The organism is Euzebya rosea (assembly GCF_003073135.1).
Classification (GTDB): domain Bacteria; phylum Actinomycetota; class Nitriliruptoria; order Euzebyales; family Euzebyaceae; genus Euzebya; species Euzebya rosea.
The window spans coordinates 1-57,017 of the sequence record NZ_PGDQ01000023.1; the positions used below are offsets into that span (position 1 = coordinate 1).

Below are 57,017 nucleotides of genomic sequence, written 5' to 3' on the forward strand. Positions count from 1 at the left end.
CAACCCCACCCGGCACCCGACCGCAGGCGTCGCGCATCACGCACCCCGACCCCCTGGCCCCACGCCCTGTCGCTGCGAGGTGCGACCAACCCCACCCGGCACCCGACCGAGGCGTCGCGCATCACGCAAGGCCAACCGCCTCGCCCCACGCCCTGTCGCTGCGAGGTGCGACCAACCCCACCCGACACCCGACCGTCTCGATCCGGTCGCTGCTGGAGAGGCGCGTGGGGAACAGTCCTCCGGGTGGCCGACGACATGTTTGCGCGTCGGCCAACTTCGACAAGGTGACCGTCGGCGAGAACACGAGCGACCGCTCGACCCACACGCCCGAAGCGGCACCGAGCAGACGGAGGACAGGCGATGGCGGACTACCGAGTCGGACAGGACGTGGAGTGGGACTGGGGGGACGGCACCGGCTCCGGGACCGTCAAGCAGATCTACACCGAGCGCGTGGAGAAGACGATCGCCGGTACCGAGGTCGTGAGGGACGCCGATGAGGACAACCCCGCCTACCTCGTCGAGCAGGACGACGGCGACCGCGTGCTGAAGTCACAGTCCGAGCTCCGCAAGGCCTGACGCCCGGCACTCGCACGCCCCGGACCCGCGGCCGCACCCCCGTACCCGGGGCACGACCCGACGTGGCGAGATCCGGCGGTGGCCTTACGGATGCGTGACGACACCCGACGGCATGGGCTCCACCTCCATACGGTCGAGCCATGTCGCGTGTGCTTGCCGTTGCAGCGCTCCTCCTCGTGATCGGGCTGGTGGTGATGGCCGTGCGGGCGCAGCGCGGGGACGACGACCAGATCGCGCTGGCGACGCCGACCACTCCGATGCCGCCGACCCCCACGCCGGCGCCGAGCCCCAGAGCCGGCCAGACCGCCGCGGTCCCCGCATCCGCCGCCTCCGACATCCGCACCGCCACCCCGGCGACCCCCACGCCGAGGGACGAGCCACCGGACGCTCCCACCCCACCCGGGCCGCCGATCTCCAACGAGGGACCACATCCCGAGCTGCGAGACATCGACGGGTGGCTGCAGAGCGACGTCACGTCGCTGGAGGAGCTGCGGGGCAAGGTCGTGGTCGTCGAGTTCTGGACCTTCGGCTGCATCAACTGCCAGCGGACTCTCCCGAACCTCATCCAGCTGTACGGCTCCCACTCCCGTGACGACCTGGAGTTCGTCGGCATCCACTCCCCCGAGTTCGCCCACGAAGCCGACGTCGACAACATCGTCGCTGCTGCCGCTGACCTCGGGGTGACATGGCCGATCGCCCTGGACACCGACAAGCGCACCTTCCACCACTGGCAGGAGGGGACGACCGCCTACTGGCCACGCACCTACGTCCTCGACCGCGACGGCAACATCCGCTTCGATCACATCGGTGAGGGCCGGTACGACGAGCTCAACGAGACGGTGGCACGGCTCATCGCCGATCCGACGCTGTAGCCCACACCGGTGGACCCACTGCTGGAGGGTGTGGTCGCCGCAGCACAGCCGTGCTCGCTTGCCCTGGTGCTGCCTGCCGCTGGGGCCACGGTCCTGGCAGGACGCCGCGGCTGGCTGGTCGCCATCGCGTGCTGGACGACGGCCAGCCTCACCGCATGGAGCCGCGCCGCAGGAACCCTCGACCTGCCCGACTCGATGGTCGTCGGCGTCCTCCTCGCCGCCATGGCTCTGGCCGGAACCGCGCTGACCGTCACCACCCCAACCGCCACCAAGCCCCTGGCACCGAACCCGCGAGCCGTCGCCGGCGGCGCCCTCGTGGGCCTTGCTGGGGCGGCGCTGTGGCAACCGTGTGTCGGCCCTGCGCTCGGCACCATCCTGACGGCGGCGCCCGATGATCCCGGCGGCCAGCTCGGCCAGTTCGCGGCCTACACGGCCGGGCTGCTGCTGGTCACGGTCGGCCTGGCAGCCCTCCCCCACCTCCACCCCCGGATGGACACGGCGTTGGCGGCCACCCCGGCTCGGGTGGTGGCCGCCGCTCCCCTCCTCCTGCTCGTCGTCGTCCTCGCGACCGGCACCTACAGCACGATCGTCGGCGCGCTGGTCCGCGCCTCCTCCCTCTCCTGAGGAGCTCAGGAACGCGACGTCTCCCGTGCGCCGGTCCATGCCGCGCGCAGGCCCAGCCGGCCGGCGAAGTGCAGCGCACCCCCGGCGTAGACACGGGCGGCGATGCGGATCAGCACCACGACCAGCCCGGCGGTGACGGCGACGGCCAGCAGCTGCTCCCAGACCGTGATCTCCTGGAACGCCACCCGGATGGGCACGACGAACGGCGACATGAACGGCACGAACGTCGTCACCCGGGCCAGCACGCCGGCCGGCTCGCTGAGCGCCTGGAACGACACGAAGAACCCGACGATCGCTGTCATGGAGACGGGGAAGGCCACCGACTGGGCGTCCTCCGACCGGCCGACCAGCGCGCCGGCCGTGGCGAACATCGTGGAGTACAGCGCGAACCCGAGCACGAACCACACGACCAACGTCACGGCGGAGTCCACGGGGATGACCGGCAGGTTCAACGCGCCCGTCACCCGGATGAGGGTCATGGCCCATGCCACGGTGATGCCGAACTGCGCCAGGCCGAGCAGGCCGATGCCGATGACCTTGCCGGCCAGCAGCTGCCACGGCTCGACGGTGGCCAGCAGGACCTCGACGACCCGGCTGGACTTCTCCTCGGTGACGCCCTGCAGCGTCCAGGCCCCGAAGATCAGGATCGCTAGGTACAGCATCATCATGCCGGCGTAGGCGATGAGGCTGCGCGCCTCGTCCTGCGCCGCATCGGCGACGCCCTGCACGGTCCGGACCTCCAGCGGCTGGGAGGACAGCACCGAGGTGATCTCGGCCAGCTCCACGCCGCTGCCGTCCAGCCGGTCCTGCAGCGCGAGGGTGGCGGCGGCCTCCTGCACACGCTGCTCGAGGTCGTCGTTGGAGAAGGCGCTGGAGCTCTCGCGGAGGATGGCGGTGCCGTCGACGAGGACCAGCTCGACCTCGCCGTCGGCCAGGCCGGCCCGGGCGGCGTCGGTGTCGGCGTAGGTGGTCACGTCGAACTCGACCTCGTCGTCGCCGGCCCGGTCGATGACCAGCTGGCGGGTCAGGTCGAGCACGTCGTCGTTGCCGCTGCCGACCGCGCCGATCTCGACGGTGGTCGTCTGGTCGTCGAGCACCGACGGGATGACGATGGCCGCGCTCAGCACCACGAGGATGGCGAGCATGCCGAACAGGTAGGCCTTCGACGTGCCGCGGGTGCGCAGCTCGCGGCCGATGACGAGGCGGAGGGTGGACATGCTGCTCATCGGGTACCGCCGATCGTGGCGTGGGTGATGCGGTCGGCGGTGGTCGAGGCCGGCTGGTCCGGCGACGACACCGCCTCGGTGAAGATCTGGGTCAACGACGGGGTGGTGTAGACGAAGTGCTGTCCGCCGCCGAGGCCCGTCCCGACACCGGCCATCAGGCGGGTGATGTCGACGTCGGCGCGGACCTTCAGGACGTGGTGGCGGCCGTCGAAGCGCGACTCGAGCACCCCGTCGAGGTCCTGCAGCGCGGCAGCCTGCTGGTCGGACAGGTCGAGCTCGACCCGGCGGTAGGGCGACTCGGCCTGCAGCGCCTCCACCTCACCGGTGACGACGACCCGGCCGCGGTCGATGATGGCGACGTCCTCGCACAGGTCCTCCACGACCTCCAGCTGGTGGGAGGAGAACATCACGGCCGTCCCGGCGGCGGCCCGCTCGCGGAGGACCCGCGCCATGGTGGCCGCGCCGATCGGGTCCAGGCCGTTGAAGGGTTCGTCGAGCACCAGCAGCTCGGGATCGTGCAGCAGCGCCGCGGCGAGCTGCACTCGCTGCTGGTTGCCCTGCGACAGGTCCTGCAGCGCGTCGCCGGCCCGGTCGGCCAGGTCGAGGTCGGCCAGCCAGCGGTCGGCGGCGGCGCGGGCCTCGCCGGCGGTCATCCCGTGCAGGCGGCCGAAGTAGACCAGCTGGTCGGTCAGCGCCATCGCGGGGTAGAGCCCGCGCTCCTCGGGCATGTAGCCGAACCGTCGCCGGTCGGCGGCGGTGATGGGGTGGCCGTCCCAGCGGATCTCGCCGCTGTCGGGGTTGGCCAGGCCGAACACCGCGCGCATCGTCGTGGTCTTGCCGGCGCCGTTGCGGCCGAGGAACCCGAGCATGCGGCCGGGCCGGACGGTGAAGCTGCAGCCGTCGAGGGCCACGACGTCGCCGTAGCGCTTGGTGAGGGAGTCGATGTCGAGCATGGGAGGCACGCTAGGTGGGGGTGACGACGGCCGCGTCCCCCGCAGGGGTGAAGGCGATGTCCACCACAGGGGGGACTCGGCGGCGGACCCCTCCCGCGTACGCTGCGAACCCACGATGACCAGCGCCGCCGCCCCCGTCCTCCCGCCGTTGACGACCGCCGAGCGTCGCCCCTCCCGGGTCGACCTCGCGGTGTTCGCGGCGATGCTGCTGCTGGGCCTGCTCGGCATCTTCCTGTCCCACGACCTGCTCGACGACGACGAGCTCGGCCGCCTGCCGATGTGGGCCGATTACGTCGCGTTCGTGCTGGTGATCGTGCCGGTGCCGGTCCGCCGCATGGCGCCGGCGGCCGTCTGCCTGTACGTCGGTGTCGGCTTCGCGGTCTTCCGGCTGCTGGAGGTGCCCGAGGGTGCCGTGTCCACCGTGGCGTTGTTCATGGCCATCCATGCCGCCGGGGCCCACGTGCCCGACCCGACCCGCCGCACCTGGTCGCGGGCCATCGCCCTCGCCGCAGGCTTCCTCGCCCTCTTCGTGCAGCTGGCCGGCGACGTGGAGCTGGTCGGGTTCGAGACGGTCGTCGGGCTGCTGTTCTCCGTCGGCATCAACGCCGGCTTCTACGTCGCGGCGTGGGTGCTGGGCGACCGGGATCGCCACCAGCGGATCGACCGGGCCGAGCTGTCGCGACGCGCCGAGCAGCTGGCCACCGAACGCGAGGCCAGGGCGCAGCAGGCGGTCGTGGCCGAGCGGGTCCGGATCGCCCGCGAGCTGCACGACGTCGTCGCCCACCACGTCAGCGTCATGGGGGTGCAGGCTGCGGCGGCACGGCACGTCATGGCGAAGGACCCCGAGCGCGCAGCCGAGGCGCTGGGGACCGTGGAGTCCTCGGCCCGGCAGGCGGTGGAGGAGCTGCAGCGCCTGGTCGGCATCCTGCGGGAGGCGCCGTCGGACGGCATCGACGCACCCCAGCCGACCCTCGACGGCCTGCCCGCGCTGGTGGACACCCTGGCCGAGGCGGGGCTGCCCGTGGAGCTGCGCGAGATCGGCCGGTCCCCCGCCGTGCCGGACTCCGTCGGCCTGTCCGCCCATCGGATCGTGCAGGAGGCGCTGACCAACGTGATGCGGCATGCGCCGGGGGCCGAGACGACCGTCGTGCTGACCCACCTCGCCGGGGTGCTGCAGGTCGAGGTGGTCAACGGGCCGGCCCCGGCCGGTGCCACGCCGGCTGGTCCGGGCGGGGGCCGTGGGCTGCTCGGGATGCGCGAGCGGGCGGCGATGCTCGGCGGGACGATCGAGGCCGGCCCCCTCCCCCGCGGTGGCTACCGGGTCGCCGCGACCCTCCCCCTCCCCGGCGGCGCGACAACCGGCGCGATCGGGGCCCACGTCGTCCCTGGGCGAGGTTCGGCACGATCGGGGCCCCATTCTCCGGCGGCCTCTGGGGTGAACGACACGACGGACGAGGGTTCGACACGCCTCGACGAGGAGGTGACGCGGTGACCGACGTGGCCGGCGAGCTGATCGAGGTGGTGCTGGTCGACGACCAGCAGCTGGTCCGGTCGGGGCTGCGGATGATCCTCGAGTCCGAGCCCGACATCGCCGTCGTCGGCGAGGGCGGGGACGGCCGCGAGGGCGTGCGGCTGGCACGGACACTCCGCCCCCACGTGGTGCTGATGGACATCCAGATGCCGGTCATGGACGGGCTGGCCGCCACCGAGGCCATCGGCGAGCTGCCCGACCCGCCGAAGGTCGTCGTCCTGACCACCTTCGAGCGGGACGACTACGTCTTCCGGGCCTTGCGGCAGGGGGCCAGCGGGTTCCTGCTCAAGAACGCCCCGCCGACCCAGCTGATCGACGCGGTGCGAGTCGTCGCGGCCGGCGACTCGCTGCTGTCCCCGTCGATCACCCGACGGCTGATCCAGGCGTTCGCCGACGGCCCTGCCCCCGTCGAGCACGACCCGGCGCTGGACCTGCTGACCGACCGGGAACGCGAGGTGCTCGGCCTGCTGGCGACCGGCCGCTCCAACGCCGAGATCGCCGAGGACCTCGTCGTGGGCGAGGCGACGGTCAAGACCCACGTGTCGCGCGTCTTCGACAAGCTCGGCGTCCGCGACCGCGTGCAGGCCGTCGTCTGGGCCCACGAGCACGGCGTCACCGGCTGACCCTCACCAGACCGGAATGTGCAGCACGGCCGGGATGCCGGCCGTCCTGCACCACGCCGGGCGCGGCCTGCGCAGCTCGGCCGCCCGGTGCGCCGAACTGCACAACTCGTGGTCGGCGGGTCGGGCGTCCGCGAGCCCGGAGACGCTGACCTACAGGGCCACGGCGTTCTTGCCGACGTTGCCGCCGGTGAACAGCTTGGTGAAGGCCGTCGGGACCGCCTCGATGCCGTGCTCGAGGTCGACCTTGGCGTTGACCTTGCCCTCCGCGGCCCACTGGCCGAGGTCGGCGAAGGCCTGCGGGTGCTCCTTGGCGTAGTCGAAGATGAGGAAACCCTCCATCTTCGCGCGCTTCACGATCAGGTTGGAGTAGTTGCGCGGGCCCTTCGGCGCCGCACCGTCGTACTGCGAGATGGCGCCGCAGATCACGATGCGGGCGTGCAGCGCCAGGTTGGACAGCGCCATCTCCAGCAGCGGACCACCGACGTTGTCGAAGTACACGTCGACCCCGTCGGGGCCGATCACGGACCGCAGCGTCTTGGCGACGTCGTCGGCCTTGTAGTCCACGCACTCGTCGAAGCCGAGCTCGTCGACGACGTAGGCGCACTTCTCGGGCCCGCCCGCCGTGCCGATGACCCGGCAGCCCTTCAGCTTGGCGATCTGCCCGACGACCGAGCCAGTCGCCCCGGCCGCACCGCTGACCAGGACCGTGTCGCCCTCCTTCAGCTCACCGACGCGCAGCAGGCCGAAGTAGGCCGCCAGGCCGGTGGGGCCGAACAGCGAGATCGCGACCAGCGGGTCGGTGCCCTCGGGGAGGACCTGCATCGCGCCGGCGCCACGCTCCTCGGCGACGACGTACTCCTGCCAGCCCGTCAGGCCGCTGACGAGCGCACCCACGGGGTACCTGTCGGACGTGGACTCGACGACCTCGCCGATGCCCATCGAGCGGACGACCTCGCCGATGCCGATGGCCGGCAGGTAGGTGTCCTGCTGCATCCAGCCGCGGATGGTCGGGTCGAGGGAGAGGTGGGTGACCTTCACCAGGGCCTGGCCGTCACCGAGCTCGGGCACGGGCTGGCTGGCGAGCTCGACGTGCTCGTCCGGGGAGAAGGCGGCGGTGGGGCGCTCGGTCAGGCGCCACACCCGGTTGGTCTCGGGGGTGCTCATGACCGGCGAGCCTAGACCCCCTGCCGCGTGTCGCACCCCAGGGCTAGGATGCCGCCATGGGGACAACGCTCGGAGTGGGGACGGACAAGGGCGGGTGGCTGCTGCGCAGCGACGACCGCCGCAGCTGGACGGTCGAGGGGCCGTTCTTCACCGGATGGCAGGTGACCGCCTTCGGCACGACCCCGGCGGGTGACTACCTCGCAGGGACCGCGTCGGGCTGGTTCGGCCCGGCGGTGCACCGCTCGACGGACCTGGAGGAGTGGACCCAGGTCGTCGACGGGCCGGCGTTCCCCGCCGAGGACCCGACGGGCACCAAGCCCAAGGTCGAGCGGATCTGGCACTTCTCCACCGACCCGACGGGGCGGATCTGGTGCGGTGTCGCCCAGGCGGGGTTGTTCACCAGCGACGACGACGGCGTCACCTGGCAGCCGGTCGAGGCCTACAACACCCATCCCACCCGGCCGAAGTGGATCCCCGGCGCCGGCGGCATGTGCCTGCACCGGGTCCTGACCGACGACCAGCGGATCTGGGCAGCGGCCTCCTCCATCGGCGTGCTGCGCAGCGACGACGGCGGCGCGTCGTTCACCCCGGCAAACCGCGGGGTGGAGGGGGTCGACCCGGACGGGGCCGACGACGGGATCGGCACGTGCGTGCATGCCGTGGTGGCCGACCCCGACGATCCCGACACGATCTGGCGGCAGGACCACTCGGGGGTGTACCGCACCACCGACGGCGCCGACTCGTGGCAGCGGATCGAGCAGGGCCTCCCGGCCAGCTTCGGATTCCCCATCGTGCGGGACGCGGGGTCGGGCAGCCTGTTCGTGATGCCGCTGGAGGCCGACGTCAACCGCACCCCGGTGGAGGGGCGCTTCGCGGCCTACCGCTCGACCGACGGTGGGGAGTCCTGGCAGGCCTCCGGCGTCGGCTGGCCCGACGAACCGACCTACGACACGGTCCTGCGCGGGGCGATGGCCGTCGACGGGGACGGCGGGGTGTACGCCGGCACGACCGGCGGGCGGCTGTGGGCGACCGACGACGCGGGCGACTCGTGGCACGAGCTGCCCGGCACCTTCCCGCGCATCCACGCGGTCGCGGTCCTGTAGCCGCGTGGCCAGCACGACGGTTCGGCTGCCGGGGGTGCTGCGCCCGGCCATCGGTGGGGTGCGCGAGGTGGTGGTCGAGGGGACGACAGTTCGTGCAGCGGTGGAGGACCTGTGCCGGCAGCACCCGACCCTGACCGTGCGGCTGTTCGACGAGGACGGCCACCTGCGACGCCACGTCCTGTGCGTCCACAACGGCGCGACGACCCGGCTGGACGACGACCTGCCGCTGGCCGACGGGGACGAGCTGGCGATCCTCCCGGCGGTGTCCGGAGGATGACGCGCCGTTCGGTCCCCGCCGCCCGGCAGGCAGCGCCGAGGACGGGCGGCGCGGTGCCCAGGACGGGCGGCGCGGTGCCCAGGACGGCCGGCGGCACGGCGGCGCTCGCCGTGCTGGCCCTGCTGTTCGCCCTGCTCCCGGCGTTGCTGTCGGCGGGGCCGGCAGGTGCCCAGCCCCCGGAGCGGCCCACCCCGGAGTACTACGCCCGGCGTCCCGACCCGCCCCACCGATCCTTCACGCTGTCGGCCACCGGGGACCTGCTGATCCACACGCCGGTCCGGACCACCGCCGCCCGGCCCGACGGCTCCTTCGACTTCGGCCCGCAGCTGGCGGCGGTGGCCCCGCACCTGTCGGCGGCCGACGTGGGGTTGTGCCACCTGGAGGTGCCGCTGGACCCCGACGGGCCGTACTCCAGCTACCCCCGGTTCAACGCCCCGGCCCAGCTGGCCACCGGGATCGCCGGTGCCGGGTGGGACATCTGCTCGACCGCCTCCAACCACTCCGCGGACCAGGGATGGCCGGGGCTGGTCCAGACCCTCGACGCCCTGGACGCCGCCGGCGTTGCCCACCGCGGCATGTACCGCACCGAGGCGGACTCGCTGGCCCCGGTGCTGTACGAGGTGGAGGGGGTGGCGGTCGGGTTCCTCTCGGCCACCTACGGCCTGAACGGGCTGCCTGCCCCGGGCGGCCACGAGTGGTCGGTGACCCGCATCGACCCGGCGGCGATCCTCGACCGGGTCCGCGAGCTGCGGGCGGCCGGCGCCGACGTGGTGGTCGTCAGCCTGCACTGGGGCAACGAGTACCAGCACGCCCCGTCGGCCCACCAGCGTGACGTCGCCGCCCTGCTGATGACCGGCGGGGAGGTCGACGCGTTGATCGGCCACCACGCCCACGTCGTGCAGCCGGTGGAGTGGATCAGCGACCGACCGGTCGTCTACGGGCTGGGCAACTTCCTGTCCGGGCAGCGGCAGTCGGTGACCCGACGGGACGGGGCGATCGTGACGTTGTCGTTCGCCGAGGACCGGGACGGCTGGTACGTCGAGGCGCTGACGGCCCAGCCGACGTGGGTGACCGATGGCTACGCCGTCGTGCCGGCGCGGCCGGAGGACGGTGGGACGCTGGGCGCCTCGGCAACCCGCACGCTCGGCCACCTCGGCGTGCCGCTGACGCCACCGCTGCCGCCGCCGGCGTGACCGCGGGCCGGATGGGTCTCCCGGGGCGCCGACTCGGTTCTGACACACAGGCGTGGCAGGCTTCGGGCCGATGGAGATCCTGCTGCGCTGCCAGATCCCCGACGTGCCGGGCATGTTGGCGACCCTCGCCGGTGCCATCGCCGAGACCGGCGGGGACATCCAGGCCGTCGAGGTGGTCGAGACCGCCCAGGAGATGGCCATCGACGACCTGTGGGTCGTGACCTCCGACATCGCCTCGCTCGTCTCGGCGCTCGAGGCCATGCAGGGGGTCAGCGTCATCCACGCCGGCCTGTCCAGGGGTGTGCCCGGCGACGCCACCGCACGGCTGGCCACCGGCATCGACACGCTGATGAGCGGCGCCATGCCGGTCGAGGACGGGCTGGCCACCCTGATGGGCGGCCTGCTGCGCGCCGCGTCGGCGGAGATCCTCCCCGACGCCGAGTGGCCGTCGAAGAAGGACCGCCGACAGCTGGCGCTGCGGGTCGCCTCGGGTGTGCTGGTCCTCCGACGCGAGTACAAGTTCCTCGACGTGGAGATCCAGCGAGCCCACCAGGTGCTCGCGGTGTGCGAACGAGCGGCGGCGATCGCCGGAGGAAGCTGAGCAGAGCCGATGGTGTGGAGTGACCCCGAAGTCGAGACCGTGGCGCCCGGGATCCACCGGGTCCCCGTGCCGCTGCCCAACGACGGGCTGCGAGCCGTCAACGTCTACATGATCGAGGACGGTGACGGGGTGACGCTGGTCGACTCGGGCTGGAACGGCCCGGAGGCAAGGGCGGCCATCGACCGGGGCCTGGCCGTGGCCGGCGCCGAGCTCGGTGACGTGCACCGCATGCTGATCACCCACATGCACTACGACCACCTCGGGCAGGCCGACGAGCTGCGTCGCGCCGGCGCCGGTGAGTACTGGCTGGGTGAGGAGGAGAAGGGGAGCTTCACCATCCTCGTCACCGACCCGGTCGAGTCACGCCTGGAGCGGCTGGACCAGCTCGAGGCGCACGGCGCGGTCGCGCTGGCCGAGAAGGGTCGGGCCAGCGACGGGGCGGTGAAGGAGCCGCTGACCTGGCAGCCGCCCGGCCGGTGGGTGGCCGACGGCGAGCAGGCGCCGCTGTCGGACGGCGCGTTGACGGCGATCCTGACGCCCGGCCACACCCGCGGCCACCTGTGCTTCCTGCACGGCGACCGGAAGGTCCTGTTCTCCGGCGACCACGTGCTGCCACACATCACCCCGTCGATCGGCTTCGAGCCGAACACCAACCGGCTGGCGCTGGTGGACTTCCTGGAGTCCCAGGCGCGGGTGGCGGCGCTGGACGTCGAGCTGGTCCTGCCGGCCCACGGCGAGGTCTTCACCGACCTGCCGGGTCGGGTGGACGAGCTGACGGCCCATCACGACGTCCGGCTGGACGCCTGCCGGGCAGCGTTGTCGGAGGGCGGATCCTCCGCGTTCGTCGTGGCCAGCCGGATCGGCTGGACCCGCCGGGAGACCCCGTTCGAGGAGCTGAACGACTTCAACAAGACACTTGCGGTCTGGGAGACCGCCGCGCACCTCGAGCTGCTGGCCGTCCGCGGCACCGTGACCCGCCGGGTCGTCGACGGCACCACCACGTTCACCCGGGCCTGACGCCCCGAGGCCCGGCGGGCCGAACCGTCGGGGCGGGGCAGCCGACGGTCGGCCCTGCCCCGCGGTCAGCCGACCGTCGGGAGGGGCCACCAGACGATCCCGGCGTCCAGCACGACGAGGCCGACCGCGATCGCCAGGGCGAACGCAGGGGTGGCCAGCATCCGCCGGCCACCGGTTCGGGCCTTGAGGCTGTCGTGGACCCCGCCGCCGATCGACAGGCCCGTCGCGCCGGCCACCACGAAGGCGAACCAGCGGACCAGCACGGGCACCTCGGGCAGGTCGAGGATCCACGTCAGGGTGAAGCCGGGCCCGTACTCGAAGAGGCGCTGGGCGATCGCCATGACCAGGCCGAGGACCAGCAACAGGTCGAGGAGGACGAACGCCGCCAGGGCGATCCCGCCGGTCGCGAACGGCAGCAGCCGGCTGGCGGTGATCGCCACCTGCTGGCCACGGCCCATCGTGGCCTTCCGCTGACCGGTGTCGACGGCTGCCCGGGTGAAGACGACGGTGGCGGCGGCGATGAACGCCGCGAACGGGGCCACGCTGGCGGCCCCGCCGAGCAGCAGGGCGAAGGCGATGGTGAAGGTCGCGCGGGCCATGCCGGAGGAGAAGGTCTCCCCCGACCGGGCCGGCCGACCCCGCACGTCCGGCTTCGACGCGGCGGGCCTGGTGGTCGCCGGTGTCGCGGAAGGGGTGGGGGTCGCGGTCGTCGAGGCCATGGCGCCCCCGGACCGTTCGGTTGTCGCGCGCCAGAGCCCCCTCCTCCCCCGGGGTTCGGGGTTGGGCTCGGGCTCGACCGCTGGCATGACGAGGGTCTGGGCGCGGTGCGCCGCCGGCTCGACGACCGGCGCCCGCGTGACCGACGTGACCGGGCTGGCCGAGGTGGCCGGGCTGGCCAAGGCGCCCGGGCTGGCCGGTCCACCCTCGAGGTGTGTCGTCGAACGGCGACCCGTGGCCGGTTCGGCGACACGCATCGTGCTGGTGGGCGGCGTGTCCCCGTGCTGTGTCGGCGAATCGCCGTCTGTGGCCGGTTCGACGACACGCCGCCGTGGGCGGGGCGCCGGGTCCTCGGCCCGCTGGGTGTTGGTCCCCACGTACCGCACCCGTGGCGAGGAGGCGATGGGCAGGTCGGCCGACAGACGGGAGTCGATCGGGATGGGCCGGTCGGGCGACGGACGGTCGATGCCGTCGTCGTCGGGCACACGGATGACGATCGGCTTCCGCGGGCCGGACGGTGCCGTCGGGGCGGCGGGTGTCGCCGCCGGTCCGGACGAATGGGTCCTGGCCCAGGGAGGAGTGGAGGCGGCGGACCGCTTGGCGTCCTCGGCGGCGCGGAGGGCGCTGGCCAGGTCCGACGGGGTGGCGATCCGCTCCTCGGCCTGGCTGTCGTCGCCGGCCGCCGGGCTGACGGACACCCGCTGCTCGGGCAGGTTGCGCTCGGCGTCGCGGAGGGCGTGGAACCAGGTCTCGGCGGAGGTGCGGCTGCGCCCGGCGTCGCGGGCCAGCAGCACGCCGAGCTGACCACCCGACGTCCACGGTCGCCCACCGACGAGCCGCTGGATCAGGTAGCCCAGCCGGCGCTCGTCGTCGGCGATGATGCCGGCGTCGGCCGCGGAGACGAGCTCGTCGCTGCGGACGACGATCACGCGGGCTCGGTCGTCCAGCCGGAGGTGTCGGCCCCGCACACGCCCGTGGCCGGCGTGGTGCAGCGCGGCGACGGCGGTGGCGATGTTCCGGGCGACGCGCAGCTGGTGCCGCCGGGTCGCCATCGGCGCGATCTCGGCACGCCGGGTCGGATCGAGGAAGTCCGCCAGCGGGAACGTGGACCGCCCGGTGATCCGCGGCGCCAGGTACCCGACGACGCGGGCGTCGAGGTCGTGCAGCAGGTCGGTGGGCCACGTGATGTGGATGCCGGGACCGGAGTCCGGTGGAGGGGAGGCCAGCAGCTGGCGGAGGTGACGGTCGTAGTCCTCGTCGGCGCTCCAGCGCACGACCGCGGCATGGTCGGGCGCCTCGGCGACACGCGCAACAAGCCGTCCACGCTCTCGCGTGACGACGTCCAGCGTCACCCAGCGTTCATCGCTGATCCGCTGCAGGGCCGTGGGGAAGGGATCGGCCATAGTGACTCCACTGAACCTCACAACGCTGCTGACGTCAACACTGGCCACATCTGCCCCATCAGCCACACCAGTCACGAGCCGTGTGGTGCGGGTGGACGAGGCAACACGAGACCGCGTCTCTGCCTGCCCGCCGGGCCCCCGTCGGGCTGGGAGTCGACCGGGCCCCCGGGAGTAGGCTCACCGACCATGGACACCAACGAGAAGCGCGTACTGGTCACGGGTGGCGGCAGCGGCATCGGAGCGGCCATGTGCCGGCGGTTCGCCGCCGACGGCGCCACCGTCGTGGTGGCCGACATGAACGCCGAGGCGGCACAGGCCGTGGCCGACGAGATCGGCGGGGTGGCCCTGACCGCCGACGTCGGCAGCGCCGAGGCCAACGAGGCGATGATCGACGAGGCCGAAGCGGCGGTCGGGCCGATCGACCTGCTCGTCCTCAACGCCGGCATCGCGACCGGGACCGACGTCACCGACACCACCGACGAGACGTGGGACACCATCTGGCGGGTCAACGTGATGGCGCACGTCTGGGCGCTGCGGGCCTGGCTGCCCCGCGCCATCGAGCGTGGCGGCGGCTACGTCCTGCACACCGCCAGCGCCGCCGGCCTGCTGACCAGCCTGGGGTCGGCGCCGTACTCGGTGACCAAGCACGCCGTCGTGTCGCTGGCCGAATGGGTGTCGATCACGCACGCCGACAAGGGCATCACCGTCTCGGCGCTGTGCCCGCAGTTCGTCTCCACCCCCCTGCTGGACGACCTCAAGGACATCCCCGGCGGGCAGAAGCTGGCGGCGCTCGGCGTGAAGGAGCCGGCCGAGATCGCCGACGCGGTGGCCGAGGCCATCGCCGAGGACCGCTTCCTCATCCTCCCCCACCCAGAGGTCGAGCAGTACGAGCAGAACCGTGCCAACGACCGGGAGCGGTGGCTGGGCGGCATGCGCAAGCTGCAGCGCCACATCCTGAGCGAGGACTAGGCGATGCGCCGGGCCCTCGCGCTGCTCCTCGTCCTGGGCGGGCTGGCGGGGGCCTGCACCGGTGCCGATGACCTCGAGGTGGTCGCGCCGGACCCGGTCGAGGACGACGCTGACGGGGGCGACGCCGACGCGGACGAGGACGTGGCGCCGGGGCCGACGGACGACCTGCGCATCGTCGAGCTCGAGCTGGACCAGTCCAGTGAGGTCGTCGTCGACGTGGCGGCCGACGAGGTCAGCCTGCTGTTCCTCGCCCGCGGGCAGGGGCCCGAGGACGAGGTGTTCGTCGACGCCATCATCGCCCCCGACGGAACGCTGGTCGATGCGCCGCTGGAGCTGCAGCCCTCCAACTTCGGTGACACCGCCGTGCTGCTGCCGTTGTACGCAGACGAACCCCTGCAGCCCGGCGAGTGGACGTTCGTCGTGGACAGCGACGCCGGGCTCGAGTCGGCGCAGGCCATCCTCAAGCGTGGCCCGCTGGCCACCGACCAGGTCGTCGACGTCACGTTCCACGTCGCCTCGTTCGCCTTCGCCGAGGCCTCACAGGCCGAGCGGGAGGAGCTGGCGCTGGTCTACCGCAACGCCGGGGACACGATCCTCGGCGCCCACGGCCTGGCGGTCGGCGACCTGGCGTTCGTCGACGCCGACCCGGCGGTGACCGAGGCGTTCGCCGACATCGAGCTGCCCTCCAGCGGCGACGACGCGGCCCAGCGCGAGCTGTGCGGGTCACTCGACACCGGGGAGGGGCCCAGCCGCCGGCTGGCGTTCGCCATCGTCGACCGGGTCGTCGACCCCGACGACGAGGAGGGCGAGACGGAGGGCAACGCCGCGGGGCTGCCGGGCGCCACGATCCTGCCGGGCCTGTCGACGTCGTGCGTGCTGATGATCGCCGACGGCTCACGGGACGTCACCGACTTGGCCGCGACCGTGTGGCACGAGGCCGGGCACCTGATGGGGCTGCCACACACCACCGAGGCCGAGGGGGACACCTTCGACCTCTTCGACGACACCCCCGAGTGCGTGGCGGCGGAGTTCGACGGCAGCCTCGGCGACGGGGCCGACGGGTTCGTGGACGCCGAGGAGTGCCCCGATGGCGACAACCTGATGTTCCACGACTCCGACGCGCTGGCGATCAGCGAGCAGCAGGCGTTCGTGCTGCGCCACCACCCGCTGTTCCAGCCGGCCCCCTGACCCACACACCCGGACCCACACACCCGGACCCGCACGCCCGGCCCCGCACGCCCGGCCCCGCATGCCCGGACCGGTGGGGACCGCGGGACCGCAGCGCCTCATTCCGTCGCGATGGCGGTCAGCACCCCGACGCGGGCCGCCCGGCGGGCCGGCCTGACCGACGCCAGCACGCCGACCGCCGCACCGACGGCCAGGACGACCGCCAGCTGGGTCGTCGGCAGCGCGAACGTGCCGATGCCCTCCGACGCCGCGGTGGCGCGCATGGCAGCCCAGCCGATCAGGCTGCCGAGCCCGAGGCCGCCGACGGTGCCGAAGACCGCGACGAGGACCGACTCCCAGCGGACCATCGCGCGCAGCTGCCGGCGGGTCTGGCCGACGGCCCGCAGCAGCCCGATCTCGCGGACACGTTCGTGGACCGACAACGACAGGGCGTTGGCGATCCCCATCGATGCGATGACGATGGCGAGGGCCAGCAGGCCGTAGACGAAGGCCAGCACCCCGTCGACGTCGCTCGACATCTCCGCGGAGAACTCCTCACGGTCCAGGACCACGGGTGAGCCGAACCGCTCGGTGATGGCCTCCACGGCGGTCCGGCCGTCGGCAACCGACACCCCGTCGGCCAGCAGGATCCGGATGGTGGTGTCGGACCGCTGGATCGCGTGGGGCGCGTAGGCCTCGGGGGCGAGGAGGTGGGTGGACAGCCCGTCTCCCGGCCCGGCCGCGAAGACCGCTTCCACGGTCAGCACCTGCTCGACGCCGTCGACGAAGGTCATGGTGATCGGGTCGCCGATGGCCAGGCCCGCGGCCTCGGCGTGGTCCGCCGACACGGCGATGCCCTCGTGGCCGACGTCGGCCAGGGCACCCGCGGTGACCTCGAGGTCGATGACCTCCTCGACCGCCGCGGGGTCGGCGACGCTGAACACGAGCTCCTCGCCGTCGACCAGCCCCGCCCCCAGTCCCAGCGCAAGCGCACGATCGATCACCGAGTCGGCCTGCAGCTCCGGCGCGAGCGCCGGATCGAGGCCGCTGCCGGAGAACCCCTCCGACATCACGACCAGGTCACCACCGAAGGACCGACGGACCTCGGTGTCCAGGGTCGCCCGGATCGACGCGGCGACGACGGTGAAGAGGGTCACCACCGCTACCCCGACCATCAGGGCCGAGGCGGTCGCGGCGGTCCTGCGCGGGTTGCGCATGGCGTTCTCGCGGGCGAGCGCCCCGGTCGCACCGCGCAGCCGGAGCAGCCCGGCGCCGAGCAGGCCCGCCGCCGGGCGTGCCACGACCGGGCCCAGCACGACGAGGCCGACGAGGGTCGCGACGGCGCCGCCGGCCATCGGCAGCAGCGCGTCGGCGGCTCGTGGTGCGGCCCAGAGCAGTCCGAGCCCGACGACCGTCAGCAGCGTGCCGACGACGGCACGAACCACGGAGGTGTCGGAGCGGTCGATGTCGGCGCGTCGGAGGGCCTCCAGCGGGGCGACGGCCGACGCGCGGATGGCGGGCACCACCCCGGCCCCGACGGTCACGACGAGCCCCACGACAACCGCGGCGATCGCGGTGTCGCCCATGACGACGGGGCCGCCGCTGTCGACGATCCATCCCTGCGCGACGATGACGCGGATCAACCCGGCGGCCAGGCCCAGCCCGGCCAGCAGCCCGACGGTCGAGGCGACGACACCGACGACGACGGCCTCGAGCATGGTCGCGCCCAGCACCTGTCGACGCGTGGCGCCGAGGGTGCGCAGCAGCGCGGACTGCTGGGTGCGCTGGGCGGTGGTGATGGAGAAGGTGTTGAAGATGCTGAAGGTGGCGACGAGCAGCGCGATACCGGCGAAGACGAGCAGCATCCGCTCGAAGAAGTCGAGGAACTCCACGCCGACCTCGTCGACGAGCTCCTCGTTCAGGGCGGCGCCGGTGAGCGCCTCGGCGCCGTCGGGGAGCAGCGGCTGGATCCGGTCGACGAGCACCTGCTGGTCGACCCCGGTCTCGGCCGCGACGATGATGCGGGTGACCACGTCGGTGCGGCCGAGCAGCACCCTGCCGGCCTCCGTGGGGTCGAACAGGGCGAAGGTCGGTCCGTCGGAGGGGGTGCCGCCGACGAGGTCGACGAGGCCGACGACGGTGACGTCGACCGGCGCGGGCGTGCGCACCACGGTGGTGTCGCCGACCCCCAGCTCGCCTCGTTCGGCGGTGGCGGTGTCGAGGGCGATCTCACCCGGTCCGGTGGGGGCACGACCGTCGACCAGCTCGTAGCTGCTCAGCGTCGGGTCGTCGATCCAGCCGAGGCCCAGGGTCGGTGGCCCGTCGCCGCCGATGGCGGTCCCGTCGGCGGCGAGGACCTGGGCGATGCCCTCGACCTCGGCTGCGGCGGTTGCGACGCCGTCGACGGTGCGGATGTCGTCGAGCACGTCGGCGTCGACCTGTGCGGTCTGGCCGGCCAGGTCGGTCCCGATGGACGCCGTGCCACGGACGACGGCGTCGATGCCAGCGTTGGCCTGCCCGAACATGGTCTCGAAGCTGGCGCGCATCGTGTCGGTCAGGACCATGGTGCCGGCCAGGAACGCGATGCCGAACACCACGGCGAGGCCGGTGCCGACCAGGCGACGCGTGCGGGCCCAGAGCTGCTGGAGGGTGACCGCGATCATGCCGTCACCTCCCCGAAGGCCTTCATGCGGTCCAGGACCTGCTCGGCGGTGGGGGCGGTGATGCGGTCGACCAAGCGGCCGTCGGCGAGGAAGAGGACGGTGTCGGCCCATGCGGCCGCGACGGGGTCGTGGGTGACCATGACCACGGTCTGGCCCAGCTCGCGGACGGCACGGGACAGGAAGGCCAGCACGTCGGCGCCGCTGGCGGAGTCGAGGTTGCCGGTCGGCTCGTCGCCGAAGATCACGTCGGGGCGGGTGGCGAGGGCGCGGGCGATGGCGACCCGTTGGCGCTGGCCGCCAGACAGCTCGGCCGGACGGTGGCCGAGGCGGTCGCGCAGGCCGACGGCGTCGATCACCTCGTCGATCCAGGGGTCATCGGTCCGCTGGCCGGCCAGCCGCAGCGGCAGGACGATGTTCTCCCCGGCGGTGAGGGTGGGCAGAAGGTTGAAGGACTGGAAGACGAAGCCGATGCGGTCGCGGCGAAGCCGGGTCAGCTGGGTGTCACCGAGGGTGTCCAGGCGGGTGTCGCCGAGCGTGACGGTCCCCTCCGTCGGGGTGTCGAGCCCGGCGAGCAGGTGCATCAGGGTGGACTTGCCGGACCCCGATGGGCCCATGACGGCGGTGAACCGGCCGACGGCGATGTCGACGGAGACCCGGTCGAGCGCGACGACGGCGGTGTCGCCGTTGCCGTGGACCTTGGTCAGTCCCCGGGCTCGCAGGGCGGGTTCGCGCGGCGCGGTGACGGGTGGGGCGGGAGGGTCGGCGAGCGGGGTGTTGGTCATGCATCGCAGGATCCGACGGGATCCGGGCCGGGGGTATCGGTGGACTCCCTCGTGCCGCCCCGATCCGGACGTCGGGGTACCGGATGGGGGATGTCCCCCACCCGACGGGTGGGGCTGTGCCGGTCAGCCCGTGCCGGTCAGCCCGTGCCGGTCACGCGGCGTCGCTGGCGGCCCCGACACGGGAGGGGTGGTCGAAGACGGTCATCCGCGTGCGGCTGGTGACCTCATCCCCCGGCAGTCCGGTGATCAACGTCAGCTCCAGGTCGCGGCCCGGCAACGGCGTGCGTGGCAACCGGAAGACGATCAGCTCGGGCCCCCACAGCAGCACCTGCACGCCGACCACGGTGGAGCCGTCGGACAGCTCGAGGGCGTTGCTGGGGTTGCCGGACCGGATCAGCGGGCCGGGGGCGAAGGACCCCGTCCGGGCGGCGAGCAGGGTCACGATCTCACCCCACACCGCCGGCGCGCCGGCGTCGCCGATGGGCTTCAGCGTGTACTCGTGCATGGTGTTGTCCCCTCATCCGCCTGCGTGTCGATGTGATGGTCGAACGCATGGGGAACGCCGAGGCGTCCCGACGGCAGCTTACGGGAGGCTGACGTGCGGTGTCACGAGCCTCCGGAGGGTGAGGTGATCGTCACGACGGGACGGGTGACCCTTGGCCTGCTGGTCACCACTCGTCGGCGTGGATCACCCCGACCAGCCCGCCGGCATCGACGACGGCGGCATCACCCTCCCCCACGGTGACCCCGGCCAACGCCTCGATGTTCTGGGTGTGGGTGACGACGACGGTGACGTCGGCGGACTCCAGCTGCTCGGCGATGAGCGCCCGGCCGGCCTCGGTGATGGCGTCGGCACCGGCGGCGTCGAGCGCAGCGGTCAGGCTGAGGAAGGCGTCGGTCGTCGTCACCTCTCCCGTCATGGCCTCGGCGGTGTCGACGGTCCGGCAGAAGGGGCTGGCGAAGGTCCTGCCGACGGGGATCTCGAGGGCACGCAGCCGACGGCCGATGTGGTGGGCCTGCTCGACGCCGTCGGGTGAGAGGTTGCGCTGCTGATCGCAGGTGCCGCGGGCCGTCGGGTCCAGGTCGCTGGCGGACCGGTCGGTGAGGGCGTGGCGGAACAGCAGGACGGTGTGGCCCTCGCGGAGCTGGTGCAGCAGCAGCGGGTCGACGTCGCTGGCGGTCTCGTCGTGACCGACCACCGAGCAGGTCCCGAGCAGGACGAGGGACAGCACCGCCGACACGGTGAGCACGAGGAACGGACGAGCAGTCGAGGCCATGACCCGCGCACCATATCCCGTCGGTGCGGGCAGGGCGGACGGCTACTCGTCCTCCACCGTGTCGATCAGCCGGCCGATCGCCGCGGCGCCCGGGTCGCCGCGGTCGGCGAGGAAGTCCTGCAACGCACCGAGGTCCCGGAAGACGATGGCGTCGGCGCCGCCGTACGCAGCGACGAGCTCCGGGTACGCGCGGATGCCGTGGGTGCCGTGCCCGTCGGGGACGGTCCCGTCCTGCACGGCCTCCTGCAGCTCTTCGAGGTGGAGGGTCCGCCCCTCGAACCAGAACGTCTCCGGCGGGTCGCGATGGGTCACGTCGGCACCCTCGTCCCCGAGCGCGGTGTCGGGGTCCAGCAGCCCGGTCGCGTCGAGTGCACCGCCGACGGTCATCGCGCTGCCGACGGCCACCGCGCCCACGATGACCACGAGGGCCAGCAGGAGCAGGTACAGCAGCCGTTGGGTCCGTCGGCGAGCATCGGCTTCCATCGAAGGCCCCTCGAGGTCCGGGACGAGCGGGACTGCCCCGCCCGCAGCGTATATGTACCAGCGGACCCGTATTTACGCAACGGGCACGACGGGACACGTTCGGTACCAGCCGTGGTGCGGGTGGCCACGCACGAGTCCTCGAGCCTCCTCTCGACGAACGCGTCGGAGGCGGTGCGACAACGGGTGTACGGTGCGGACGTGGAAGGGTCGGAGGACCAGCGTCGACACCGATTGACCGGCGTGCTGGTCGGGGTCGCCCTCGTCGCGATGGTCGGATGGCTGGCGCGATCGGAGGCGACCGACGGCCTGGCGGGGCTGCCCCTGCCCTCCCCCACGGCAGCCCAGCCGTCCGACCGCACCCCGACGGCATCACCGTCACCGTCGGAACGGGCCACACCGGCCGAGGCGCCATCGGAGGGGCCGTCGCAGGAACCCTCGCAGGGGCCGTCGCGGCCCCCGGCGATCGACCCCTCGGTCCGACGGGTGACGGGGACCTGGATCACCGACTTGCCCGAGGCCCCCATCGACGTGCCGGCCGTCCACCGGGGCGTGTGGACCGGTGACACGCTGGTCGTCGGCTTCGAGGACGACGTGGCTGCCTTCGACCCGTGGCGACGGTCGTGGCGCCCCCTGCCCGCGCACCCCGACGGACGGGCGGACGGACGGCAGGTGCTGCTCATCGAGGGGTACCTGGACGACCCGACCCCGTCCGGCAGGGACCAGTGGACACAGCGGATCGCCGTCGTCGGCCGCGAGCCGTCGTGTGACGCGCCGATGCCGTGCGCTCGCGTGGACGTGCTCGACCCGACCGACGGCACCTGGACCGACGTGACCGACCCACCCGCGGCCGTCCCGAGCGTGGACGCCGTCGCGTGGACGGGAACCGAGCTCGTGCTCCTGTGGGCGACCGCGCCGCCGCGTGGTCAGGCGCCGGGGACGGTGCAGCCCGCCGTCGGCGCTGCCCTGCTGGACTGGGCCACCCTCACCTGGCGGATGCTCCCTCCCCTCGTCCTGGACGACACCCTGCCGGGCGACGGGGGCGGCCGTCGTCGGGACACCCGGGTGATCGCCCTGCAGGCGACAGGCATGCACCCGGCGGGGACGGTGCTGGTCTGGGGCGAGCGGGAGCGGGCGTCGTCGTTCGCGGCCACGTTCGACCCAGCCAACGATGTGTGGCGGGTCGCGCCGTTCCCGGGGCTGGTGGCGCCGCTCGCCGGCGTGTGGACCTCCCGCAGCGACCTCGTCGTGGCCGGGAGGACCGCCGACGACGCGCCCTGGTTCGGGTCGATCCGTCCGGCGGTCAGGAGCTGGGAACCCCTCTCCCCGCTCCCCGGCGTCGACGATCCGCGGACGTCGCTGTACGGCTGGGCCACCGCGACGGCTGGCGAGCACGTGCTGCTGTACGGCGGCTACCCCTCCTCGGCGTTCCTGTCGTGGGACCCGGCTGGCTACGCGTGGGAGGTGCTGGACGTCGACCGCCCCCGCGTCAACGCCGTCGCCGCGTGGACGGGCAGCGAGCTCGTCATCTGGGGCGGGTACACCGAGGCGGGCCCGACCGTCGACGTGGCCATCTGGCGCCCGCCGCTCGGCTGGCCCAGCTGACCGGCCGCGCGGTCAGGGGTGTGGACGGGTCAGTGGGTGTGGAACGGCAGGTCGGCCGCGGCCATGTGGGCCTCGCCCATCGCCTCGGCCAGCGTCGGGTGGGGGTGGACCAGCGCGCCGACCTCCTCGGGCAGGGCACCCCATGCGGTGATCAGCTGGGCCTCGGCGATCAGGTCGGTGGCGTGCGGCCCGATGATGTGGACACCCAGCACGGCCCCCTCCGGCCCACCGACGACGGTCTTCACGAAGCCGTCGGACTGGTGGATGATGCCCTTGGCGTTGCCCTTGAAGGTGTACTTGGAGGAGGAGACGGCGTCCTTGCCGTACCGCTCGACCGCCTGGGCCTCGGTCAGGCCGACCGACGACACCTCCGGCGTGCAGTAGGTCACCCGCGGGACCTGGGCGTAGTCGACCGGGACGACGGTGTGACCGGCGATCTGGTCGGCGACGTTGAACCCCTCGGCGAACCCGGCATGGGCCAGGGCGAGCGCCGGCGGCGGCAGGATGTCGCCGACGGCCCAGACGCCGTCGACCGCGGTGCGGCCGTACTCGTCGGCGACGACGTAGCCCCGCTCGTCGAGGATCCCGAGGTCCTCCAGCCCGATCCCGGCGGTCCGCGGCGCACGGCCGACGGCCACCAGGACGGTGTCGACCACGTGGGCGTCACCGTTGGCGAGGCTCACCGTGGCGGCCTTGCCCTTGGGGCCCTCCGACACGGTGACCGACGACGCGACGGTCCCGGCGATGGTGGTGATGCCGCGCTTGCGGTAGGCCCGGGCGAGGGACTTGGACAGGTCCTCGTCCTCCAGCGGGGCGATGCGGTCCAGCGCCTCGACGACGACGACCTCCTCCGCACCCAGGGACCTGAACAGCGACGCGAACTCCAGGCCGACCGCACCCGAGCCGATGACGAGCGCCTTCTCGGGCACCCGCGCCAGCTTGGTGGCCTCGTCGGAGGTGATGACGACGTCGCCGTCGATCTCGATCCCGGGCAGGGACCGGACCGAGGAGCCCACGGCGATGACGACGTTGTCGGCGCGCAGGACCTCGCCGTCGCGCTCGCCGCCGGACACGGTGACGGACTTCCCGTCGGCGCCGACGCTGCCCCAGCCGGTGACGAGGTCGATCTTCCGCGACTTCACGAGCCCCTCGAGGCCCTTGTACAGCTGCGTCTGGACCGACTCGCGGAACGCCCCCAGCTTGGCGACGTCCAGCCCGGCGACGGTCAGGTCGATGCCGAACCGGTCGGCTTCACGGGCCTCGTCCAGGACGCTGCCCACGTGGAGCATGGCCTTGGAAGGGATGCAGCCCCAGTGCAGGCAGGTGCCACCGACCTTGTCGGCCTCGACCATCGCGACGTTCAACCCGCGGACGGCGGCGCGCAGGGCCACGCCGTACCCACCGGGCCCGCCGCCGAGGACGATGACGTCGTGGGTGCTGTCGGATTCGGTCATTGCTCGTGTTCCTTCGTGTTCGTTCGTCGGCCGGACGGGCGTCAGTCGCCCGTGTTGACCGTGCCGGCCTTCTCGAGCAGCACGATCTCGGCCGGGTCCTCGGCGATCGGCCGGTGGGTCACACCCTTGGGGACGACGTGGAGGTCACCGGCGGCGAGGTGGATCTCCTCCACACCCGTGGCGTAGCGGATCTGCAGGACCAGCTCGCCGGAGATGCAGAGGAAGACCTCGTCGGTGTCGGAGTGGACGTGCCAGTCGAACTCGCCGTGGATGCGGGCGACGCTGACCTCCTGCCCGTTGAAGCGGGCCACCCGTCGGGGCGACCAGTTCTCGTCGACCTGCGCCAGCTCCTCGGAGAGGCTGGTCGCCGGCATGCTGCGGCCCATGCGGACTACAGCCCGTCGGTGACGGCGCGCGTCACAGCGCCGCGGTGAGGAGGGTGGGATTCTCGGTCATGTCGGCGAGGTAGCGGATGAAGCCGGCACCCTCGCCACCGTCGATGATCCGGTGGTCGAAGGCGATGGAGTAGGTGATGGTCTTGCGGACCGCCAGCTCGCCGTCGACGACCCACGGCTTGTCGGCGATCCGGCCGGTGCCGAGGATCGCGGCTTCCGGGTGGTTGATCACCATGTCGCCACCGTCGACGCCGAACGCGCCGTAGTTGGAGATGGTGAACGTGCCACCGCTCATGTCGCTGGGGGTCAGCTTGCCGGCGCGGGCCTTGTCGGCCATCTCGTTGAGCGTCTTCGCCAGGTCGATGATGTTCATGTCCTGGGCGTTCTTGATGACGGGGACGACCAGGCCACGGTCGGTCTGGGCGGCGAAGCCGAGGTTGACGTGGCGGTGCAGCACCATCTCCTCCGCCGCGGTGTCCAGCGACGCGTTGACGGTCGGGAACTTCCGCAGGGCGGCGATGGCCATCCGCATGATGATGGCGGTCGGGCTGACCTTGACCTCCGACTGCGAGGCGTTCAGCTCGGCGCGGAACTCCCACAGCGGGGTGGCGTCGGCCTCGACCCAGGTGACGGCCTCGGGGATCTCGCCACGCGAGCGGGTCATCTGTGCGGACACGGCCTTGCGCAGCTGCGACAGCTTGACGCGCTCCTGTGCCATCGCCCCTTCCGGCGCCGGCGGAATCGCGATCACATCGCGCACCTGCGGTGCGACTGGCGCGATCGAGCCGTTGGAGGAGGCGACGAGCGGCTGCTCGCCGGCGGGGGCGAGGCGCTTGGCGTCCGACCGCAGGTCGGCAGTGTCGTAGTCCTCTTCCTCGCGAACGGGCGTGTTGGGCGGTGCGGAGGGGAGGGTGTGGCCCTCGTCGTCGGTGACGAGGACACCCGACGCCTGCGAGGTCGCGCCGTTCGCCGCAGCCTCGACGTCCGCCCGGGTGATGATGCCGTCGGGGCCGGTGCCGGCGACGTAGTCGAGGTCGACGCCGAGGTCCTTGGCCAGCTTGCGCACAGGGGGCTTGGCCATCGGCCGACCCTCGCGCTCGACCTTCTGCGGCGCCGCCTGGGCAGCCGCACCGGAGGAGGAGGTGGACGCGCCGACACGACGACGGCGCGAACCCTTGCCGCCGGAGGTGCCGTAGCCGACCAGCACGCTGCCCGACTCGCCCTCGTCGGAACCCGAACCGGAGCCGCTGTCGCCCTCGTCGGTGACCGCAGCGGTGTCGTCCTCGACCGGAGCCGAGGAACCGGACGCGTCGTCGCCACCGATGTCGATCGTGATCAGCGGCGAGCCGACGGCGATCTCGTCACCGGGTTCGCCGTGCAGCGTCACGATGGTGCCGCCGAACGGCGAGGGGACCTCGACGACGGCCTTGGCGGTCTCGATCTCGGCGACGTACTGGTCGACCTCGACGACGTCACCGACGGCGACGAGCCACGACACGACCTCGCCCTCGGTCAGCCCCTCTCCGAGGTCGGGCAGCAGGAAGTCCTTGGTGCTCATTGCGTTCTCTCCAGGTCGAGCGGATGGCTCGGGTAGTCAGGCGCTCAGTAGTCCAGCGTGCGGCCGACGGCATCCAGGATGCGGTCGACGTCGGGGAGGAAGAACTCCTCCAGCATGGCTGCGGGGTAGGGCACGTCGAAGCCGCCGACGCGCATGACCGGCGCCTCCAGGTGGTAGAAGGCCTTCTCCTGCACGCGGGCCGCGACCTCGGCGCCGAAGCCGACGGAGGTGGACGCCTCGTGCACGACGACCAGGCGGCCGGTCTTCTCCACCGACTCCACGATCGTCTGGTGGTCGAAGGGGGTCAGCGAGCGGATGTCGATGACCTCGAGGTCCCAGCCCTCGGCCTCGGCGGCCTCGGCGGTCTCCATGCAGGTCTTCACCATCGGCCCGTAGGCAGCCAGCGTGGCGGTGGTGCCCTCGCGGCGGACGACGCACTTGCCGATCGGCTCGGTCCGCACCGGCAGCGACGCCTCCTCCTTCAGCCAGTACCGACGCTTCGGCTCGAAGAAGATGACCGGGTCGTCGGAGAAGATCGACTCCGTCAGCAGGCTGTAGGCGTCCGACGGCGTACCCGGCGAGACGACCTTCAGCCCCGCGGTGTGGGCGAAGTAGGCCTCGGGGGACTCCGAGTGGTGCTCGACCGCGCCGATGCCACCGCCGAAGGGAATGCGCACGGTGATCGGCATCTTCACGGTGCCGCGCGACCGGTTCCGCATCTTGGCGATGTGGGACACGATCTGCTCGAACGCCGGGTAGGTGAACCCGTCGAACTGCATCTCGATGATCGGCCGGTAGCCGTAGATGGCCATGCCGACCGCGGTGCCCGCGATGCCCGACTCGGCCAGCGGCGTGTCGAAGCAGCGCTTGTCGCCGAACCGCTCCTGCAGCTTGTCGGAGATGCGGAACACCCCGCCGAGGGTGCCGACGTCCTCGCCGAACAGCACGACCTTCTCGTCGGCCTCGAACGCGTCGTGCAGGGCCTGGTTCAGCGCCTGCGCCATGGTGATCGCCATCGCTTACTGCTCCTCTTCCGCGGCCTGCGCCGCGAGCTCGCGTCGCAGCATGTCGCGCTGCTCGTCGAACATCGTGCCGGGGTCGACGAAGACGTGCTCGAACAGCTCCATCGGGTCGCCGTGGGGCGCCTCGTAGATCTCCTCGCGCATGATCCGCGCCAGCTTCTCGACCTCGTTGTCGATCTCGGTCTTGATGGTGTCGTCCAGCAGCCCGTTGGCCTTCATGAACGTCTCGAAGCGGGCGATCGGGTCGCGCCGCTGCCACTCCTCCATCTCCTCGCCCGAGCGGTACCGCGTCGGGTCGTCGGCGGTGGTGTGGGCTTCCATGCGGTAGGTGACGGCCTCGATCAGCGAGGGCCCTCCCCCGCTGCGGGCACGCTCGACGGCCTGCTTGGTGACCGCGTAGCTGGCCAGCACGTCGTTGCCGTCGCAGCGGAGGCCCGGCATGCCGTACCCGACGGCCTTGTGGGCGATCGTCGGCGCCTTGGTCTGCTCGCTGAGCGGCGTGGAGATGGCGTACTGGTTGTTCTGGACGAAGAAGACGACGGGGGCCTCGAAGACCGCGGCGAAGTTCATGCCCTCGTGGGGGTCGCCCTCGCTCGTGGCGCCGTCGCCGAAGTAGGCCATGACGACGGTGTCGGTCCCGTCGAACTTCGCGGCCATCGCGAAGCCCGCACCGTGCAGCGCCTGCGTGCCGATCGGGATGGACAGCAGGCCGAAGCGGAACTCGTAGGGGTCGTAGCCGCTCAGCCATGTGCCGCGCCACTGGTGCAGCATCTGACCGGGGTTGACGCCACGCACGAGCGCGGTGCCCATCTCGCGGTAGGACGGGAACACCCAGTCCTGCGGGGCCAGCGCGTAGGCGCCGCCGATCTGCGCGGCTTCCTGTCCGAGCAACGAGGCGTAGACGCCCAGCTGGCCCTGCCGCTGCAGGTTGATGGCCTGCTTGTCGATGCGTCGGGCGACGACCATGTGGCGGTACAGGGCGCGGAAGTCCTCGTCGCCCAGGTCGTCGATCGGGTAGCCGTCGACGGCGTTGATGTTGCCGTCGTCGTCCAGGATCTGGACCGGTTCGTCGGGTGGGAGCAGGGTGCTCGGGTCGGGCGTCAGCCCGCCGCTGGGCTTGTCGGCAACGTTGCCGTCAGTCATCGTGGTGGCCCTCCAAGGCTCGGCACGGGATCGCCGCTGGAGCAGTCTGGCAGAGTCCCCGCGGGGCTGTGCGACCGGGTGGGGCACGGGGCCGCGGCGGTGACTCGGGGGTCGGGTCGTGACGACCCGGTGACGCGACGGTAGCGAACACCTCGCCATCCCGACAAGGGTCTGCGCGACGACTCGTCCGTTGCGCACGACGATGCCCGGTCAGGAGTGTCGATCCGTCACATTCCGGCGGCTTGCGGCTGACGTTTCATCACCGACCGTCGAGCCACCACCACGACGTCGTGGCCGTCTGGTCGAATGCCGCCATGGCACGAATCGACAAGGCAACGCTGCGGGCAGAGGGTGAGGGCGCCGAGGCGGTCCTCACCGTGGAGCTCGAGATCGACTGGGACCGTGGTGACGACGACCACCGGTGGGAGGCCGTCATCCGCTTCATGGGTGCCGACGCCGGCATCCGCGGACGCGACAACGTGCTGAAGATCCACACCGTCGGGGTCGGTCCGGCGGAGGGCGAGCGGGTCGTCGTCAGCGTCGACAACCGCGACCGGGCGTTCAACGAGGACGCCGGCGGCGACGAGGTCCTCGCCGAGTGCGAGCTGCACATCCTGCAGCCGGAGGCCCGGGTGGAGCGCACGAACAAGGTCAAGGGCCGCTTCTAGGCGCACATCGGCACGGCCGACCTGCGCCCGAACACGTAGGTCGGGGTGACAATGCCGAACTAGTTCGCAACCTCCGGCGCGCACCGGGGTCACACGGGTGACAACGCTCTCCCGAAAGGACCCCGAGGTGCCCTGGTTGACCGGTCAGACGGCCGTGCTCGCGCTGCTGCTCTTCAGCGCCGGACTGGTGATCGGCTACGCGATCGGACGGTACGCGCCGGACTCGGCAGACCCGCCCCCGCCGTCGGCGGATCTGCCACCGGCCCGTCCGGTCATGGACCCGCGCCCCCCGGTGGAGACGCGGCACGAGGACGACACGATCGTGGACCTGCGGACCCAGCTGCATGCGAGCAGGGCCGCGCTGCAGTCCGCCGTGCGCCGCATGGAGGAGCAGCGTCGCGCGATCGAGGTGCTGGAGGCCGACCTCGAGGGGCACAGCGCGGCCCTGGAGGCTGCCCAGCGGGACCTCCTGCGAGCCCGGATGGGTTGGGAGGTCCCGGGCGAGGACTCAGATGCGGACGGTCGTTAGGTCCACGTCCTTGGTTCGGGTGCGCTTCAGCTCGTAGAAGCCGTCGGTGCGGATGAGCGCGGCGAGGCCGTCCCACAGGTCGAGGGCTGCCTGTCCCCGGATGACCTCGGGGATGACCGGGCCGAAGTAGCCCTTCCACTCCCGCGTGCCGTCCTCTCCCTCGACCTCGTAGGCGATGATCGGGGTGCCGACGTCGTCACCGGCGACGTCCTCGGCCTCCTTGGTGGACGCACGCACCGCGTCGTCCCAGACCTCGTCGTCGTAGGCGGCGGCGTAGCCGACGTCGAGGCCGGCCTTCTCCAGGGCTCGGGAGACGTCGAAGTCCATGCCGTCGGTGTCGTGGTGGATGTGGCGCCCGAACTCCACGTACAGGTCGTGGACCAGGTCCCGGCGTCCGTCGGCCCGGACCGCCTCCACCACGCGCAGGAGCTTGAAGGACCGTTCCATGGCCGGCAGGTACTTCCTGTAGCCCTCGTCGAGCTCCTTGCCCTCGTTGCGGACCTTGAGGCTGATGGGGCGCCAGTCGATGTCGATGTCGCGGTGGGGGGCGACCTCGTCGTGCAGCCATTGGGCGGTGACCCAGCACCACGGGCACAGCGGATCGAAGTAGAACCTGACGTTCACGGGTGTCTCCTGCTCGTCGTTCGACGTCTCGAATCAGTTTGGATTCGTACCGATACTGCCCGTGAACGCGTGGTTCGCTGCGATCCTTCCTGCGCGTGGCGATCCCGGCGTGGTCAGAGGTCCCGGCGACGCAGGGACCTGACGGCGAGGACCATCAGCACGGTGGCGTACAGCAGCGACCAGGCGATGAGCATCACGCTCGGCGGGTCGACCGCAGCGAACGGGATGCCCACGTCGCCGTCGGGCGACAGCAGGAAGGCCGGGGACTGCAGGTGGAACGATGCGCCCCGCCACAGGGCGTCGCTGGGCATCAGGAGGCTGACGGCCACACCGATGCGTTCGACCGCGGGGTTGTCCACGATCCGGCCGACGAACTCCATGATCCCCGCCAGCCAGGCAAGCCCGTACAGGGCGACGACGACCACCCCGGTGGCGACGGTGCCCAGGCGGGTGGACAGCGCCACGGCGAGGGCGACGAGGACGAGGACCTCCAGCGACATCAGCGCCATTCCCCGCACCGGCGAGAGGGCGCCGTACCCCCCGACCCCGCCGGCCACGCCGAGCACCCCGGCGGTCATGATCACCACGTAGCCGACCGACAGGCCACCGAAGGCCGCCGTGCGCTGCAGCAGCCAGGACCAACGTGGGATCGGCCGGGCCAGGACCTGCAGGGCCCGGCCGGACTCCAGCTCGCCCGCGATCGACCCGGCGGCCAGCAGGATCGCGAGGAACGCCGCGAGGAACTGCACGGCGTACAGGCCGAGGACGGTCATGACGGTGGTGGCGGCGATCGTGGCGAGCTCGTCGCCGGTGTCGGCGGCGACTCGGCTGAACGCGGTGGAGAACCCGAACCAGAACAGCCCCACGAAGGCGACGCTGACGGCAGCCCCGATGCCGAGGATCCGCCGGTTGAGGGCCTCCTGCAGGGCCGCGCGGAACACGATCACGACCGTGCCTCCTCTCCCGGGTGGTCGACCAGCTGCAGGAAGACCTCCTCCAGGCTGGACTGCAGGGGGACGACGGCGCGGATGCGGCCGCCCGCGGCGACGACGGCGGTGACCAGCTCGGGGCCGGCGTCGCGGTCGTCCAGGCCGACGAGGATCGCCCGGTCGTCGGCATGCACGATCGTGCCGAACCCCTCGACCACCGCGGTCAGGCGGGCGTCGACGCGATCGAGGACGAGGCGGACCTCGCCGCCGGAGGGCAGGTCGGCGACGGCCCGGTCGGCGAGCACCCGACCGCGGTCCATCACGACGACCCGGTCGCAGACCTGCTCGACCTCGCCGAGGAGGTGGGAGTTCAGCAGCACCGCAGCGCCCCGGGCACGCAGCCCGAGCACGATGTCGCGGACCTCGCGTCGCCCGACGGGGTCCAGCGCGGAGGTGGGCTCGTCGAGGATGACCAGGTCGGGCTCGCCGAGCAGGGCTGCCGCGAGGCCGAGCCGTTGGCGCATGCCCTTGGAGTAGCCGCCCACCCGCTCGTCCCCGCGGCCGGCCAGGCCGACGTGGCGCAGGGCGTCGGCCGCGGCCCGGGCGACCTGTTCGCGTGGGACCCGCACGAGCCCGGCGTGCTGGCGAAGCACCCGGTCGCCGGTGGCCCACTCGGGCTGGGCGAAGGTCTCGGGCAGGTAGCCGACGCGTCTGCGCGCGGCCGGGTCGGCGGCGTCACGACCGAACAGCTCGGCGCGTCCGGCGTCGGGCCGGGTCAGTCCGAGCAACATCTTGACGGTCGTGGTCTTGCCGGCCCCGTTGGGGCCCAGCAGCCCCACGGCCTCGCCGGGCCGGATCTCCAGGTCCAGCCCGTCGACGGCGGTCCGTCCTCCGAAGGCCTTGACGAGGCCCCGGGCGAGCAGGACCGGGGGCGCCGCGGCCGGGGTCGGGACGGGGGCGCCGGCCACGGGGGTGTCGCCGGGAGCAGGGGTGTCGCCGGGAGCGGGGGTGTCGCCGGGGGCGGGGGTGGCCCGGCTCACGTGCGCTCGGCCAGGTCCTGCAGCTCGTCCAGCGGACGGGTTCCGGCGATGCCGTGGATCAGGCCGTCGGCCTGCCACACGATGGCCGCGCCCAGGCCGCTGTCGTCACCGAAGGCCAGGCCGTCGTTGCCGGCCACGGTGAGTGTTTCCCAGCCGACGCCGCCGGCGGGCACGGGCAGCGGGAGGGTGTGCTGCCAGTCCTCGATGCCGGCCAGCTGGGTGCGCAGCGACTCGGGCAGCTCCTCGCGGGACAGCAGGAAGTCACGGATGTCGGCGAGCGGGGCGCCCTGGGCGGTGGCCTCGATGGCACCGGCCGTCCCGAGCACGAGGTCGGGCATGCCGCTGGCGGCGGTCAGCACGGTGGCGGCACCGCCGGGCACGGTGACGTCGAGCACGGCGCCGTCCAGGTCGGCTGGCACCCCGTTGTCGGCGGTGGCGAGGAGGGTCACGACGGCGTGGGAGGGGGCGATGGCGAGGTAGGTGATCGCGGCGTCCGGGCCGGCAGCCCCCTCGGGCAGGTCGGGCGCAGCCACACCGGCGATCGCCAGCGCGGCGGCGGGGTCGGCCACCTCGGTCGGCCCGTCGTGCAGGGCGCCGTCGCCGGTCAGCTCGACGGTGGCGATGTCGTCGAGGGCGTCGAGGTCCTGCAGCGCGGCCACGTCGACCTCGATGACCTGGACCCGCTCGCTGCGGAAGGTGTCGAGGAACTGGGCGAGGGCGCCGGAGCCGAGGGGCGTGACGGCCAGGGCGACCGTCAGCAGCCCACCCGCGACGGCCAGGACCACCCGACGGGGCCGCGTGCGCCCCGATGGACGGCGCGATGACGGGCGCGATCGGGGCCTGCCTCGTCCCGGCGCGACGGAGGCCCCGATCGCGTCGACCGGGGTGCGGGACGGCCGACCGGGCGCGGGCTCGGTGGCCGGGTCGGTGATCACGTCGACGGCCGCGGCGGCGGGTGCGTCGTCGAGGACGGTGAGCAGGCGGCGGACGGTGCCGGCGTCGTCGGCGATGGTGAGGATCGTGTCCCGGCACCCCTCGCAGCCGTCGAGGTGGGCCTCGACCGTCGCGTCGGGGTGGTCCAGGTGGGTGCGCAGGCGGCCGGAACCGGGGCACGCCAGCAGGTCGGTGGGGGTGGGCTCAGTCATCGTCGGTCTCCCAGTCACGTCGGAACGCCCGCTCGCCCCTGGCGAGCAGCACCCCGACCGATCCGGCTGCCACGCCCAGCGCGGCGGCGATCTCGGCGTAGCTGTGGCCGGAATGGCGCAGCAGCAGCGCGACGGCCTGCCGTTCGGGCAGCCCGGCCAGCACGGCGCGGACACGACGTCGTTCGTCGTCACGGGTGACGACGTCCTCCGGCGTCTCCGGCCGGTCGGGCCCGACAGCCTGTCCGTGCGCGGCCACCCGGGCGTCGTGCCGCTTGGCCGCACGCACCCGGTTGAGGGCCAGGTTGATCGTCACCCGGTTGAGCCAGGCAGCGACCTCGTCCTCGGGCCGACCCTCCACCGACGATCCGTCCAGGCGGGCCAGCGCATCGGCGGCCACCTCCTCGGCGGTCGCGCGCTGGTCGACCACCCTGGCAGCCAGGGCGGTCAACCGTGGGTAGTGGTCGGCGAAGGGCGAGTCCGTCACACCCCTTCCAACACCGCCGGCGGGCGAGATGTGACACCCCCCGACGAAACCATCCGGCTCAGTCGTAGATGCCGTCGATCACGTCGGCGTACTTGGTGGACACCACGTGGCGCTTGAGCTTCAGCGACGGGGTCAGCTCGCCGGACTCCACGGTCCAGTCGGTGGGCAGCAGCTCCCACCGCTTGACCTGCTCGACCCGCGCCAGCCTGGCGTTGGCCGCGTCGACCGCCGCACCGACCTCGGCCAGCACCTCCTCGCGCTGGGAGAACTCCGCCATCGAGCCGAACGGGATGTTGTGCTTGGCGGCCCACGACTCGGCGGCCTCGGGATCCAGGACGAGCAGCGCGGAGATGTAGTTGCGGTCGTCGCCGATGGCCATGACCTGCCCGATCAACGGGTGCTGCTTCAGCGCCGTCTCGATCTCGTGGGGCGAGATGTTCTTGCCCGAGGAGGTGACGATGATCTCCTTCTTGCGACCGACGATCGCCAGGTAGCCGTCGTCGTCGATCTTGCCGAGGTCACCGGTGTGCAGCCAGCCGTCGGCGTCGTAGAGCTCCTCGGTGGCCTCGGGCCGGCGGTAGTACTCCGGCGTCATGGTCGGCCCGCGGGCGATGATCTCGCCGTCGCTGGCGATGGCGACCTCGATGCCCGGGACTCGCTCGCCGACGGTGCCGAGCCGCACGCGGCCGGGACGGTTGGCGTTGGTGACCGCCGTCGTCTCGGTCATGCCGTAGACGTTGAGGATCTCGATGCCGAGCCCACGGAAGAACATCAGCAGGTCGTCGGGCATGGGCGCCGCACCGGTCAGGGCGATCAGCGTGTCGTCCAGGCCGAGCGCCTCGCGGACCTTGCTGTAGACGAGCTTCTCGAACAGCGCGGCCTGTCCCTGCAGCAGCACCGACGGCTTGCGACCGGAGAACGCCATCGCGCCGAGCTGCGGGAGGATCGAGAACGCCTGCTGGCCCAGCTTGGCCTTGGGCCCCTCGGCCTCGTCGATGCGCGTCAGCAGGGCCGCGCGCATCTTCTCCCAGACCCGTGGGACGGCCAGGAACGCCGTGGGCTTGGCGACGGGCAGGTACTCCGCGATCTGGGTGTAGTCCTCGCAGAAGTGCACCTTGGCGGCGTACTTGATGCCCTGCCAGTGGCTGAACGTGCGCTCGGCGACGTGGGCGAGCGGCAGGTAGGACAGCGTGTTGGGGTTCATCGGCAGCTCGAAGATCCCCCGTGCGGCCTCCATGATGTAGAGGACGCCGCGGTGGGTCTCGACGACGCCCTTGGGCGGGCCGGTGGTTCCGGAGGTGTAGATCAGCGTGGCGATGTCGTCGGGTTCGACGGACTTCCACGCGGCGGTGAACACGTCCTCGCCGACCTCGTCGAGGTGGGCCTGCCCCTCGGCAAGGAAGTCCGACCAGCTGACCACCCGGTCGTCGTCGACGTCCTCGGCGCCCTCGACCATGACGATCGTGGCCAGGTCGGGCAGCTCGTCGCGGACGGCCGCCCAGCGTGCGTGGGCCTCGGCGTCGTTGAGGACCGCGACCTTCGCGCCGCAGTTGCCCGCCACGTAGGCGATCTGCTCCTCCGCGAGGGTGTTGTAGACGCTGACGCCGGTGGCGGCGGCGTGGAACGACCCGGTGTCGGCGATGACGTGCTCGGGACGGTTGTTGACCATGATGGCCACGAAGTCGCCCTTGCCCAGGCCGCGCTTCAGCAGGGCCATGGCGAAGCGCTTGGCGTCCTCGCCGTACTCCCGCCACGTCTGCCAGGTCCAGCTGCCGTCCTCCAGTCGCCGGCCGAGCGCATCACGGCTGCCGTAGGTCGACACGGTGGACTGGAACAGCGTGCACAACGTCTGTCCCTCGATCGCCTCGAGGATCTGGTTGCGCTCCTGGAGCACCTCGTCGGTCATGTGGTCGTTCGCCCTTCCTGTGGTCGGCTCGTCGGGCCGGTCCCCGCCCGTCGGGGTGATCCTAGTGGACTGCAACCGCCCGAGACAGGGCAGTCTGGTCCCCATGACTTCTGCGCCCGGACTGCTGCTGATCGCCCACGGAACCCGCGACCCGAGGGGGGCGGAGGAGATGGCCGAGCTGGTCGAGCTCGTCCAGCAGCGGGTGGACGGCCCCGTCGGCAACGCGTGGCTGGAGGACTTCTCCGACCCGCAGGGGGTGGAGGGCGCGCGGCCGCTGGTCGAGGCGGGCGTGTCGCGGATCGTGACGCTGCCGATGCTGAACTTCGCGGCCTACCACGCCAAGACCGACGTGCCCGAGCAGCTGGCCGAGATCCACGAGGCGTTCCCCGACGTGGCGATCAGCCACGGTCGGGTGCTGGGCGTGCACCACGACCTGCTGACCCTCGGCTGGGATCGGATCGACGCCGTCAGCCCGAAGGAGGGCCGGGAGGAGGAGGTGCTGGTCGTGGCCGCCTCGGGGTCCAGCGACCCCGACGCCAACGGCGAGCTGGCCAAGGCCGCCCGGATGCTGGCCGAGGGGTCGGGCCACCGGTGGGTCGAGCACTCCGTGGCCGGGGTGACGTGGCCGCGGACCGACGACGTGCTCCGCCGGGTCCACCGCGCCGGGGCCACCCGTGCCGTCGTCTTCTCCTGGTCGTTGCTGGCCGGGCTGCTGGAGGCGCGGGTCTGGGATGCCGTGGACACCGTCGCGGAGGAGACGGGCCTGGAGATCGGTCGGGCCGGCCGGTTCGGCCCCGACCCGCGTGTCGCCGACGCCCTCGTCGGCCGCTACCGCGAGGCGCTGGAGGGTGACATCCGCGCCAACTGCGACACCTGTGTCTACCGGGTCCCGTTCCCCGGCAAGGAGAACCGCGTCGGCGCGCCCTCGGCCGGCGGTGTCGCCCCCGTCACCTGAGCCGTCGCAGCCGCACGGGCCGTCACGCGGGGTCGAGGGCGCCGCATTCGACGGCCCGGTCGACCCGCCGTCGCAGGACGGCCACCGTGGCGGGTTCGTCCATGACGGCGCCACCGCTGCGCCCCGCCTCCCACGCGTCGAGCCGCGCGAGCACGTCGTCGATGCCGTCGAGCAGGTGGCCGAAGACCGTGGCCCAGCGGCTGACGAGGTGCGATGGGTGCAGGTCCCATCCCTGCTCGAACCCGTGGAGGAGGGAGTGCCGGACATGGGCGGCGTGGGTGCGCCAGGTGGCGTGGACCGCAGGGGTGCTGTCGTCAGCCGGGGCAACGTTGGTGGTACCGTCGCTCAGGCGCACCTCGGTCCTGGCGAACGTCACCTGCATCAGGTGGCGCGCGAAGTCGCACCCCGGGTGGTCGAGGCGCTGCTGCTCGGCCGGCACGCCCAGCGCCGCGGTGTAGTCGAACACGCCGAAGTGCACGGCCCGCAGCCGGCCGGCACCCGCGTCGCGGATGTCGCGGAGCGCGACGCGCCCGTCGGGGCCAAGGACCGACGCGGTCGTCTCGACCTGCGCCTCGAACCGGAGGGTCCCGTCGGCCAGCCCGTGCGCCCGTTCGAGCGCAGCCAGCACGTCGACGAACGCCGCCACGTGCGGCACCGCGACGATCTTGGGGAACGTGACGACGAAGCCGTCGGGCAGCCGTCCGGCCTCGTCGAGCATCGCCTCGAGGAACGCGTCGAGCGTCGCGACGCTCCGGGCGGCCAGGCCGTCGGTGAAGGACTTGACCCGCAGGCCGACGAACGGCGTGCAGCGGTCCTCGGCCACCATGCGCCCCACGAGCCGGCCGGTCCGGACGGCGTCGGCCCCCTCCTCCCCCTCGTCGTGGCCGACGTAGCCGTCCTCGAAGTCCACGCGGAGGTCCTCGATGGGTTCGCGGTCGAGCTTGTGGCGAACCCGCTCGTGCACCCGGTCGGCGAGGGATGGCCGGAGGTCCACGGCGCTGGCCAGCGCCACGCCGTCGGGCGCATGGCTGGCCAGCAGCCGGCGGGCCTCGCCGCCGAGGGCGGCCACCGGGTCCTTGGGCAGGCGGTGGGCCGGCACGTAGAGGACCTGGGCCGGCTGCCGGGACGTCGGGCGGCCGGGCCAGTCCCGCCGGTACGCCGCGTCGGCCTCGGCGACCCCGTCGAGCAGGCTGCGGGTGGCCGCCGGGGTCAGCCGTCCCACGGCACCTCCGGGGTGACGCCGTCGCGCGCCACCGCACCCTCGATCACGCCGAAGGGCCGGTCGGCCACCAGGTACACGAGGCCGGGGTTGTCCAGCCCGTAGGGCGACAGGTCGGACAGGATGTGGTGCTCGTTGGGCAGCAGGAACCGGATCCAGGTGATGTCGGGGTGGGCGTCGAGCACGGCGGTGCCCATGACGTGGAGGGTGTGCTGCACCGACTCGCTGGCGTCGTGGCTGGCGAACGCGGCGAGGATCGTGGCGGGCACGTCGGTGGCCATGCCCGAGTGGTCGGCGTCGGGACCGGTCGTCCCCCACCGGGCGTCGACGGTGGTGGCCATCACCCGGTCGCGGGTCTCGGGCAGCGTCGTGTACTCGTCGCAGAGGAAGCCGCTGAACGCGCTGCCCGTGGTCTTCAGCACGCGGGCACCGAGGATCCCGCCGGTGACCGTCGGGGATGCGTTGCGAGCCCGGGAGACCGTCCATGTCGGGCGACCACCGGCGGCCGGGCGGAAGGTGTGCTCGTGCGCTTCGCCGTCGACGGTGACGGCCTGCCACGGGTACTGGGTGAGGGTGACGACGGCCCGGTCGACGCCGGGCGAGGCGTCGAGGAACCGATCGACGAGCCGGACGCCGTAGCCGACGACGCTGTCGATGCCGTCGCGGGCCAGGGCGAAGCAGGTGCCGCGCATCGTGTCGGTCGGCAGCACCGCGCTGTTGTCGCCGTCGACGTGGGCGGCGTCGAAGTCGCCGTGCAGCCGCACCTCCACCTCGAGGTCGGTGAACGCGTGGGTGGGACGCGACCGGTCGACGACGGCCAGGCGGATGCCCGACTTGCCGTAGCGGTTGGGACCCATCGGCGGGGAGGACATGGCGACCCTCAGCTTCCTCGGTAGGTGCTGTAGCCGTAGGGGCTGAGCAGCAGTGGAACGTGGTGGTGCTGGTCGGCGTCGGTCACGACGAAGGTGATGGTGATGTCGTCCCAGAACGTCTCGGTGTTGCGGTCGGCGAACCATGTGGACACGGCGAAGGTCACGCGGTGGGTGCCGGGGACCAGCGCGTCGGCCAGCTCGCCGACGCGGCCGTCGCCGTCGGTGGTGCCACGGCCGACCGTGACCCAGCCGTCGTCGTGGGCCCGTTCGGCGAGGACGTCCACGCCGGCCGCGGGCGTGCCCCGGGCGGTGTCGAGGACGTGGGTGGACAGGCTCATCCGGGGACTCCCTCTCGCAGCAGGGCCTGCAGCCGCAGGGCGGTGATCTGGCGTTGTTCCTCTGCGGCCACGGCGATCTCGGCTTGGTGCGGGTGGTCGAGGCGTTCCTCCAGCGCGTCGAGGATCTCCTCCGCCGATCGGCCCGCGGCACGGATGAGGAAGACGTGGCCGAACCGCTCCTCGTACAGCCGGTTGCCCTCGGCGATGCGGTCGAGGATGGCCTGCTCGCCCGCCTGCACGTCGGCCTGCTCGCGGGTCGACCAGCGCGAGGCGGACCGTTCGCCGATGCGAGGGTGGGCGGCCAGGGCCTCGAGCACGTCGTCGGGGCCGACGTCGGTCCAGCATTCGTCGGCGGCGCCGAGCAGCCGGCCCGGCCGGACGAACGGCCGCCGGGCGAGCATCGCGTCGACCCAGGACGTGGAGCCGCAGCAGGCAAGCAACATCTCGCGGGCGCGGTCGTCGCCGGCCGCGTCGAGCAGCGCGACGGTGTTGCGCTGCCACCCCTCCTCGGTGACGAAGCCCCGGGCCCGGAGCCTTGCCACACCGCCGTCGGGGTGGATCCGCAGCTGGAGGTGGGTGGCGATCGCCGGTTCCTCCACGTCGATGACGTGGCGGGCGTGGGGCTGCATCGGGTGGTCGAGGACCAGCGGGGTCCAGCCGTCGGTCGGGAGGTCGTCGGGGTCGGCATCGGGAGCGTCGATGGCGAGGACGTCACAGCGGTCGGGGTGGTTGCCCTTGAAGTTGGTGGTGTCCAGCTCGATCCGCTCGACGCGGCCGGTCGTGGCGAGCTCGATGATCGCGAAGTCGTGGCCCGGCCCGCGCCGGCGTGTGGTCTCCCACCCGTCGCCCATGTCGCGGCCGTCGCCGACCATCAGCAGGTTGGTGGGTGCGGAGAAGAACGCGTCGGAGCACCCGACCGCGCGTCCACCGTTGATGATGGCGGCGAGGTCCAGCCGGCCGCTGTGGTCGGCCGCGCGCCGCAGGTCCACCAGGGGGCGGCCCAGCAGTCGCAGCCTGGCCACGCCGCCGTCGGGATGGATGACGAACCGGACGTGGCTGACGCGGAGGTGGGTGTCGACGTCGAACCGCTGGGCCGCGTCGCCGCGCAGGTCGGTGCGGGGCCGGAGCGGGGCCCAGGTGGCGTCCTCGGCCGGGGGGCCGTCGGGGCTGAGCGTGCCCCACAGCTCGAACGCGGCCGGGTAGTTGCCGCGGAAGTGGGTGGTGTCGACGACGACGGCCTCGATGACCCCGGTGACGCCGAGGCGGACAACGCACCAGTCGTGGCCGGGAGCGTCCGCCGGGTCGCGGCGTCGCCGGGTCTCCCACCCGTCCATGACCTTGCCGCGGTCGCCGTAGGCCAGCGGGTCGAAGGCCGGTGGGAGTGGGTCGAGCAGGTTCTCCTTCGCGGCGAAGAACTCGTCGTTGGCGTCCAGCACCATCCCGCCGAGCCGGCGAGCCGCCAGGTCGACCACACCGGTGGGGGCCCGTCCGCTGGGGTCCGTCGAGGGGTCGTGCATCAGCGCATCCTCCCTCGCGGCGGGCCGAGGTGTGTGCCGTCCCGGAAGATGGGCACGCCGGCCAGCCACGTCGTGTCGACCGCGCCGGCGACGACACGTCCCTGGTGCGGCGTCACGGGATGGCGGTGTTCCAGCGCGGTGCCCTCGACGGTCCACTCCGCATCGGGGTCGAACGCGACCAGGTCTGCCCGGGCGCCGACGGCGATGCCACCGCGGTCCCGCAGCCCTGCGATGCGGGCCGGAGCCGCCGCCATCCATCGCACGACGTCGGTCAGGTCGTGGCCCCGGTCCCTGGCGGCGGTCCACACGAGCGGCAGCCCGATCTGGAGCGACGCGATGCCGCCCCACGCGGCCATGAAGTCGCCGGTGTCGGGGGCCTTGTCCTCCGGCGGACACGGCGAGTGATCGCTGACGACCGCATCGATGATCCCGTCGGCGAGGAGGTCCCACAGCCGGTCGGCGTTGGCCCGGCCGCGGATCGGCGGCGCGCACTTGAACTCGGTCGCCCCGTCGGGGATGTCCTCGGCGTGGATGGTGAGGTAGTGGGGGCAGGTCTCGACGGTGATCGCCAACCCCTCGGCCCTGGCGTCGGCGATCACCTCGCCGGCGTCGGCAGCCGACAGGTGCAGGACGTGGACCCGTCCGCCGGTCTCTCGTGCGGCGGCCACGAGCGCTCGGACCGCGGCCACCTCGGCCTCGGGGGGTCGGCTGTCGAGCCACGAGTCGTGGCTGCGGGGGTTGCGCAGGTCGAGGGTGGCCGAGGCGTCGGCGCAGATGTCGGGGTCCTCGGCGTGCACGATCAGCGTCGAGCCGAGCTCGGCGATGCGCTGCAGCAACGGGGCGACGTCGGTGGGGTGCACGCAGCCGTACTCGGGTACGCCGGAGTCGCAGAGGAAGGCCTTGAACCCGCGGACGCCGGCCGCGTGGAGGGCGGGCAGGTCGTCCTCGTTGCCGGGTACGGCACCGCCCCACACCGCGACATCGACGTGGAGCTGGCCCTCGGCGGCGTCCCGTTTGGCCCGGAGCGCCGCGACGTCGGTCGTCGGCGGGATGCAGTTCAGGGGCATGTCGACGATCGTCGTGATGCCCCCGGCGGCTGCGGCCCTCGTGGCGGTGAAGAACCCCTCCCAGCGTGTCCGCCCGGGTTCGTTGACGTGCACGTGGCTGTCGACCAGCCCGGGGAGGAGGACCAGGTGGTCGTCGAGCTCGACGACCTCGGGAAGGTCCTGACCGGGGTGCGGGGATGTGTCCGACATCGCGTCGAGGCCCGTGATGGCCAGGATCCGTCCGTCGCCGACGTGGACCGCCGCCGGCCGGATCCCCTCGGGGGTCACGACCTGCCGCGCACGGAGCACGAGGTCGCTCGCGGGCTCAGGCACGTGGACTGCACCTGTGCGACGAGGTTGTCTCGGCATGGACTCGGCGTGCCGCGGCGGCGGCGGTCATGGCGCCGGTGTCGATGCGTGGGACCTCACCCGGGAGCTGCTCGAGCCGGTGAGTCGTCTGCTCCAGGCGGGCCAGGCGCCATCGTCGTGATGCCTCGTCGCGGGCGGGGTCCTCCGGGTGCAGGACCTGGGCTCGAATGCGGTCGGCGATGAGGTCCTTCGCGGCCGTCAGGACAACCTCTGCGACCTGGGTCCCCGCGGCAGCGAGGCCACCGAACACCTCGCCACGGTGCACCGGGTCGTCGAGGGTCATGCCGACGACAACGGTGTTCACCGGGGTGTCGTCGCCGCGCCGGGCGTGCAGCACCTCGACGATCGTGGCGGCGACCAGCCGGCGCCACGCCGGCAGGTCACGGAAGTCGTCGGTCGGTACAGGGAGCACGTCACGCAGGAGGTACCCGACCTCCTCCGGGTCCACCGCCACCAGGGACGGGTCCAGGGCGACCAGCTCGGCGACGACCGAGCTCTTGCCGGCCCCGAACGTCCCGTTGATCCACACGACGTCCGGCCGCTGGGCGGCGACCGACTGCACGTTCGCGTGGTGGGCCTCGGGTGCCTCGAGCTCTGGCATCAGGCACGCAACCTCGCGTGTGTGTCCCGGCGAGTCAACAGCCCTGCCCGGCCACGCCCACGGCTGGGGCTGGTCGCACCTCACAGCGACACCAGACCTGACCGCGCCCCACGACTCCCCGACCCAGTCGCGCCTCGCAAGGAAGCCGGCCCCACCTCACCCCACAACCCCAGCGGCCCGGTCGCACCCCGCCAGGGACACCCGGTCGCACCTTGCAGCGACACCAGGTCGAACCACGCAGCGCCCCCCGCAGTCCCGAGCCGCACCACGCAGAAACAGCCGACCGAAGCGCACCCCGCGCCAGGCCGGCCGCAGGAAACTCTCGCGGCAGAGCCAGCGCCCGCGTCCGTCCGCCCTCCGCAGCCCCAACAAAACGCCGAGCGGCGGCGTTCAGGCTCCGCGGGACCGGCAGTCGAAGTCACAGGCATCGCAGCGCGCACCGGCGATCCGAGCCGTCACCCGCAGCGCCCGAATGCGGCCCTTCATCCGGGACTTCGCCTGCTTCGTCACCGTGCCGACCATGTACCGGTCGCGGCTGATGCGTCGGGCACGCCCGCGGGCCACCTCGTATCGCATCTGGTCCGACACGACCTTGCCTGCGCGGCCAGCGATATGGAATCCCTCCCCTTCCACCGCCGCGGCCAGCTCGGCGCAGGACCACGGACCACCCGACTCCAGCAGGATCAGGACGAGCAGCTCGCGCAGGCGGAGGCCCGAGATGGGGATCGGGTCGGTGAGCCCGGATCCGCAGGCGCAGGGCGGGACACTGTCGGCAGCATCCGGCCGTGTCGCACGAGCCACAGCGCGCGAACGAGCGGCCTCGACGATCCGGTCGTCCGGATCCCTGATGGGTCCGAGAAGGAGGTCGGATGGCCGCGGCGGCGGGGTACGAGAAGCCATACCCAACATGGTCGACAGGCGACGTCTTCAGCGTCGGCTGGATTTGGGGTCGCCTGTGGAGAACCCGCGGCTGTCGTCACGAGGTGCGACCGAACCCACGCCGCCCTCGACCGGGCCGGACAGTCCACACCACGCCTGTCGCCACGAGGTGCGACCGAACCCACCCCACCGACGACCGGCGCCGGGCAGACCACACCACGCCTGTCGCCACGAGGTGCGACCGAACCCACCCCACCGACGACCGGCGCCGAACAGCCCACACCACGCCTGTCGCCACGAGGTGCGACCGAACCCACGCCGCCGGGGACGTCAGCCGGCCGCGACCACCTCCTCGCGCAACTCGACCATGCGGTCGATCTCGATGCGCTGGTCGGCGTCGATGTGGCTGGCCATGGTGAACAGGTCGTTGTCCTGGCCGCTGCCGTCCTCGAGCGCGTACAGGTCCTCCACCATCAGCAGCGCCCCCTCGTGGTGGAAGGTCATGGCGTCGAGGAACAGCAGGTCGAAGTCCGTACCGTCAGCATCGGCGAGGCGGTCCATCTGCTCGGCGGTCAGCATCCCCGGCATGAGGTGCTCGCCGTGATCACCCCTCGCGTGCGCTGACCCCGGCCCCACGTCGGGGACGGGTTCGCCCCGGGCCTCGAGCCAGCTGATCATCAGGTCGATCTCGTCGTACTGGGAGGTGTCCATCCGCTCGGCGAAGGACGCGAGGGACTCAAGCGACGTCCGGTCCGCCACAAGCGCGGTCATGTCCAGCGCCTGGGCGTGGTGGTGCAGCATGCCGGTGACGAACGCCACGTCCGCCGGGGTGTGCGGTGGCGGTTCGATGGCGTCGGCGTCCTCGGCGGTGATCCGAACAGGCGCCTCGCCGGGGGCGCCGGCCTGGACCACGACGGGTCCGTCCGGGGTGGGTTCGGCGGCAGCCTCCTCCCCCGCGGTGCATCCGCTGGCAAGGACAGCCAACGCCAGGATCGCGAGCGCCATCAGGCGCGAACGAACGACGGAGGTGGTGGCCCCGGAGGGGGCGGGCTGGTGCCCGCCCCCTCCGGTGTGATGCATGGTGGCCAAGCCGCCTACCTCGCCACCACGTCGGCCAACGCCAGCAGGGCGTTGCGCAGACCGACCTCCTGGGACGACGAACCGCTCACCTGGTTGCTGACGGCACGCAGCTGCGCTGCCGCGTTGTTGCGGGACGGGGGGGAAACCGCGGCCTCGGCGCGGTCGACGAACTTCTTGACGTTCGCCGAGACGTTCGGTGCCAGCACCCCAGCCCGGTCGGCGGCGGAGTGCCACGCGCGGACGGTCAGGTACGTGGTCGGCCAGACGATCGGCTGCTGGTGCTGCACGTTGGTGGTCGTGGTCACGACCTGCCGGGCGGCGTCCAGCTCCAGCTGCGACAGGGCTGCGCTCGGGGTCAACGCGAAGGTGTCGACACCTCGAGCGATCTCGTTGCCGATGATGGTGCCGTTCCACCAGTAGGAGGACCAGAACCCGCCCGTGACCAACGCAGTCGGGTTGACGGGGCCACGGTCGAAGTAGGCGATCTCCACCGGGTTGGCGGAGTCGGTGAAGTCGAACACGGTCGTCCCACCCTGGTACCAGGCCTGGACCATGATGTCGCGGCCGGGCACCGGCACGAGCGAGCCGTTGTGGGCGACGCAGTTCTCCTGGTTGGTCTGGACCATCGGCAGCTTGAAGTAGCTGCGCCACTCCATCGTCGGGCCGTTGGGGGTCTGGACGATGTCGAAGACGGCGTTGGCGCCCCAGCTCAGCGGGTCGGTCGCCCGGCACCGGGCGCCGGATCCACCGCCCCACTCGTCGGTGAAGACGACCTTGGTGCCGTCGTTGTTGAACGTCGCGGAGTGCCAGTAGGCGAAGTTGTAGTCACGGACGTGGGCGATCCGGCGAGGGTTCGGCGGGTCGGTGATGTCCAGCAGCAGGCCGTCGCCCTGGCAGGCACCGGCCGCAAGGCCGATCGCGGGGTAGGCGGTGATGTCGTGGCAGGCCGACGTCTGCGAGGCGCTCTGACCGCCCGGCTCACGGCCCGACCCCTCCGGGTAGTTGGGCTGGGGGTTGGGGAACGCCAGCCCGTTGAGGGACCCGTTGGCGTGGTCGGCCTCGCAGCTGTTGTCGCCGCAGGTGCTCATGATGCGGGCGTTGCGGTTGACGATCGCTGCGGTCTCCGGCGCGGCCAACGGCACCTCGATCACGGTGATCGAGAAGTTGGACGTGTTGGGGTCGACCAACGAGCTGGCACTGGAGCAGCCCGCCAGCTCAGTCGCGGCGCGGACGCTTGATGTCATGGACACGTAGATCCACAGCGTGTCCTCGACGCCGGGCTTGGTGACGATGGTGTGGGTGTGGGACCCGCGGCAGGTCTGCACGCCGGGCAGCTGCACGGGCGCCGCCAGGTCGGAGATGTCCCAGATACGGATGCCGCGGAAGCGGTTGGCTGCGGTCGCACCGCCGGTGGTGCAGTCGATCTTGGCGGCGGTGGACTCCACCGACATGAACAGCAGGTTGCCGTGGACCGAGACGTCGTTCTGGCTGCCGGGGCAGATGACGGACGTCGTGAGGGCCGGTGCGGCCGGGTCGGTCACGTCGTACAGGTTGAAGCCGTTGTAGTTGCCGGACACCGCATAGCGCCGACCGTCGCGCTCGAAGAACGCCAGGTCGGAGTTGGTGCTCGCCCCGGGCGCCAGCGGCATGCTCGCGAGCCGCTGCATGTTCAGGGCAGCCTCGCCCGCGGTGTTGCCGGCGCCGGGAGCCAGGCCGACGCGGGGGTCGTCGGTGGTCGGGTACTCGGGTGCGAGCGCGGCCTCCTCAGCCCCGATGGACTCCATGCCATGGGACTCGTCGAGTGGCTGGCCGTCGCCGTCGTCGGCGGGAAGGTCCTCACCGGAGGTCGGAAGTGCGGCGGCTGGGACGGCGAGTCCCAGCACGAGCAGCACGGACAACGCGAGGACGACCAGCCGGCCCGGGGGCCGGATGGTCGTGGTCTCGGGGGTCGATGGGTGCATTTCGGCGTGCTCTTTCTGTACGTCCGGGGGTTGCCCGGTGGCGGGATTGCCGCGGATGCGGCGGTGCGGGTGGGTGTCACCCACGACTTGACGGCTCGTCGTCCTCCACGGGGTCGAGCCAAGCGCCGCCGAGCTCCGGCAGCGCACGATCCGGACTGCGACCCGGGAGCCAGCACCAGGGCGCGTCGAGGTGGACCACGTCGAGGGCCCGTGCTCGTCCGTCCCCGTCGGGCCGCGGGGCGGCCTCGCTCGTGATCGGCGGGGCGACGAGCATCAGCGCCACGACGAACGTGGCGAAGCGAGGTGGCGCGGGGCGAGGGCGCCGGCCCTGCGGGCATGCGGCGGCACGCCCTGGAGGCTGGAACATCGGCGGGAAATTCCTTCGGGTCACCCGGAACCCGGCGGGACTCCGGGGCGACTGGTGTCATGTCCGGCGGGAGATGACGGCGGGACACTGCGCCAACGAACGTTCGGTGACAATCCCCGATTTCTGGTATGCGGCCGAGCGGGCCTTGCGGTACCGCGCGACCCGCCGGAGCGCCGGCAACACTTTTGGTGGTGCACCACTCGCGCACGCCTCGATTCCTGCGAGGATCACGCCGTTGACCATCGCTCGTCCGACCGACCTGCCCAGCGCGCTCGACGCGCTGACGGCGCTGCCGGGGGCCCACCTGCTCGCCGGCGGCACGGACCTGCAGGTTGAGGTCAACCTCGGCCATCGGCGTCCGGAGGCGGTCGTGGCCCTCCGCCGGGTGGTCGACCTGCAGGGCATCGACATCACGCCCGACACCCTGGACCTGGGTGCGCTGACCACCTACGCGCAGGTAGAGGCCGAGCTGGCCGAGGCCGCCCCGGGACTGGCCACGGCCGCGCGGACGGTCGGATCCCCCCAGATCCGCAACGCCGGCACGATCGGCGGCAACCTCGGCACCGGCAGCCCCGCCGGCGACACCCTCCCGTGGCTGGTCGCCATGGACGCCTCGGTCCGGCTGTCAGGACCCGACGGCTCCCGGGACGTGCCCGTCGAGTCGTTCGTCACCGGCCCGAAGCGCACCGACCTCGCACCCGGGGAGGTGATCCACCGCGTGCTCGTCCCGCGCGTCGACGGGCCGCAGCACGTCGCCAAGGTCGGCCCCCGCACCGCCATGGCGATCGCGATCGCCAGCGTGGCCGTGGTCCTCGACACGGTGGGCCGACGGGTTCGTGTCGGCCTCGGCTCGGTCGGGCCGACCCCGCTCCGCGCACGGGAGGCCGAACGCATGATCAGCGAGGCCATCGACTGGTCGAACCTGCGGGCGCCCCCGACCGACATCACCCGGTTCGGTGACCTCTGCGCGGCGGCTGCATCGCCCATCACCGACCATCGCAGCACCGCGGACTACCGTCGGCACGCCGTCGGGGTCATCGCCGCCCGCGCCCTGGAGAGGTGCCTGCACCGATGAGCGACCCGACGGTCGACCCCTACCCGATCGCCATCAACGGCGCCGACCACGCCGTGCGCACGTCGTGGCTGGGCGAGAGCCTGCTGTACGTCCTCCGCGAACGCCTCGGCTTCCCGGGGACCAAGAACGCCTGCGACCAGGGCGAGTGCGGATCGTGCACGGTCCTGATGGACGGCCGTCCCGTCTGCGCCTGCTGCGTGATGGCCGCCGACGCCGTCGACGCCGAGATCACCACGGTCGAGGGGTTGGGCGGCGGTACGGCCCCGACCGACGTCCAGCAGGCCTTCCTCGACGCCGGGGCGGTCCAGTGCGGCTTCTGCACACCGGGGCTCATCGTGGCCACGACTGACCTGCTGGAGCGTTCCCCCGACGCCGACGTCCCGACGGTCCGCGAGGCCCTGAGCGGCAACCTGTGCCGCTGCACCGGCTACGGACGCATCATCGAAGCCGTCGGGATGGTCCAGGACCGGCGACGCGCCGACGGCGAGCTGGGGGCCTCACCGCCGGGCGTCGGCTGACGTCAGACCCGCTGCGCCAGGAAGACGACGAGGAGGACGAGGATGACGACGATCAGGATTCCGGTGACGTTGCGGGGCATGACGGCTCCAGTTGGCTCGGACTGCGCCGGGCTCTCCGGCGCGCTGGGGGATCTCTTCCCCGGTCACGACGGACCAAACCCCGTGCCACCACCAGGTGGCTCCGCGTGATCAGGACGACGCTGTCGGACACGGCGACACCGACCACCCCGCTGACCGGTTCGCTCGGCGAGAACGCCGACCGACCAGACGGCGTGCCGAAGGTGACCGGCGACTTCGCCTTCTCCAGCGACCTCCACGCCGAGGGCATGCTGTGGGGTCGCACGCTCCGCAGCCCGCACGCCGCAGCCCGCATCCGCAGCATCGACACGTCCCGCGCCACCGCCATGGACGGTGTGCACGCGGTCCTGCTGGCCGAGGACGTCCCCGGCAGCCCCACCTACGGCATGGAGCATCGCGACCAGCCGGTGTTCGCAAGCGATGTCGTGCGCTACCACGGCGAACCCGTCGCGGCGGTCGCCGCAGACCATCCCGAGCTCGCCCTGCGTGCACTCGCGGCGATCGAGGTCGACTACGACCCGCTCGAGCCCCTCGCCGACCCCGACGCGGCGATCACGGCTCCGCCGATCCACCCCGACGGCAACGTCTTCCGCCACATCCCCCTGCGCCACGGGAACCCCGACGAGGTGGACACCAGCGGACTGGTCACCGTGGAGGGCACCTACGAGGTCGGCATGCAGGACCAGGCCTTCCTCGGCCCCGAGTCGGGCCTGGCGGTGCCCGACGGCGACGGCGGGGTCGACCTGTGGATCTCCACCCAGTGGCTGCATGTCGATCGCGATCAGGTTGCGGCGTGCCTCGACCTGCCCCACGACAAGGTGCGCCTGTCGCTTGCCGGAGTCGGCGGGGCGTTCGGTGGCCGCGAGGACGTCAGCCTGCAGATCCACGCCTGCCTGCTGGCCCTGGTGACGGGACGCCCCGTGAAGATGCTCTACAGCCGAGAGGAGAGCTTCTACGGTCACGTGCATCGCCACCCCGCTCGCCTGTGGTACCGGCACCACGCCACCCCCGACGGCGACCTGGTCAAGGTCGAGGCGCGGGTCGTCCTGGACGGCGGCGCGTACGCCTCCTCCTCCACCGCGGTCATCGCCAACGCCACCTGCTTCGCCGCCGGCCCCTACCGCATCCCCCACGCGGCCATCGACGGCTGGGCCGTCCGCACCAACAATCCCCCGTGCGGTGCCATGCGCGGGTTCGGCGCCGTGCAGACCTGCATCGCCCACGAGGCCCAGATGGACCGCCTGGCCGACGCGCTCGGCATGGACCCCGTCGCGCTGCGGCTGCGCAACGCCCTGGCCACGGGCGACACCCTCCTGACCGGTCAGGTCATCACGGGCACCGCGCCGGTTCGGGAGGTCATCGAGGCCGCGATGGCCCACCCCCTGCCGCGGCCGCACACCCTCGACGACCCCCCGCAGATGCTGCCCGGCGGGACCGGCATGACGTCGACCGCCGACCGGATCCGTCGCGGCGTCGGCATGGCCGTCGGCTTCAAGAACCTGATGTTCTCCGAGGGGTTCGACGACCACTCGACCGCCGCCGTCACCCTCGAGCTCGACGCGCACGGCCGTCCCACCGCCACAGCCCAGTGCGCCGCCGCCGAGGTCGGTCAGGGCTTCACGACCCTCGCCCTGCAGATCCTGCGCAGCGAGCTGGGCGTCGAGCGGGTGATGCTGGGCCCCACCGACACCTCCATCGGCTCGGCCGGGTCGACGAGCGCGAGCCGGCAGACCTGGATGAGCGGCGGGGCCGTGCAGCTGGCCTGCCACGCCGTCCGCGACGAGCTGCTCGTCCGGGCCTCTGCCCGCCTGGGCATCCCTGCCGAGGGTGCCCGGCGGCAGCTGCTGACGCTCCGGGACGGCCACGTGGTCGAGGTCGACGGGGACCGACGGGTGCCGATCACCGACCTGCTGGCCGACAGCCCGATCCGCAGGGTCCGCGAGCACCACCATCCCCCGACCGAACCGCTGGACGCCAACGGGCAGGGCAACGCCCACGTGTCGTTCGCCTTCGCCGCCCACCGGGCCGTCGTCGACGTCGACCCCGACCTGGGCCTGCTGCGCGTCGTGCAGGTCGCGACCGGCCAGGACGTCGGCCGGGTGCTCAACCCTCGCGCGGTGGTCGGCCAGATCGAGGGCGGCATCGCCCAGGGGGTGGGCCTGGCGATCATGGAGGAGGTCCTGGTCCACGATGGGCTGGTGCGCAACCCATCCTTCACCGACTACCTGATCCCGACGATGCTGGACATGCCCGAGGTGCTGGCCACCGTCATCGAGCAGCCCGAGCCCGGTGCCCCGTTCGGGGCCAAGGGGGTCGGTGAGCCGCCCACCATCTCCTCCACCCCGGCGGTCGTGGCCGCCATCCGCGACGCCACCGGTGCGGCGCTGACGCGCGTCCCGGTCCGCCCCCAGGACATCGCCCTGCAGGCCGGCGCGGGGGTCCGGTGACCGACGCCACCGGCAGGCTGGTCGTCAGGGGCGCCCGCCATCCAGGGGACATCGCCGTGCGCGACGGCTGGATCGAGGCGATCGGCACCGTCGAGGCGGAAGCGGGCGACACCGTCCTGCGGGTGGACGGGGACATCGTGACGGCCGGGCTGGTCAACACCCATCACCACCTCTACCAGTGGATGACCCGCGGGCGGGCGACCGGCTGCAACCTGTTCGACTGGCTGACGACGCTGTACCCGATCTGGGCGCGGCTGGACGTCGAGGACGTGCTGGCCGCCGCCCGGGTCGGGCTGGCCGAGCTGGCGCTGTCGGGCTGCACCACCGCTGCCGACCACCACTACCTGGTCCCCCGAGGCGACGACAGCGTCTTCGACGCGCTGGCCACCGCCACCCTCGAGGTCGGTACTCGGCTGCACCTCGCCCGTGGCTCGATGGACCTCGGCGAGTCCCGCGGTGGGCTGCCCCCCGACGACGTGGTGGAGGACCTCGACGCCATCCTCGCCTCCACCGAACGGGTCATCGGCCGCTGGCACGACGCCGAACGGATCGTCGTGACCGTCGCGCCGTGCAGCCCCTTCTCGGTCAGCGAACGGCTCATGCGGGAGTCCGCCGACCTCGCCCGCCGCCACGGCCTGCGCCTGCACACCCACCTGGCCGAGACCAAGGAGGAGGAGGCGGACTGCCTGGCCCGCTTCGGCAAACGACCCCTCGCCGTGCTCGACGGATGGGACTGGGTGGCGCCCGACGTCTGGTACGCCCACGGCATCCACTTCGACGACGCCGAGATCACCCGCCTCGCACGGGCCGGCGCAGGTGTGGCCCACTGCCCCTCCTCCAACGCCCGCCTCGCGGCGGGGTTCTGCCGCACGCCCGCGCTGCGCGACGCCGGTGTCCCGGTGGGACTCGGGGTGGACGGGGTGGCCTCCAACGAGCAGGGCACGCTCGTGACCGAGCTGCGGCAGGCCCTCTGGTCGGCCCGGCAGGGCACCGGGAACCCCTCGGCCCTCTCGGCCGCGGACGCCCTGGAAATGGGCACCCTCGGCGGCGCCGCCTGCCTGGGCCGGCGCGACATCGGCCGCCTGGCGGTCGGCGCCCGCGCGGACCTCGTGGTGTGGCCGGGCGAGGACGTCGCCGACATCCCCGACCCGGTCGAGGCGATCGTGCTCGGCCCGGACCGTCGGGCCCGGCACGTGCTGGTCAACGGCGACCCGATCGTGACCGACGGGCACCTCCTCGGCATGGACCTCGCGGCGGCCCGGCGGGACCTCGCGACGCGTGCTCGCAGGCTGTGGGGTTGACGTCGTGACCCCCACCCCCGACGGCCGCCCCGGCGGGACGGCCGATCGCCCCGCCGTGCCCCCGCGCCTGCCCCGCGAGGTCCGCCTCGCGCTCGTCGCCGTCGTCATCGCCCGCCTCGGCATCAACGGCGGCATCCGCGTGGTGTTCCCGTTCCTGCCGGCGATCGCCCGGGGGCTCGGCACCACGCTCGCAGTCATGGGTGTGCTTGTCGCCGCCCGCAGCCTGGTGGGCACCATGGCGCCGCTCGCAGCGTCGCTGGGCGAGCGGACCGGCCGGCGGGCGGTGATGCTCGGCGGGCTGGCGGCCACCGCGATCGGCAGCACCGTCATCGGCCTGGCCCCCACCGTCGCGGTCGCCGCGGTCGGCTTCGTCCTGGTCGGGCTCGGCAAGCCGTTGTTCGACGTGCCGATGCAGGGGTGGTTCGGCGCCCGCGTGCCCTACGAGAAACGCGGACGGGTGCTCGGGATCACCGAGCTGACCTGGGCCGGCGGGCTGCTGGCCACCGTGCCGCTGTCCGGCTGGCTGATCCAGCGGACGTCCTGGCGGATCCAGTTCGTGCCCGTCGTCGTCCTGGTGGTCGCCGGGCTGCTGGCCGTGGCCGTGCTGATGCGCAACGACCGGCCACCGGCCCGGCAGCGGACCACGCTCGCCCTCACCCGCCCACGGGTTGCGATGCTGGCCGTCGTCGCGTTGTTCTCCTTCGCCGCCGAGAGCCTCTTCGTCGTCTACGGCGCCTGGCTGGAGGCCGACCTCGGATTCGACGTCGGTGCCATCGGCGCGTTCACGGTGCTGGTGGTCGCCGCCGAGCTGACCGGGGAGGGTGGGGTGACGGCCCTGGGCGACCGCATCGGGTTGCACCGTGCCGTCCGGGCCGCCCTCGTCCTGTCGACGGTGGCCTACCTGACCCTGCTGACGGTCGGCAGCAGCGTGCCGCTGGCCATCCTCGCCGTCGTGGTCTGGTTCGTCGGCTACGAGGTGTCGATCGTCGCGTCGGTCCCGCTGGTCACCGAGCTCGGCGGCGACGGCCGGGACCGGCTGCTCGGCCTCATGGTCGGAGTGCTGGCAGGCGGCCGTGCCGTCGGGGCGCTGGTCGCCCCCCAGCTGTTCGCGCTCGGCGGAATCGGCGCCATGGCGATCGTGTCCGCCGTCAGCGTGGCCATCGCTGCGGTGCTGATGGCCACGCTGGTCCCGGCCCCACGCCGAACGTCCGACCCCGGTTAGGTCAGGTTGACCGCGCGGATGGCCGTGGCGTCGATGGCCTGGGCGATGTCGCTGAGGACGTCGGCAGGGATGACGGAGTCCACCGCCATCGCCACCAGCGCCTCGCCACCGGAGTCGGTGCGGCCGACCTGCATGGAGGCGATGTTGACGCCGGCGTCGCCCAGGCGGCCGCCGACGACACCGACGACACCGGGGCGGTCGGTGTAGCGGAAGAACGCCATGTGCTCGGCGGGCTCCATGTCCACGTCGAAGCCCCACACCTTGATCAGGCGCGGCTTGTGGGCGTGGCCGACGAGGGTCCCTGCGACGACGTTGTCACCGGCTCGCAGCGTCACGGTCGAGACGTAGTCCTGGCTGTCGGTGCTGGTCAGCGTCGACAGCTGCATCTCGCGTTCCTTGGCGATCAGCGGCGCGTTGACGAAGGTGACGGGCTCGTGCACGACGTCGCCCAGCAGGCCGCGAAGCGCCGACAGGTTGAGCGCGTCGACGGTCTCCTCGGCGATGCGGCCGTGGTACTCCACGCACACCTCGCCGGTCATCTCCTTGCCACCACCGAGGGCGGTGAACAGGCGACCGAGGGTCTCGGCCAGCGGCATGTAGGGCTTGAGCGCCTCGGGGATGCCCCCGCCGATCTCGACGTTGACCGCCGACGGGACGAACTCGCCGTCCAGCGCCAGGGCCACCGCCTCGGCGACCTGCGTCCCGGCCTTGTCCTGTGCCTCGTCGGTGGACGCGCCCAGGTGCGGGGTGGCGACGAGGTTCGGCAGGCCGAGCAGCGGCGAGTCGCCGACCGGCTCGTTGTCGAACACGTCCAGCGCGGCGCCCCGGATCCAGCCCTCCGTCAGCGCGGTGTGCAGGGCGGCCTCGTCGACCAGCCCACCGCGGGCGGCGTTGACCAGCAGGCCGTTGGGGCCCAGCGCCAGCAGCTCGGACTTGGAGATGATCCCCGTCGTCTCGGGCGTCTTCGGCAGGTGGATGGTGATGATGTCGGCCTGCTCGCAGACCTCCAGCACCGTCGGGACCAGCTCGACACCCAGACGGGCGGCACGCTCGGCCGTCACGTAGGGGTCGTAGGCGATCAGGTGCACCCCGAACGCCATCAGCCGCTGGGCCACGAGTGTTCCGATCCGGCCGAGCCCGAGGACACCGACGGTCTTGCCGGCCACCTCGACGCCCTTCAGCTTCGACCGCAGCCACTGCCCCTCGCGGAGACTGGCGTCGGCCTCCGGGATCCGGCGGGCCATCGACAGCAGCAGGGCCACCGCATGCTCGGCGGCGGAGATGATGTTGGACTGCGGCGCGTTGCACACCAGCACGCCACGCGCGGTGGCTGCGGGGATGTCGACGTTGTCCAGCCCGATGCCGGCGCGTGCGACGACCTTGAGGTTGTCGGCGGCCGCGAGGACGTCGGCGTCGATGAACGTGGCCGAGCGGATCACGACCGCGTCGTAGGGGGCGATCGCGGCGATCAGCTCGTCCTTGGACATGCCGGTGCGCACGTCGACGTCGAAGCGCTGTGCCAGCACGTCGACTCCGGCTTCGCTGAGGGCGTCAGCGACGAGGACCTTCATCTGGGGTTCACTTTCGACGGGTTCGGGGGAATGACCAACATAAGGGGGGTCGCCACGGACCTCCCATTCCCCAACGGTACGAACTCGCCCGATCGTGGGTCACTGGGGGAACGCCACGTCCAGCGGCGCGGGCGCGATCACGAACTGGTGTGTGGCGGCGAGCGCCAGCTCGATCGGGGTCGGCCACGGGTTGGCCAGGCATCCACGCAGGGTGCCGCTCTGCTGCTCCATGACCGGCGCGACCGTCCCCTCCTCGGTGCAGCGGATGTGGTGCATGCCCAGCAGGTGGCCGACCTCGTGGTTGACCAGCATCGTGCGGTAGCTGGCCACGTCGCCCGGCCAGTGCGGCACGGCGTCGCGCCAGCGGATGGCGTTGAGCACGACCAGCGGGCCGTTCTGGCACGAGAACCGCCCGCCGACGTCGTAGGGCTGGCACAACGCCTGCGCCTCCTCCCCCTCCACGACCAGGATCGTGTACGGGGCGTCCGGCGACTGCCGGAAGTCGATGTTCGCCTGCTGCCATCCGCGGGGGTCCTCCAGCACCGAGGTGATCACCGCGGGCGCGTCGGCCACGGCCGGGTCCGGACTGCGGACCTCGACGCGATAGTCGATGGTCAGGATCGGCTGCGGAGGGGGTGAGGGGGTCACCGGCGTCGTGGGCTCGACCGCCACGGGCGGCCCGTCGACGGGCTCCGCGGCCAGCGGCGGCCGCGAGAGCAGGACCGTCCCCTTGCCCGTTCGGGCGACGCAGGCCGTCGCGCCGAGGACGAGGCACAGCACGAATCCAACGACCACGACGGGAAAAAGGGGCGCGCGCACTACGGTTGGCAGTCTCGCTGCCGACCGGTGTTCATGCATGGACCAGACGGGCTCGTCACGGCGGAGCAGAAGGCGTGCAGCCTTCCGTGTCGTTGCGGCGCCCGTTGTGGTGCTGCTGGTGGGGATCCTGGCAAGCATCGCCATCGCCGAGCAGGTCGACGTCACCCGACGGCAGAGCCGCGTCGAGCGAACACTCGCGGAGTGGTCGGGCATCCTCCAGGCCAGGGTCGACACCACGGGCGGCCTGGTCGCCGGGGCGTCTGCGCACTACAGCCGCCTCCGCCACGACGCCGCCGGGGTCACCGACGAGGACCTCCAGCAGTTCCTGGCCACGTCCGGCGCTCAGCAGCGCCACGGCCAGCTGACGCAGGGGCTGATGTACGTGGCCCGAGTCGATCGCGACCTCCTCTCCCAGTACGTCGCACGGCGACGGCTCAGCCTCCCGACCTTCGAGGTGGCCGACGGGCCGTACCGCGTCTACCCCACGGTCCTGTGGGCGGAGTCCGGCGGCACCGGACGCCACGGCGAACGGCTGGACGCCGATCCCGAACGGGCCACCATCCTCGCCGACGTCCGGGAACGCCAGGAGGTGCTGATGACGCCTCCCCTCGCCGACGACGACGGGCCGACCCTGGAGATCTTCGGCCCGGTCGTGTCGGCCACCGGCACCCACATCGGCTGGGTCGGCACGAGCGTCCGGCTCGCCGACCTGATCGCGACGACCGGCGAGCTGCCCGGTGGGCTGGCGATCACCGACAACGGCATCCCCGTCTTCGGCGAACCCCCCGCTGACAGCGACGACCTCGTCCACGGGAGGACGTCCCTGGACCTGCTGGGGCGACGGTGGCAGGTCACCCTGACCGACGGACACTTCGGCCTCGACGTCCCGACCCTCCTCGCCGGCCTGTCCCTGGCCGTCATGGCAGCCCTCCTCATCGGGGTCGGCCAGCGGACGAGGCGACGGCTCGCCTCCTCGGTGGTCACGGTGACGGAGTCGAGGGATCGCTACGCCTCCTACCTGGACGCGATCGTGCAGAACCTCGACGTCGGCATCATCGCCTG

At 72.4% G+C, this 57,017-nt stretch carries 54 protein-coding genes (1 of these 54 running past the window's edge); 22 read left to right on the forward strand and 32 right to left on the reverse strand.

What is annotated here, in order from left to right; genetic code table 11:
• Positions 1–360 precede the first annotated feature (360 nt).
• The 3 genes from CUC05_RS22330 (at position 361) to CUC05_RS22340 (ending at position 2,072) form a co-directional block, all read left to right on the forward strand.
• Positions 361–576 carry a hypervirulence associated TUDOR domain-containing protein gene (locus tag CUC05_RS22330; RefSeq protein ID WP_108668361.1) on the forward strand — a complete coding sequence of 72 codons (216 nt, stop codon included), beginning with the start codon at positions 361–363 and terminating at the stop codon, positions 574–576.
• A 140-nt stretch (positions 577–716) separates the two neighbouring features.
• Positions 717–1,448 (forward strand): redoxin domain-containing protein, encoded by a 732-nt coding sequence (locus CUC05_RS25995; RefSeq protein WP_108668362.1) that lies wholly within the window; start codon positions 717–719, stop codon positions 1,446–1,448.
• Between the two features lie 9 nt (positions 1,449–1,457).
• Positions 1,458–2,072, forward strand: a complete 615-nt coding sequence (locus CUC05_RS22340) for a hypothetical protein (protein WP_108668363.1) — start codon at positions 1,458–1,460, stop codon at positions 2,070–2,072.
• 5 nt (positions 2,073–2,077) lie between these two features.
• Here the strand turns inward: CUC05_RS22340 and CUC05_RS22345 are convergent, their stop codons facing one another.
• Both CUC05_RS22345 and CUC05_RS22350 read right to left on the reverse strand, forming a co-directional pair.
• Positions 2,078–3,298 carry an ABC transporter permease gene (locus CUC05_RS22345; RefSeq protein WP_108668364.1) on the reverse strand — a complete coding sequence of 407 codons (1,221 nt, stop codon included), beginning with the start codon at positions 3,296–3,298 and terminating at the stop codon, positions 2,078–2,080.
• On the reverse strand, positions 3,295–4,251 hold the full coding sequence (locus tag CUC05_RS22350; protein WP_108668365.1) for an ABC transporter ATP-binding protein: 957 nt from the start codon (positions 4,249–4,251) through the stop codon (positions 3,295–3,297). Before CUC05_RS22350 ends, CUC05_RS22345 begins: the two co-directional genes overlap by 4 nt.
• A gap of 115 nt (positions 4,252–4,366) precedes the next feature.
• Here CUC05_RS22350 and CUC05_RS22355 point away from each other — a divergent pair, with 115 nt between their 5' ends.
• On the forward strand, positions 4,367–5,743 hold the full coding sequence (locus CUC05_RS22355) for a sensor histidine kinase (protein ID WP_108668366.1): 1,377 nt from the start codon (positions 4,367–4,369) through the stop codon (positions 5,741–5,743).
• Positions 5,740–6,405, forward strand: coding sequence for a response regulator (locus tag CUC05_RS22360; RefSeq protein ID WP_240606310.1), 666 nt, complete (start codon positions 5,740–5,742; stop codon positions 6,403–6,405). Before CUC05_RS22355 ends, CUC05_RS22360 begins: the two co-directional genes overlap by 4 nt.
• 150 nt (positions 6,406–6,555) lie before the next feature.
• On the opposite strand, the gene CUC05_RS22365 is transcribed toward CUC05_RS22360, so the two are convergent.
• On the reverse strand, positions 6,556–7,569 hold the full coding sequence (locus tag CUC05_RS22365; RefSeq protein ID WP_108668367.1) for an NADP-dependent oxidoreductase: 1,014 nt from the start codon (positions 7,567–7,569) through the stop codon (positions 6,556–6,558).
• A gap of 56 nt (positions 7,570–7,625) precedes the next feature.
• Here CUC05_RS22365 and CUC05_RS22370 point away from each other — a divergent pair, with 56 nt between their 5' ends.
• The 5 genes from CUC05_RS22370 (at position 7,626) to CUC05_RS22390 (ending at position 11,760) form a co-directional block, all read left to right on the forward strand.
• Entirely contained in the window at positions 7,626–8,672 is a 1,047-nt protein-coding gene (locus CUC05_RS22370) for a WD40/YVTN/BNR-like repeat-containing protein (RefSeq protein ID WP_108668368.1), read from the forward strand.
• Positions 8,673–8,676: 4 nt separating this feature from the next.
• Positions 8,677–8,949, forward strand: a complete 273-nt coding sequence (locus CUC05_RS22375) for a MoaD/ThiS family protein (protein WP_205712496.1) — start codon at positions 8,677–8,679, stop codon at positions 8,947–8,949.
• Entirely contained in the window at positions 8,946–10,142 is a 1,197-nt protein-coding gene (locus tag CUC05_RS22380; protein ID WP_108668369.1) for a CapA family protein, read from the forward strand. The genes CUC05_RS22375 and CUC05_RS22380 overlap by 4 nt, the downstream gene beginning before the upstream one ends.
• A gap of 70 nt (positions 10,143–10,212) precedes the next feature.
• Complete coding sequence (locus tag CUC05_RS22385; protein WP_157965890.1) at positions 10,213–10,743, forward strand: ACT domain-containing protein; 531 nt, start codon at positions 10,213–10,215, stop codon at positions 10,741–10,743.
• A 66-nt stretch (positions 10,744–10,809) separates the two neighbouring features.
• Entirely contained in the window at positions 10,810–11,760 is a 951-nt protein-coding gene (locus tag CUC05_RS22390; protein ID WP_157965891.1) for an MBL fold metallo-hydrolase, read from the forward strand.
• 65 nt (positions 11,761–11,825) lie between these two features.
• On the opposite strand, the gene CUC05_RS22395 is transcribed toward CUC05_RS22390, so the two are convergent.
• Positions 11,826–13,880, reverse strand: a complete 2,055-nt coding sequence (locus tag CUC05_RS22395; protein ID WP_108668372.1) for a hypothetical protein — start codon at positions 13,878–13,880, stop codon at positions 11,826–11,828.
• Between the two features lie 186 nt (positions 13,881–14,066).
• Between CUC05_RS22395 and CUC05_RS22400 the strand changes: the two genes are divergently transcribed.
• Together CUC05_RS22400 and CUC05_RS24975 are read left to right on the forward strand one after the other, a co-directional pair.
• Positions 14,067–14,849, forward strand: coding sequence for an SDR family oxidoreductase (locus tag CUC05_RS22400; protein WP_108668373.1), 783 nt, complete (start codon positions 14,067–14,069; stop codon positions 14,847–14,849).
• A 3-nt stretch (positions 14,850–14,852) separates the two neighbouring features.
• Positions 14,853–16,037 (forward strand): hypothetical protein, encoded by a 1,185-nt coding sequence (locus CUC05_RS24975; protein ID WP_157965892.1) that lies wholly within the window; start codon positions 14,853–14,855, stop codon positions 16,035–16,037.
• Positions 16,038–16,135: 98 nt separating this feature from the next.
• Here CUC05_RS24975 and CUC05_RS22410 read toward each other — a convergent pair whose 3' ends face one another.
• From CUC05_RS22410 to CUC05_RS22430, 5 genes are all read right to left on the reverse strand, one after another.
• Positions 16,136–18,679, reverse strand: a complete 2,544-nt coding sequence (locus tag CUC05_RS22410) for an ABC transporter permease (RefSeq protein WP_108668374.1) — start codon at positions 18,677–18,679, stop codon at positions 16,136–16,138.
• Entirely contained in the window at positions 18,676–19,461 is a 786-nt protein-coding gene (locus CUC05_RS22415) for an ABC transporter ATP-binding protein (RefSeq protein ID WP_108668375.1), read from the reverse strand. Before CUC05_RS22415 ends, CUC05_RS22410 begins: the two co-directional genes overlap by 4 nt.
• Positions 19,462–19,612: 151 nt before the next feature.
• A complete protein-coding gene (locus tag CUC05_RS22420; RefSeq protein ID WP_108668376.1) occupies positions 19,613–19,966 on the reverse strand; it encodes a hypothetical protein in 354 nt (117 codons plus the stop codon).
• A 163-nt stretch (positions 19,967–20,129) separates the two neighbouring features.
• Positions 20,130–20,738 (reverse strand): histidine phosphatase family protein, encoded by a 609-nt coding sequence (locus CUC05_RS22425; protein WP_108668377.1) that lies wholly within the window; start codon positions 20,736–20,738, stop codon positions 20,130–20,132.
• A gap of 42 nt (positions 20,739–20,780) precedes the next feature.
• Positions 20,781–21,221, reverse strand: coding sequence for a hypothetical protein (locus CUC05_RS22430; RefSeq protein ID WP_108668378.1), 441 nt, complete (start codon positions 21,219–21,221; stop codon positions 20,781–20,783).
• Between the two features lie 198 nt (positions 21,222–21,419).
• Between CUC05_RS22430 and CUC05_RS22435 the strand changes: the two genes are divergently transcribed.
• Positions 21,420–22,823: a Kelch repeat-containing protein gene (locus CUC05_RS22435; protein WP_157965893.1), complete on the forward strand. Its 1,404-nt coding sequence runs from the start codon at positions 21,420–21,422 to the stop codon at positions 22,821–22,823.
• A 29-nt stretch (positions 22,824–22,852) separates the two neighbouring features.
• On the opposite strand, the gene lpdA is transcribed toward CUC05_RS22435, so the two are convergent.
• From lpdA to pdhA, 5 genes are read right to left on the reverse strand one after another with little or no spacing between them, the layout of a single operon-like run.
• On the reverse strand, positions 22,853–24,277 hold the full coding sequence (lpdA, locus tag CUC05_RS22440) for a dihydrolipoyl dehydrogenase (protein WP_108668380.1): 1,425 nt from the start codon (positions 24,275–24,277) through the stop codon (positions 22,853–22,855).
• A gap of 41 nt (positions 24,278–24,318) precedes the next feature.
• Positions 24,319–24,663, reverse strand: a complete 345-nt coding sequence (locus CUC05_RS22445) for a cupin domain-containing protein (protein ID WP_108668381.1) — start codon at positions 24,661–24,663, stop codon at positions 24,319–24,321.
• A gap of 31 nt (positions 24,664–24,694) precedes the next feature.
• Positions 24,695–26,230 carry a dihydrolipoamide acetyltransferase family protein gene (locus CUC05_RS22450; protein WP_108668382.1) on the reverse strand — a complete coding sequence of 512 codons (1,536 nt, stop codon included), beginning with the start codon at positions 26,228–26,230 and terminating at the stop codon, positions 24,695–24,697.
• A 44-nt stretch (positions 26,231–26,274) separates the two neighbouring features.
• Positions 26,275–27,246 (reverse strand): alpha-ketoacid dehydrogenase subunit beta, encoded by a 972-nt coding sequence (locus CUC05_RS22455; RefSeq protein ID WP_108668383.1) that lies wholly within the window; start codon positions 27,244–27,246, stop codon positions 26,275–26,277.
• A 3-nt stretch (positions 27,247–27,249) separates the two neighbouring features.
• The gene (pdhA, locus tag CUC05_RS22460; RefSeq protein WP_157965894.1) at positions 27,250–28,395 is read right to left on the reverse strand and encodes a pyruvate dehydrogenase (acetyl-transferring) E1 component subunit alpha; all 1,146 of its coding nucleotides are present in this window, start codon (positions 28,393–28,395) and stop codon (positions 27,250–27,252) included.
• Positions 28,396–28,709: 314 nt separating this feature from the next.
• Between pdhA and CUC05_RS22465 the strand changes: the two genes are divergently transcribed.
• Both CUC05_RS22465 and CUC05_RS22470 read left to right on the forward strand, forming a co-directional pair.
• Positions 28,710–29,063 (forward strand): hypothetical protein, encoded by a 354-nt coding sequence (locus CUC05_RS22465; protein WP_108668385.1) that lies wholly within the window; start codon positions 28,710–28,712, stop codon positions 29,061–29,063.
• A gap of 136 nt (positions 29,064–29,199) precedes the next feature.
• A complete protein-coding gene (locus CUC05_RS22470; RefSeq protein ID WP_157965895.1) occupies positions 29,200–29,592 on the forward strand; it encodes a hypothetical protein in 393 nt (130 codons plus the stop codon).
• Here CUC05_RS22470 and CUC05_RS22475 read toward each other — a convergent pair.
• The 6 genes from CUC05_RS22475 to CUC05_RS22500 all read right to left on the reverse strand — a co-directional run bounded on the left by CUC05_RS22475 (position 29,572) and on the right by CUC05_RS22500 (position 35,720).
• A complete protein-coding gene (locus CUC05_RS22475; RefSeq protein WP_108668387.1) occupies positions 29,572–30,216 on the reverse strand; it encodes a mycothiol-dependent nitroreductase Rv2466c family protein in 645 nt (214 codons plus the stop codon). The two genes, CUC05_RS22470 and CUC05_RS22475, sit on opposite strands and share 21 nt — an antisense overlap.
• Positions 30,217–30,329: 113 nt before the next feature.
• A complete protein-coding gene (locus CUC05_RS22480) occupies positions 30,330–31,163 on the reverse strand; it encodes a hypothetical protein (protein ID WP_108668388.1) in 834 nt (277 codons plus the stop codon).
• Positions 31,160–32,185 carry an ABC transporter ATP-binding protein gene (locus CUC05_RS22485; protein ID WP_205712497.1) on the reverse strand — a complete coding sequence of 342 codons (1,026 nt, stop codon included), beginning with the start codon at positions 32,183–32,185 and terminating at the stop codon, positions 31,160–31,162. The genes CUC05_RS22480 and CUC05_RS22485 overlap by 4 nt, the downstream gene beginning before the upstream one ends.
• Positions 32,182–33,330, reverse strand: coding sequence for a hypothetical protein (locus tag CUC05_RS24980; protein ID WP_157965896.1), 1,149 nt, complete (start codon positions 33,328–33,330; stop codon positions 32,182–32,184). The genes CUC05_RS22485 and CUC05_RS24980 overlap by 4 nt, the downstream gene beginning before the upstream one ends.
• A complete protein-coding gene (locus CUC05_RS22495; RefSeq protein WP_157965897.1) occupies positions 33,323–33,814 on the reverse strand; it encodes a sigma-70 family RNA polymerase sigma factor in 492 nt (163 codons plus the stop codon). Before CUC05_RS22495 ends, CUC05_RS24980 begins: the two co-directional genes overlap by 8 nt.
• A 58-nt stretch (positions 33,815–33,872) precedes the next feature.
• The gene (locus CUC05_RS22500) at positions 33,873–35,720 is read right to left on the reverse strand and encodes an AMP-dependent synthetase/ligase (protein WP_170128089.1); all 1,848 of its coding nucleotides are present in this window, start codon (positions 35,718–35,720) and stop codon (positions 33,873–33,875) included.
• Between the two features lie 103 nt (positions 35,721–35,823).
• Here CUC05_RS22500 and CUC05_RS22505 point away from each other — a divergent pair, with 103 nt between their 5' ends.
• Positions 35,824–36,675, forward strand: coding sequence for a sirohydrochlorin chelatase (locus CUC05_RS22505; RefSeq protein WP_170128090.1), 852 nt, complete (start codon positions 35,824–35,826; stop codon positions 36,673–36,675).
• 22 nt (positions 36,676–36,697) lie between these two features.
• On the opposite strand, the gene CUC05_RS22510 is transcribed toward CUC05_RS22505, so the two are convergent.
• The 10 genes from CUC05_RS22510 to CUC05_RS22555 form a co-directional block, all read right to left on the reverse strand.
• Positions 36,698–37,897: a DUF6986 family protein gene (locus tag CUC05_RS22510; protein WP_108668392.1), complete on the reverse strand. Its 1,200-nt coding sequence runs from the start codon at positions 37,895–37,897 to the stop codon at positions 36,698–36,700.
• On the reverse strand, positions 37,885–38,766 hold the full coding sequence (gene pucL, locus CUC05_RS22515) for a factor-independent urate hydroxylase (protein WP_108668393.1): 882 nt from the start codon (positions 38,764–38,766) through the stop codon (positions 37,885–37,887). Before pucL ends, CUC05_RS22510 begins: the two co-directional genes overlap by 13 nt.
• Positions 38,767–38,774: 8 nt before the next feature.
• Entirely contained in the window at positions 38,775–39,104 is a 330-nt protein-coding gene (uraH, locus tag CUC05_RS22520) for a hydroxyisourate hydrolase (RefSeq protein WP_108668394.1), read from the reverse strand.
• Positions 39,101–40,621 carry an allantoicase gene (gene alc / locus CUC05_RS22525; protein WP_108668395.1) on the reverse strand — a complete coding sequence of 507 codons (1,521 nt, stop codon included), beginning with the start codon at positions 40,619–40,621 and terminating at the stop codon, positions 39,101–39,103. Before alc ends, uraH begins: the two co-directional genes overlap by 4 nt.
• Positions 40,621–42,000 (reverse strand): allantoinase AllB, encoded by a 1,380-nt coding sequence (gene allB / locus CUC05_RS22530; protein ID WP_205712498.1) that lies wholly within the window; start codon positions 41,998–42,000, stop codon positions 40,621–40,623. The genes alc and allB overlap by 1 nt, the downstream gene beginning before the upstream one ends.
• Complete coding sequence (locus CUC05_RS22535) at positions 41,993–42,637, reverse strand: AAA family ATPase (RefSeq protein WP_108668397.1); 645 nt, start codon at positions 42,635–42,637, stop codon at positions 41,993–41,995. Before CUC05_RS22535 ends, allB begins: the two co-directional genes overlap by 8 nt.
• 390 nt (positions 42,638–43,027) lie before the next feature.
• A complete protein-coding gene (locus tag CUC05_RS22540; RefSeq protein ID WP_157965898.1) occupies positions 43,028–43,537 on the reverse strand; it encodes a hypothetical protein in 510 nt (169 codons plus the stop codon).
• 309 nt (positions 43,538–43,846) lie between these two features.
• Positions 43,847–44,596: a DUF305 domain-containing protein gene (locus tag CUC05_RS22545; RefSeq protein WP_240606313.1), complete on the reverse strand. Its 750-nt coding sequence runs from the start codon at positions 44,594–44,596 to the stop codon at positions 43,847–43,849.
• Between the two features lie 14 nt (positions 44,597–44,610).
• Positions 44,611–46,557 (reverse strand): LVIVD repeat-containing protein, encoded by a 1,947-nt coding sequence (locus CUC05_RS22550; protein ID WP_108668400.1) that lies wholly within the window; start codon positions 46,555–46,557, stop codon positions 44,611–44,613.
• A gap of 76 nt (positions 46,558–46,633) precedes the next feature.
• Entirely contained in the window at positions 46,634–46,924 is a 291-nt protein-coding gene (locus tag CUC05_RS22555) for a hypothetical protein (protein ID WP_157965900.1), read from the reverse strand.
• A gap of 235 nt (positions 46,925–47,159) precedes the next feature.
• On the opposite strand from CUC05_RS22555, the gene CUC05_RS22560 reads away from it, so the two are divergent.
• The 5 genes from CUC05_RS22560 (at position 47,160) to CUC05_RS22580 (ending at position 53,565) form a co-directional block, all read left to right on the forward strand.
• Positions 47,160–47,999: an FAD binding domain-containing protein gene (locus tag CUC05_RS22560; RefSeq protein WP_205712499.1), complete on the forward strand. Its 840-nt coding sequence runs from the start codon at positions 47,160–47,162 to the stop codon at positions 47,997–47,999.
• Positions 47,996–48,517, forward strand: a complete 522-nt coding sequence (locus CUC05_RS22565; protein ID WP_108668403.1) for a (2Fe-2S)-binding protein — start codon at positions 47,996–47,998, stop codon at positions 48,515–48,517. Before CUC05_RS22560 ends, CUC05_RS22565 begins: the two co-directional genes overlap by 4 nt.
• A gap of 185 nt (positions 48,518–48,702) precedes the next feature.
• Positions 48,703–51,042, forward strand: coding sequence for a xanthine dehydrogenase subunit D (gene pucD, locus CUC05_RS22570; protein WP_205712500.1), 2,340 nt, complete (start codon positions 48,703–48,705; stop codon positions 51,040–51,042).
• The gene (locus CUC05_RS22575; protein ID WP_108668404.1) at positions 51,039–52,343 is read left to right on the forward strand and encodes an 8-oxoguanine deaminase; all 1,305 of its coding nucleotides are present in this window, start codon (positions 51,039–51,041) and stop codon (positions 52,341–52,343) included. The genes pucD and CUC05_RS22575 overlap by 4 nt, the downstream gene beginning before the upstream one ends.
• Positions 52,344–52,347: 4 nt before the next feature.
• The gene (locus tag CUC05_RS22580) at positions 52,348–53,565 is read left to right on the forward strand and encodes an MFS transporter (RefSeq protein WP_170128091.1); all 1,218 of its coding nucleotides are present in this window, start codon (positions 52,348–52,350) and stop codon (positions 53,563–53,565) included.
• On the opposite strand, the gene serA is transcribed toward CUC05_RS22580, so the two are convergent.
• Positions 53,562–55,136, reverse strand: coding sequence for a phosphoglycerate dehydrogenase (gene serA, locus CUC05_RS22585; RefSeq protein ID WP_108668406.1), 1,575 nt, complete (start codon positions 55,134–55,136; stop codon positions 53,562–53,564). The two genes, CUC05_RS22580 and serA, sit on opposite strands and share 4 nt — an antisense overlap.
• 99 nt (positions 55,137–55,235) lie before the next feature.
• Positions 55,236–55,955: a DUF3152 domain-containing protein gene (locus CUC05_RS24985; protein ID WP_170128092.1), complete on the reverse strand. Its 720-nt coding sequence runs from the start codon at positions 55,953–55,955 to the stop codon at positions 55,236–55,238.
• A gap of 118 nt (positions 55,956–56,073) precedes the next feature.
• Here CUC05_RS24985 and CUC05_RS22595 point away from each other — a divergent pair, with 118 nt between their 5' ends.
• Positions 56,074–57,017 carry the 5' portion of a bifunctional diguanylate cyclase/phosphodiesterase gene (locus CUC05_RS22595; protein WP_170128093.1) on the forward strand. It continues 1,594 nt past the right edge of the window, so only the first 944 of its 2,538 coding nucleotides appear in the window; its start codon is at positions 56,074–56,076; its stop codon lies off the right edge, out of view.

Bases quoted from the DNA above. Each gene is read 5' to 3' on its own strand.
- CUC05_RS22330 (WP_108668361.1), top strand. From the start codon at position 361: ATGGCGGACTACCGAGTCGGACAGGACGTGGAGTGGGACTGGGGGGAC.
- CUC05_RS25995 (WP_108668362.1), top strand. From the start codon at position 717: ATGTCGCGTGTGCTTGCCGTTGCAGCGCTCCTCCTCGTGATCGGGCTG.
- CUC05_RS22345 (WP_108668364.1), bottom strand. From the start codon at position 3,298: ATGAGCAGCATGTCCACCCTCCGCCTCGTCATCGGCCGCGAGCTGCGC.
- CUC05_RS22350 (WP_108668365.1), bottom strand. From the start codon at position 4,251: ATGCTCGACATCGACTCCCTCACCAAGCGCTACGGCGACGTCGTGGCC.
- CUC05_RS22355 (WP_108668366.1), top strand. From the start codon at position 4,367: ATGACCAGCGCCGCCGCCCCCGTCCTCCCGCCGTTGACGACCGCCGAG.
- CUC05_RS22365 (WP_108668367.1), bottom strand. From the start codon at position 7,569: ATGAGCACCCCCGAGACCAACCGGGTGTGGCGCCTGACCGAGCGCCCC.
- CUC05_RS22370 (WP_108668368.1), top strand. From the start codon at position 7,626: ATGGGGACAACGCTCGGAGTGGGGACGGACAAGGGCGGGTGGCTGCTG.
- CUC05_RS22380 (WP_108668369.1), top strand. From the start codon at position 8,946: ATGACGCGCCGTTCGGTCCCCGCCGCCCGGCAGGCAGCGCCGAGGACG.
- CUC05_RS22385 (WP_157965890.1), top strand. From the start codon at position 10,213: ATGGAGATCCTGCTGCGCTGCCAGATCCCCGACGTGCCGGGCATGTTG.
- CUC05_RS22395 (WP_108668372.1), bottom strand. From the start codon at position 13,880: ATGGCCGATCCCTTCCCCACGGCCCTGCAGCGGATCAGCGATGAACGC.
- CUC05_RS22400 (WP_108668373.1), top strand. From the start codon at position 14,067: ATGGACACCAACGAGAAGCGCGTACTGGTCACGGGTGGCGGCAGCGGC.
- CUC05_RS24975 (WP_157965892.1), top strand. From the start codon at position 14,853: ATGCGCCGGGCCCTCGCGCTGCTCCTCGTCCTGGGCGGGCTGGCGGGG.
- CUC05_RS22410 (WP_108668374.1), bottom strand. From the start codon at position 18,679: ATGATCGCGGTCACCCTCCAGCAGCTCTGGGCCCGCACGCGTCGCCTG.
- CUC05_RS22415 (WP_108668375.1), bottom strand. From the start codon at position 19,461: ATGACCAACACCCCGCTCGCCGACCCTCCCGCCCCACCCGTCACCGCG.
- CUC05_RS22420 (WP_108668376.1), bottom strand. From the start codon at position 19,966: ATGCACGAGTACACGCTGAAGCCCATCGGCGACGCCGGCGCGCCGGCG.
- CUC05_RS22425 (WP_108668377.1), bottom strand. From the start codon at position 20,738: ATGGCCTCGACTGCTCGTCCGTTCCTCGTGCTCACCGTGTCGGCGGTG.
- CUC05_RS22430 (WP_108668378.1), bottom strand. From the start codon at position 21,221: ATGGAAGCCGATGCTCGCCGACGGACCCAACGGCTGCTGTACCTGCTC.
- lpdA (WP_108668380.1), bottom strand. From the start codon at position 24,277: ATGACCGAATCCGACAGCACCCACGACGTCATCGTCCTCGGCGGCGGG.
- CUC05_RS22445 (WP_108668381.1), bottom strand. From the start codon at position 24,663: ATGGGCCGCAGCATGCCGGCGACCAGCCTCTCCGAGGAGCTGGCGCAG.
- CUC05_RS22450 (WP_108668382.1), bottom strand. From the start codon at position 26,230: ATGAGCACCAAGGACTTCCTGCTGCCCGACCTCGGAGAGGGGCTGACC.
- CUC05_RS22455 (WP_108668383.1), bottom strand. From the start codon at position 27,246: ATGGCGATCACCATGGCGCAGGCGCTGAACCAGGCCCTGCACGACGCG.
- pdhA (WP_157965894.1), bottom strand. From the start codon at position 28,395: ATGACTGACGGCAACGTTGCCGACAAGCCCAGCGGCGGGCTGACGCCC.
- CUC05_RS22465 (WP_108668385.1), top strand. From the start codon at position 28,710: ATGGCACGAATCGACAAGGCAACGCTGCGGGCAGAGGGTGAGGGCGCC.
- CUC05_RS24980 (WP_157965896.1), bottom strand. From the start codon at position 33,330: ATGACTGAGCCCACCCCCACCGACCTGCTGGCGTGCCCCGGTTCCGGC.
- CUC05_RS22500 (WP_170128089.1), bottom strand. From the start codon at position 35,720: ATGACCGACGAGGTGCTCCAGGAGCGCAACCAGATCCTCGAGGCGATC.
- CUC05_RS22505 (WP_170128090.1), top strand. From the start codon at position 35,824: ATGACTTCTGCGCCCGGACTGCTGCTGATCGCCCACGGAACCCGCGAC.
- pucL (WP_108668393.1), bottom strand. From the start codon at position 38,766: ATGTCCTCCCCGCCGATGGGTCCCAACCGCTACGGCAAGTCGGGCATC.
- uraH (WP_108668394.1), bottom strand. From the start codon at position 39,104: ATGAGCCTGTCCACCCACGTCCTCGACACCGCCCGGGGCACGCCCGCG.
- alc (WP_108668395.1), bottom strand. From the start codon at position 40,621: ATGCACGACCCCTCGACGGACCCCAGCGGACGGGCCCCCACCGGTGTG.
- CUC05_RS22535 (WP_108668397.1), bottom strand. From the start codon at position 42,637: ATGCCAGAGCTCGAGGCACCCGAGGCCCACCACGCGAACGTGCAGTCG.
- CUC05_RS22540 (WP_157965898.1), bottom strand. From the start codon at position 43,537: ATGGCTTCTCGTACCCCGCCGCCGCGGCCATCCGACCTCCTTCTCGGA.
- CUC05_RS22545 (WP_240606313.1), bottom strand. From the start codon at position 44,596: ATGCATCACACCGGAGGGGGCGGGCACCAGCCCGCCCCCTCCGGGGCC.
- CUC05_RS22550 (WP_108668400.1), bottom strand. From the start codon at position 46,557: ATGCACCCATCGACCCCCGAGACCACGACCATCCGGCCCCCGGGCCGG.
- CUC05_RS22555 (WP_157965900.1), bottom strand. From the start codon at position 46,924: ATGTTCCAGCCTCCAGGGCGTGCCGCCGCATGCCCGCAGGGCCGGCGC.
- CUC05_RS22565 (WP_108668403.1), top strand. From the start codon at position 47,996: ATGAGCGACCCGACGGTCGACCCCTACCCGATCGCCATCAACGGCGCC.
- serA (WP_108668406.1), bottom strand. From the start codon at position 55,136: ATGAAGGTCCTCGTCGCTGACGCCCTCAGCGAAGCCGGAGTCGACGTG.